65 protein-coding genes and 1 pseudogene (1 of these 66 only partly in view) are annotated in these 53,649 nt (G+C 57.1%); 37 read left to right on the top strand and 29 right to left on the bottom strand.

Annotation, left to right across the window (positions count from 1 at the left end; translation table 11 throughout):
- The 3 genes in view from ACR0AY_RS00330 to ACR0AY_RS00320 are tightly spaced (at most 45 nt apart) and all read left to right on the top strand, a layout consistent with a single transcriptional unit that may run on beyond the window.
- A protein-coding gene (locus ACR0AY_RS00330) for an L-serine ammonia-lyase (RefSeq protein WP_170393564.1) crosses the window boundary here: on the top strand, positions 1-40 show its 3' end. The gene continues 1,334 nt to the left of window position 1, outside the view; the window shows 40 of its 1,374 coding nt (coding positions 1,335-1,374); its start codon lies beyond the left edge, outside the window; the stop codon is at positions 38-40.
- A gap of 27 nt (positions 41-67) precedes the next feature.
- Positions 68-484: a GFA family protein gene (locus ACR0AY_RS00325; protein ID WP_170510657.1), complete on the top strand. Its 417-nt coding sequence runs from the start codon at positions 68-70 to the stop codon at positions 482-484.
- Between the two features lie 45 nt (positions 485-529).
- Positions 530-1,444, top strand: coding sequence for a DMT family transporter (locus ACR0AY_RS00320; protein ID WP_480453579.1), 915 nt, complete (start codon positions 530-532; stop codon positions 1,442-1,444).
- Here the strand turns inward: ACR0AY_RS00320 and ACR0AY_RS00315 are convergent.
- Positions 1,389-2,096: a thiamine diphosphokinase gene (locus tag ACR0AY_RS00315; RefSeq protein WP_170510662.1), complete on the bottom strand. Its 708-nt coding sequence runs from the start codon at positions 2,094-2,096 to the stop codon at positions 1,389-1,391. The two genes, ACR0AY_RS00320 and ACR0AY_RS00315, sit on opposite strands and share 56 nt — an antisense overlap.
- Before the next feature lie 120 nt (positions 2,097-2,216).
- On the opposite strand from ACR0AY_RS00315, the gene ACR0AY_RS00310 reads away from it, so the two are divergent.
- On the top strand, positions 2,217-3,890 hold the full coding sequence (locus ACR0AY_RS00310; protein ID WP_170510665.1) for a hypothetical protein: 1,674 nt from the start codon (positions 2,217-2,219) through the stop codon (positions 3,888-3,890).
- Between the two features lie 98 nt (positions 3,891-3,988).
- On the opposite strand, the gene ACR0AY_RS00305 is transcribed toward ACR0AY_RS00310, so the two are convergent.
- From ACR0AY_RS00305 to nthA, 6 genes are all read right to left on the bottom strand, one after another.
- Positions 3,989-4,696 (bottom strand): hypothetical protein, encoded by a 708-nt coding sequence (locus ACR0AY_RS00305; protein WP_170510668.1) that lies wholly within the window; start codon positions 4,694-4,696, stop codon positions 3,989-3,991.
- A gap of 79 nt (positions 4,697-4,775) precedes the next feature.
- Entirely contained in the window at positions 4,776-5,018 is a 243-nt protein-coding gene (locus tag ACR0AY_RS00300; protein WP_170510671.1) for a DUF2842 domain-containing protein, read from the bottom strand.
- Positions 5,018-6,310: an adenylosuccinate synthase gene (locus ACR0AY_RS00295; RefSeq protein WP_170510672.1), complete on the bottom strand. Its 1,293-nt coding sequence runs from the start codon at positions 6,308-6,310 to the stop codon at positions 5,018-5,020. Before ACR0AY_RS00295 ends, ACR0AY_RS00300 begins: the two co-directional genes overlap by 1 nt.
- Before the next feature lie 220 nt (positions 6,311-6,530).
- Complete coding sequence (locus tag ACR0AY_RS00290; RefSeq protein WP_170510675.1) at positions 6,531-6,860, bottom strand: nitrile hydratase accessory protein; 330 nt, start codon at positions 6,858-6,860, stop codon at positions 6,531-6,533.
- Positions 6,857-7,534 (bottom strand): nitrile hydratase subunit beta, encoded by a 678-nt coding sequence (gene nthB, locus ACR0AY_RS00285; RefSeq protein ID WP_170510678.1) that lies wholly within the window; start codon positions 7,532-7,534, stop codon positions 6,857-6,859. Before nthB ends, ACR0AY_RS00290 begins: the two co-directional genes overlap by 4 nt.
- The gene (gene nthA / locus ACR0AY_RS00280) at positions 7,531-8,145 is read right to left on the bottom strand and encodes a nitrile hydratase subunit alpha (RefSeq protein WP_170510681.1); all 615 of its coding nucleotides are present in this window, start codon (positions 8,143-8,145) and stop codon (positions 7,531-7,533) included. The genes nthB and nthA overlap by 4 nt, the downstream gene beginning before the upstream one ends.
- A gap of 151 nt (positions 8,146-8,296) precedes the next feature.
- Here nthA and secG point away from each other — a divergent pair, with 151 nt between their 5' ends.
- From secG to ACR0AY_RS00250, 6 genes are all read left to right on the top strand, one after another.
- Entirely contained in the window at positions 8,297-8,665 is a 369-nt protein-coding gene (gene secG / locus ACR0AY_RS00275) for a preprotein translocase subunit SecG (protein WP_010439184.1), read from the top strand.
- 159 nt (positions 8,666-8,824) lie between these two features.
- Positions 8,825-10,468: a CTP synthase gene (locus ACR0AY_RS00270; RefSeq protein ID WP_170421030.1), complete on the top strand. Its 1,644-nt coding sequence runs from the start codon at positions 8,825-8,827 to the stop codon at positions 10,466-10,468.
- A gap of 102 nt (positions 10,469-10,570) precedes the next feature.
- Entirely contained in the window at positions 10,571-11,347 is a 777-nt protein-coding gene (locus ACR0AY_RS00265) for an isocitrate lyase/PEP mutase family protein (RefSeq protein WP_170393586.1), read from the top strand.
- 71 nt (positions 11,348-11,418) lie between these two features.
- Entirely contained in the window at positions 11,419-11,712 is a 294-nt protein-coding gene (locus ACR0AY_RS00260; protein ID WP_170393588.1) for a DUF1330 domain-containing protein, read from the top strand.
- Between the two features lie 41 nt (positions 11,713-11,753).
- Entirely contained in the window at positions 11,754-12,203 is a 450-nt protein-coding gene (locus ACR0AY_RS00255; protein ID WP_170393590.1) for a tellurite resistance TerB family protein, read from the top strand.
- A 21-nt stretch (positions 12,204-12,224) separates the two neighbouring features.
- Positions 12,225-12,662 (top strand): tellurite resistance TerB family protein, encoded by a 438-nt coding sequence (locus ACR0AY_RS00250; RefSeq protein ID WP_170393592.1) that lies wholly within the window; start codon positions 12,225-12,227, stop codon positions 12,660-12,662.
- Positions 12,663-12,693: 31 nt separating this feature from the next.
- Here the strand turns inward: ACR0AY_RS00250 and ACR0AY_RS00245 are convergent, their stop codons facing one another.
- Complete coding sequence (locus ACR0AY_RS00245; protein WP_170393594.1) at positions 12,694-13,272, bottom strand: disulfide bond formation protein B; 579 nt, start codon at positions 13,270-13,272, stop codon at positions 12,694-12,696.
- A 9-nt stretch (positions 13,273-13,281) separates the two neighbouring features.
- Positions 13,282-13,437 carry a DUF5993 family protein gene (locus ACR0AY_RS00240; RefSeq protein ID WP_223118239.1) on the bottom strand — a complete coding sequence of 52 codons (156 nt, stop codon included), beginning with the start codon at positions 13,435-13,437 and terminating at the stop codon, positions 13,282-13,284.
- Positions 13,438-13,803: 366 nt separating this feature from the next.
- Between ACR0AY_RS00240 and ACR0AY_RS00235 the strand changes: the two genes are divergently transcribed.
- The 4 genes from ACR0AY_RS00235 to ACR0AY_RS00220 all read left to right on the top strand — a co-directional run bounded on the left by ACR0AY_RS00235 (position 13,804) and on the right by ACR0AY_RS00220 (position 17,135).
- Complete coding sequence (locus ACR0AY_RS00235; protein WP_170393596.1) at positions 13,804-14,580, top strand: ABC transporter ATP-binding protein; 777 nt, start codon at positions 13,804-13,806, stop codon at positions 14,578-14,580.
- 33 nt (positions 14,581-14,613) lie between these two features.
- Positions 14,614-15,363 (top strand): transporter substrate-binding domain-containing protein, encoded by a 750-nt coding sequence (locus tag ACR0AY_RS00230; protein WP_170510687.1) that lies wholly within the window; start codon positions 14,614-14,616, stop codon positions 15,361-15,363.
- An 81-nt stretch (positions 15,364-15,444) separates the two neighbouring features.
- Entirely contained in the window at positions 15,445-16,332 is an 888-nt protein-coding gene (locus ACR0AY_RS00225; protein WP_170393600.1) for an ABC transporter permease, read from the top strand.
- Positions 16,329-17,135, top strand: a complete 807-nt coding sequence (locus tag ACR0AY_RS00220) for an ABC transporter permease (RefSeq protein WP_170393602.1) — start codon at positions 16,329-16,331, stop codon at positions 17,133-17,135. The genes ACR0AY_RS00225 and ACR0AY_RS00220 overlap by 4 nt, the downstream gene beginning before the upstream one ends.
- On the opposite strand, the gene ACR0AY_RS00215 is transcribed toward ACR0AY_RS00220, so the two are convergent.
- The gene (locus tag ACR0AY_RS00215) at positions 17,132-17,941 is read right to left on the bottom strand and encodes a M90 family metallopeptidase (RefSeq protein ID WP_170510690.1); all 810 of its coding nucleotides are present in this window, start codon (positions 17,939-17,941) and stop codon (positions 17,132-17,134) included. The genes ACR0AY_RS00220 and ACR0AY_RS00215 overlap by 4 nt on opposite strands.
- A 211-nt stretch (positions 17,942-18,152) precedes the next feature.
- On the opposite strand from ACR0AY_RS00215, the gene ACR0AY_RS00210 reads away from it, so the two are divergent.
- From ACR0AY_RS00210 to ACR0AY_RS00190, 5 genes are all read left to right on the top strand, one after another.
- Positions 18,153-19,472: a glutamine synthetase family protein gene (locus tag ACR0AY_RS00210; RefSeq protein WP_170510693.1), complete on the top strand. Its 1,320-nt coding sequence runs from the start codon at positions 18,153-18,155 to the stop codon at positions 19,470-19,472.
- Positions 19,473-19,530: 58 nt separating this feature from the next.
- Complete coding sequence (locus tag ACR0AY_RS00205) at positions 19,531-20,211, top strand: type 1 glutamine amidotransferase (RefSeq protein ID WP_170510697.1); 681 nt, start codon at positions 19,531-19,533, stop codon at positions 20,209-20,211.
- Entirely contained in the window at positions 20,211-21,569 is a 1,359-nt protein-coding gene (locus ACR0AY_RS00200; protein ID WP_170393610.1) for a glutamine synthetase family protein, read from the top strand. Before ACR0AY_RS00205 ends, ACR0AY_RS00200 begins: the two co-directional genes overlap by 1 nt.
- A gap of 12 nt (positions 21,570-21,581) precedes the next feature.
- Positions 21,582-22,886, top strand: coding sequence for an NAD(P)/FAD-dependent oxidoreductase (locus ACR0AY_RS00195; protein ID WP_170510700.1), 1,305 nt, complete (start codon positions 21,582-21,584; stop codon positions 22,884-22,886).
- Between the two features lie 112 nt (positions 22,887-22,998).
- Entirely contained in the window at positions 22,999-24,198 is a 1,200-nt protein-coding gene (locus ACR0AY_RS00190) for an aminotransferase class I/II-fold pyridoxal phosphate-dependent enzyme (RefSeq protein ID WP_170510704.1), read from the top strand.
- A gap of 9 nt (positions 24,199-24,207) precedes the next feature.
- On the opposite strand, the gene ACR0AY_RS00185 is transcribed toward ACR0AY_RS00190, so the two are convergent.
- From ACR0AY_RS00185 to ACR0AY_RS00170, 4 genes are all read right to left on the bottom strand, one after another.
- Positions 24,208-24,963, bottom strand: a complete 756-nt coding sequence (locus tag ACR0AY_RS00185; RefSeq protein ID WP_170510706.1) for a trypsin-like serine protease — start codon at positions 24,961-24,963, stop codon at positions 24,208-24,210.
- 8 nt (positions 24,964-24,971) lie between these two features.
- Positions 24,972-25,526 carry a polyhydroxyalkanoate synthesis repressor PhaR gene (phaR, locus tag ACR0AY_RS00180; protein ID WP_170393618.1) on the bottom strand — a complete coding sequence of 185 codons (555 nt, stop codon included), beginning with the start codon at positions 25,524-25,526 and terminating at the stop codon, positions 24,972-24,974.
- 135 nt (positions 25,527-25,661) lie between these two features.
- Positions 25,662-26,108 (bottom strand): phasin family protein, encoded by a 447-nt coding sequence (locus ACR0AY_RS00175; RefSeq protein ID WP_029621740.1) that lies wholly within the window; start codon positions 26,106-26,108, stop codon positions 25,662-25,664.
- A 132-nt stretch (positions 26,109-26,240) separates the two neighbouring features.
- Positions 26,241-28,043 carry a class I poly(R)-hydroxyalkanoic acid synthase gene (locus ACR0AY_RS00170; protein ID WP_170393622.1) on the bottom strand — a complete coding sequence of 601 codons (1,803 nt, stop codon included), beginning with the start codon at positions 28,041-28,043 and terminating at the stop codon, positions 26,241-26,243.
- Between the two features lie 111 nt (positions 28,044-28,154).
- On the opposite strand from ACR0AY_RS00170, the gene phaZ reads away from it, so the two are divergent.
- Both phaZ and ACR0AY_RS00160 read left to right on the top strand, forming a co-directional pair.
- Positions 28,155-29,426, top strand: a complete 1,272-nt coding sequence (gene phaZ / locus ACR0AY_RS00165) for a polyhydroxyalkanoate depolymerase (RefSeq protein ID WP_170510709.1) — start codon at positions 28,155-28,157, stop codon at positions 29,424-29,426.
- On the top strand, positions 29,423-30,007 hold the full coding sequence (locus ACR0AY_RS00160; RefSeq protein WP_170510712.1) for a DUF6151 family protein: 585 nt from the start codon (positions 29,423-29,425) through the stop codon (positions 30,005-30,007). The genes phaZ and ACR0AY_RS00160 overlap by 4 nt, the downstream gene beginning before the upstream one ends.
- On the opposite strand, the gene ACR0AY_RS00155 is transcribed toward ACR0AY_RS00160, so the two are convergent.
- The 4 genes from ACR0AY_RS00155 to ACR0AY_RS00140 form a co-directional block, all read right to left on the bottom strand.
- Positions 30,004-30,714, bottom strand: coding sequence for an alpha/beta fold hydrolase (locus tag ACR0AY_RS00155; protein WP_170510715.1), 711 nt, complete (start codon positions 30,712-30,714; stop codon positions 30,004-30,006). The two genes, ACR0AY_RS00160 and ACR0AY_RS00155, sit on opposite strands and share 4 nt — an antisense overlap.
- 73 nt (positions 30,715-30,787) lie before the next feature.
- A complete protein-coding gene (locus tag ACR0AY_RS00150; protein WP_170510826.1) occupies positions 30,788-31,402 on the bottom strand; it encodes a hypothetical protein in 615 nt (204 codons plus the stop codon).
- Between the two features lie 20 nt (positions 31,403-31,422).
- Positions 31,423-32,430, bottom strand: a complete 1,008-nt coding sequence (locus ACR0AY_RS00145; RefSeq protein WP_170510718.1) for an alpha/beta fold hydrolase — start codon at positions 32,428-32,430, stop codon at positions 31,423-31,425.
- On the bottom strand, positions 32,430-33,179 hold the full coding sequence (locus tag ACR0AY_RS00140) for an alpha/beta fold hydrolase (protein ID WP_170510723.1): 750 nt from the start codon (positions 33,177-33,179) through the stop codon (positions 32,430-32,432). Before ACR0AY_RS00140 ends, ACR0AY_RS00145 begins: the two co-directional genes overlap by 1 nt.
- A 216-nt stretch (positions 33,180-33,395) precedes the next feature.
- Here ACR0AY_RS00140 and thrS point away from each other — a divergent pair, with 216 nt between their 5' ends.
- The 5 genes from thrS (at position 33,396) to ACR0AY_RS00115 (ending at position 38,080) form a co-directional block, all read left to right on the top strand.
- Positions 33,396-35,354, top strand: a complete 1,959-nt coding sequence (thrS, locus tag ACR0AY_RS00135; RefSeq protein WP_170510726.1) for a threonine--tRNA ligase — start codon at positions 33,396-33,398, stop codon at positions 35,352-35,354.
- A 221-nt stretch (positions 35,355-35,575) separates the two neighbouring features.
- The gene (locus ACR0AY_RS00130; RefSeq protein WP_010439128.1) at positions 35,576-35,878 is read left to right on the top strand and encodes a BufA1 family periplasmic bufferin-type metallophore; all 303 of its coding nucleotides are present in this window, start codon (positions 35,576-35,578) and stop codon (positions 35,876-35,878) included.
- A 71-nt stretch (positions 35,879-35,949) separates the two neighbouring features.
- Positions 35,950-36,807 (top strand): MNIO family bufferin maturase, encoded by an 858-nt coding sequence (gene bufB, locus ACR0AY_RS00125; protein ID WP_170404857.1) that lies wholly within the window; start codon positions 35,950-35,952, stop codon positions 36,805-36,807.
- The gene (locus ACR0AY_RS00120; RefSeq protein WP_170510729.1) at positions 36,804-37,565 is read left to right on the top strand and encodes an HvfC/BufC family peptide modification chaperone; all 762 of its coding nucleotides are present in this window, start codon (positions 36,804-36,806) and stop codon (positions 37,563-37,565) included. The genes bufB and ACR0AY_RS00120 overlap by 4 nt, the downstream gene beginning before the upstream one ends.
- On the top strand, positions 37,562-38,080 hold the full coding sequence (locus ACR0AY_RS00115; RefSeq protein WP_170393639.1) for a DoxX family membrane protein: 519 nt from the start codon (positions 37,562-37,564) through the stop codon (positions 38,078-38,080). Before ACR0AY_RS00120 ends, ACR0AY_RS00115 begins: the two co-directional genes overlap by 4 nt.
- Before the next feature lies 1 nt (position 38,081).
- Here the strand turns inward: ACR0AY_RS00115 and ACR0AY_RS00110 are convergent, their stop codons facing one another.
- Entirely contained in the window at positions 38,082-38,450 is a 369-nt protein-coding gene (locus ACR0AY_RS00110; protein ID WP_170393641.1) for a hypothetical protein, read from the bottom strand.
- A 42-nt stretch (positions 38,451-38,492) separates the two neighbouring features.
- Entirely contained in the window at positions 38,493-38,810 is a 318-nt protein-coding gene (locus ACR0AY_RS00105; protein WP_170510732.1) for an ArsC/Spx/MgsR family protein, read from the bottom strand.
- A gap of 214 nt (positions 38,811-39,024) precedes the next feature.
- Between ACR0AY_RS00105 and ACR0AY_RS00100 the strand changes: the two genes are divergently transcribed.
- The gene (locus tag ACR0AY_RS00100) at positions 39,025-39,231 is read left to right on the top strand and encodes a cold-shock protein (RefSeq protein ID WP_008758035.1); all 207 of its coding nucleotides are present in this window, start codon (positions 39,025-39,027) and stop codon (positions 39,229-39,231) included.
- A gap of 115 nt (positions 39,232-39,346) precedes the next feature.
- Here the strand turns inward: ACR0AY_RS00100 and thyX are convergent, their stop codons facing one another.
- The gene (gene thyX / locus ACR0AY_RS00095; protein WP_170510735.1) at positions 39,347-40,258 is read right to left on the bottom strand and encodes an FAD-dependent thymidylate synthase; all 912 of its coding nucleotides are present in this window, start codon (positions 40,256-40,258) and stop codon (positions 39,347-39,349) included.
- A gap of 177 nt (positions 40,259-40,435) precedes the next feature.
- Between thyX and ACR0AY_RS00090 the strand changes: the two genes are divergently transcribed.
- From ACR0AY_RS00090 to ACR0AY_RS00080, 3 genes are read left to right on the top strand one after another with little or no spacing between them, the layout of a single operon-like run.
- A complete protein-coding gene (locus ACR0AY_RS00090) occupies positions 40,436-40,864 on the top strand; it encodes a VOC family protein (protein ID WP_170510739.1) in 429 nt (142 codons plus the stop codon).
- A complete protein-coding gene (locus ACR0AY_RS00085) occupies positions 40,861-41,565 on the top strand; it encodes a DUF1194 domain-containing protein (protein ID WP_170510742.1) in 705 nt (234 codons plus the stop codon). Before ACR0AY_RS00090 ends, ACR0AY_RS00085 begins: the two co-directional genes overlap by 4 nt.
- A complete protein-coding gene (locus tag ACR0AY_RS00080; RefSeq protein ID WP_170510745.1) occupies positions 41,562-42,332 on the top strand; it encodes a DUF1194 domain-containing protein in 771 nt (256 codons plus the stop codon). Before ACR0AY_RS00085 ends, ACR0AY_RS00080 begins: the two co-directional genes overlap by 4 nt.
- On the opposite strand, the gene ACR0AY_RS00075 is transcribed toward ACR0AY_RS00080, so the two are convergent.
- From ACR0AY_RS00075 to ACR0AY_RS00065, 3 genes are all read right to left on the bottom strand, one after another.
- The gene (locus ACR0AY_RS00075; protein WP_170393651.1) at positions 42,279-42,776 is read right to left on the bottom strand and encodes a MarR family winged helix-turn-helix transcriptional regulator; all 498 of its coding nucleotides are present in this window, start codon (positions 42,774-42,776) and stop codon (positions 42,279-42,281) included. The two genes, ACR0AY_RS00080 and ACR0AY_RS00075, sit on opposite strands and share 54 nt — an antisense overlap.
- Before the next feature lie 77 nt (positions 42,777-42,853).
- Complete coding sequence (locus ACR0AY_RS00070) at positions 42,854-43,111, bottom strand: succinate dehydrogenase assembly factor 2 (protein WP_170510748.1); 258 nt, start codon at positions 43,109-43,111, stop codon at positions 42,854-42,856.
- A complete protein-coding gene (locus ACR0AY_RS00065) occupies positions 43,108-43,500 on the bottom strand; it encodes a helix-turn-helix domain-containing protein (protein ID WP_170393655.1) in 393 nt (130 codons plus the stop codon). The genes ACR0AY_RS00070 and ACR0AY_RS00065 overlap by 4 nt, the downstream gene beginning before the upstream one ends.
- Positions 43,501-43,592: 92 nt before the next feature.
- Between ACR0AY_RS00065 and ACR0AY_RS00060 the strand changes: the two genes are divergently transcribed.
- Both ACR0AY_RS00060 and ACR0AY_RS00055 read left to right on the top strand, forming a co-directional pair.
- The gene (locus ACR0AY_RS00060) at positions 43,593-44,795 is read left to right on the top strand and encodes a pyridoxal phosphate-dependent aminotransferase (RefSeq protein WP_170420989.1); all 1,203 of its coding nucleotides are present in this window, start codon (positions 43,593-43,595) and stop codon (positions 44,793-44,795) included.
- A 14-nt stretch (positions 44,796-44,809) separates the two neighbouring features.
- Positions 44,810-45,211 carry a hypothetical protein gene (locus tag ACR0AY_RS00055; RefSeq protein WP_170404825.1) on the top strand — a complete coding sequence of 134 codons (402 nt, stop codon included), beginning with the start codon at positions 44,810-44,812 and terminating at the stop codon, positions 45,209-45,211.
- 4 nt (positions 45,212-45,215) lie between these two features.
- Here ACR0AY_RS00055 and ACR0AY_RS00050 read toward each other — a convergent pair whose 3' ends face one another.
- The 3 genes from ACR0AY_RS00050 to ACR0AY_RS00040 form a co-directional block, all read right to left on the bottom strand.
- Positions 45,216-46,580 carry an MATE family efflux transporter gene (locus ACR0AY_RS00050; protein ID WP_170510749.1) on the bottom strand — a complete coding sequence of 455 codons (1,365 nt, stop codon included), beginning with the start codon at positions 46,578-46,580 and terminating at the stop codon, positions 45,216-45,218.
- A 129-nt stretch (positions 46,581-46,709) separates the two neighbouring features.
- Positions 46,710-47,639 carry a polyphosphate kinase 2 gene (gene ppk2, locus ACR0AY_RS00045; RefSeq protein WP_170404818.1) on the bottom strand — a complete coding sequence of 310 codons (930 nt, stop codon included), beginning with the start codon at positions 47,637-47,639 and terminating at the stop codon, positions 46,710-46,712.
- Positions 47,640-47,808: 169 nt separating this feature from the next.
- Positions 47,809-48,417: a peroxidase-related enzyme gene (locus tag ACR0AY_RS00040; protein WP_170510752.1), complete on the bottom strand. Its 609-nt coding sequence runs from the start codon at positions 48,415-48,417 to the stop codon at positions 47,809-47,811.
- A gap of 187 nt (positions 48,418-48,604) precedes the next feature.
- On the opposite strand from ACR0AY_RS00040, the gene ACR0AY_RS00035 reads away from it, so the two are divergent.
- The 5 genes from ACR0AY_RS00035 (at position 48,605) to ACR0AY_RS00015 (ending at position 52,612) form a co-directional block, all read left to right on the top strand.
- Complete coding sequence (locus ACR0AY_RS00035) at positions 48,605-49,159, top strand: NYN domain-containing protein (RefSeq protein ID WP_480453574.1); 555 nt, start codon at positions 48,605-48,607, stop codon at positions 49,157-49,159.
- Between the two features lie 137 nt (positions 49,160-49,296).
- The gene (parE, locus tag ACR0AY_RS00030) at positions 49,297-51,255 is read left to right on the top strand and encodes a DNA topoisomerase IV subunit B (RefSeq protein ID WP_170510755.1); all 1,959 of its coding nucleotides are present in this window, start codon (positions 49,297-49,299) and stop codon (positions 51,253-51,255) included.
- Positions 51,248-51,604, top strand: coding sequence for a hypothetical protein (locus ACR0AY_RS00025; RefSeq protein WP_480453572.1), 357 nt, complete (start codon positions 51,248-51,250; stop codon positions 51,602-51,604). Before parE ends, ACR0AY_RS00025 begins: the two co-directional genes overlap by 8 nt.
- 39 nt (positions 51,605-51,643) lie before the next feature.
- Positions 51,644-52,009 carry a hypothetical protein gene (locus ACR0AY_RS00020; RefSeq protein WP_480453570.1) on the top strand — a complete coding sequence of 122 codons (366 nt, stop codon included), beginning with the start codon at positions 51,644-51,646 and terminating at the stop codon, positions 52,007-52,009.
- Between the two features lie 321 nt (positions 52,010-52,330).
- Positions 52,331-52,612, top strand: a complete 282-nt coding sequence (locus ACR0AY_RS00015; protein ID WP_170420982.1) for a hypothetical protein — start codon at positions 52,331-52,333, stop codon at positions 52,610-52,612.
- 59 nt (positions 52,613-52,671) lie between these two features.
- Here the strand turns inward: ACR0AY_RS00015 and ACR0AY_RS00010 are convergent, their stop codons facing one another.
- Positions 52,672-53,442 carry an alpha/beta fold hydrolase gene (locus ACR0AY_RS00010; RefSeq protein ID WP_170510761.1) on the bottom strand — a complete coding sequence of 257 codons (771 nt, stop codon included), beginning with the start codon at positions 53,440-53,442 and terminating at the stop codon, positions 52,672-52,674.
- Positions 53,443-53,500: 58 nt separating this feature from the next.
- Positions 53,501-53,649, bottom strand: a pseudogene (locus ACR0AY_RS00005) (iron-containing alcohol dehydrogenase); the annotation flags it as partial.

Here is a 53,649-nt window from a genome sequence, read left to right as displayed (position 1 = left end):
ATCTTTGGGCGGGTTGGCCGTCAACGTGCCGAACTGCTGATCTGACAGCAAGAACAAGTGGGGTGACATGCGCGGACACTGCCTGTGCGGCAAGATTGGATACGAGGTTGATCCTCCGGTTCTGTCCTGTGTCACCTGCCATTGTGACAGCTGCCGTCGCCAATGCGCCGCTCCGATGACCACCTATTTCGGCGTGCGCGACGGCAATTGGCGCTGGATCGGGGAAGAACCGAAACGCTTCAACTCCTCCCCCGGGGTCGAGCGCAGCTTTTGTCCCCATTGCGGCACACCGATATCCTTCCGGTCGACGGTGATGTCGGATGTGATGCATCTCTACGTCGCGACACTGGAAAATCCCGAAGTACTCAGCCCGACCTTGCATGTCGCGCACGAGGAAAAGCTTAGCTGGCTGCAGCTTGGTGACGGCCTGCCCACCTGCATCGGCCCGGATTACACCAAAGTCCAACCCCTGCCCGACACCTGAGATCAGAGCTTCCCCCTGTGCCGCTAAAGCGCTAGCGTCGCGCACATGACTCAGGATCGTCCCGTTCTCGGCATCATTTTGATGCTCGGTTTTTGCGTGCTCGCACCGCTGGGTGACGGGATGGCAAAGGTGTTGGGTGAAACCACAGCTTTGGGACTGCTGGTACTGGTGCGGTTTGCTGTTCAGGCGATGATCCTGATCCCACTGATCGCAATGACCGGCAAGCCATGGAAGATGATGCCGCGCGTTTTGCGCCTGACGATGATCCGCACCCTTCTGCACATCATTGGTATCGCAGCGATGTTCACAGCGCTGCAATATATGCCGCTGGCCGATACCGTGGCCATCGCCTTTGTAATGCCCTTCATCATGCTGCTTTTGGGCAAATACGTACTGGGCGAACAGGTCGGCCCCCGACGTCTGGTCGCCTGTGTCGTGGGATTCATCGGCACCTTGCTGGTCATCCAACCCAGCTTTGCACAAGTGGGCGCGCCCGCCTTGCTGCCCCTGATCGTTGCGGTGGTCTTCGCCCTGTTCATGCTGGTTACGCGGCAGATCGCCAAGGAAACGGACCCGGTTGCGCTGCAGGCTGTATCGGGGGCCATGGCAACCGCCTTTTTGCTGCCGATTGTCCTGCTGGGTTCCCAGATCGGCCTGCCCGCAATGTCCCTGACAATGCCCACTGGCGAGACACTCTGGCTGCTGCTGGGAATCGGTGTGCTGGGCACCGTGGCGCATCTACTTATGACATGGTCTCTGCGCTATGCGCCGTCTGCGACTTTGGCCCCGATGCAATATCTAGAGATTCCGGTCGCCACCCTGATCGGCTGGCTGATCTTCCACGATCTGCCAAACGGGCTGGCCGCGCTAGGCATCGGCATCACAATCGCGGCCGGGCTCTACGTTATCCTGCACGAGCGGGCCAACGCTCGGTCCGGCCCGACTGAAACGCCTGCATGACCTGATCCAACGCCGCGCGCGGCAGGATCGTCAGCAACCCGGGTCCATCGACCTCAAGCGTTAGCGCTCCTAGCGCTCGGTTTGAGGTTCCGACCTGCCCGTCCGGTTCTAGCACCAGATCATCAATCGGCCATTCCAGCCCCTCGCTGCGACCGGTCACCCGCCGTAGCGGAAACAATGAAACCGTGTCTCCTGCCGTGAGCTCCAGACTGATCCTGGGTGGCGCATGAAAGACAATTTCTCGTGCGCCCAACAGGACACAAGGCCGATCCTGCAACCGAACCAGAGTATTGAACGCCACCAACTGATGATCCACCCGCGCGCCCAGAAATCCTGCTGCCAGCACCACAGGCGCATCCATATTGCGCAGCGCCTTGTCAAAATCGGTGCTGTTCTGCTCGGATATCCGGAACAACCGATCCTTGGGAATCCGGGCCCGATATTCTGCCGTAATCGAGTCCAAATCGCCGATCACTGCGTCCGGCATCCGTCCCGAATCAATCAACGCAGCCGCACCGCCATCCGCCGCAACGGCAGAATTGACGCGATTTAGCACCAGATTCACATCCTCTGAACAGATTTCGCCCCCACCAAACAGCCCGATTGGCCCGCCAGAGCGAACAATTGCCCCATTTTCCACAAGATTGACCATATTTTCCAGTTTTGGACATAATGAAACCACAAAATGATAGCTTCATGGCTAGAGTTTCGAGTCGGTTGCCCCTGCTGTGTCTGGTAGTCGACCTGGTAGTTTGTAAAGGACATGCGTCTGATGGTACAGAACAACAAGGTACTCACCGTTTCATACGGCACCTTCTCGTGCACCCTCGAAGGCTTTGACGATTCATTTGAAACAATGAAGGCGATCGCCGAGTATTTCCGGGACCTTGCAGCGGATGACCGATACTTCGGATCGGAACCCCCTCAGCCTGACGCCGAGATGCTGACCCGGATCGCACAGCGGGACGCCGCACTGAAGGTTGAAGCCAGCCAGAACGAGACCGGCCTGTTGCTGCGCGCAACGGAAACCTCCCCGGTTGCAGCACCGACCCCCGCTGCAATTGCGCCAGCCACAGCACCTGAACCTGTTCAGCCTGTCGCGGATGTTGTTCCCCCTGCTCCGTCTGCTCCGCAATCCGAAGATGCTCCCGCCGCTGACAGTATCGCAGCCAAGCTGCAGCGAATCCGGGCTGTTGTTTCGCATTCCGATGCTGCCCCTGCCGGATACTCTGAAGACGAAGACGTCAGCTATCTGCAGCCCGTGAAGCCAAAGGTCGATGCAATTTCTGCCGCTTTTGAGTCCGGCGCGTTGAGCCCGGCCGATCTGGAAGACACTGCTACGGACGACGCTCCGGCAACGGCCCCGCAGGTCGAACAGCCTGCCGAACCCGAGCAAATGGCAACGATCGCCGAGCCGCCCGTTCAGGACGAAGAACCTATCGCGCCTGCCGCCATCGAGCAGGAAGAAGTCGAAGCAGCCCCGATCATCTCACCGGCGATCACTGCCGAACTTGAAGACGAGGACGAAGCGCCCGAACAGCCGTCAGCCGATGTCACGGACAAGGACGTGTTGTTTTCGGACCTCGACGACGAATCTGAAACTGAAGACGAAGGCCCCTCAAACATCCTGAATGACCAGGACAACACCGACGAAGATGAAACAACACCGGATCTTACCGGCCTCACCCATGGCGTCATCTCGGCCGAGGATGAGGCGCTGCTGCTTGACGAAATGGCGCTGGTAGAATCCGAGCTGGCGGCAAACACGACGGCTGAGCTGCCCGATATGACGGGTCTGGATCAGGACGTCTCGCGCCTGATGGACGAAGCGGGCGCCCATATGGATGATCCTGCCACCAGCGGCCAGCGCGAAACATATTCTCACCTGCGCACTGCCGTTGCTGCAACCGAAGCAGACCGCGAAGATGGCGCAGACAAATCTCAGACCCCCGAGGATGATTATCGCGGTGATCTGGCCTCGGTCGTCAATCCACGCCGACCCGAGATCGAGGTCACCAGTGAACGCCCCACCCCGGATGCTCCCGCACCATTGAAACTGGTGGCTGAACAGCGGGTGGATACCGAAACGGCTGACACCGGCCCGGTGACACCGCGCCGTGTCACCTCGGCGGACGAGGAATCTGCAGATGAAGAAGGTGGTTTTGCAGCCTTTGCGCAAGAACAGGGTGCCCAATCACTACTCGACCTGCTGGAAGCTGCCGCGGCTTATCTGTCCTTCATCGAAGGTCAGGAGCAGTTCTCGCGTCCACAGCTGATGAACAAAGTTCGCTCGCTCAAGCAGGACTCGTTCAACCGCGAAGAAAGCTTGCGCTCATTCGGTCAGTTGCTGCGGGACGGCAAAATCGAAAAGGCCGGAGGTGGCCGTTTTGCCGCCTCAACCCAAATCGGGTTCCGCCCGAACGACGACGAGCGTGCCGCTGGCTGACTCCAAGATCCCCCAATCCCCCCTCAAGACAAAATTGGGCCAGAGGAAACTCTGGCCCTTTTTCGTTCCTTGGCTGGCAGCCAAAAAGCCAATCAAGTTCAGAAGTTGAACGCCAGCGCCACGTAAGGGCCGGTCAGGATCAGATCAATCACATCGCGCCCGTCTTCAAACTCAACATCCAGATGGCGATACCCGCCCGCAACGTTGATATTCTCACGCCACTTCCAACTAGCCTGCACCAGCGCCTCCCACTGGAATTCCGAGCCATAACCGAAGCCGCCGATATTGCCCATCGCTGTGAGGCTCCAGTGGTCATTCAGCGCGTAGTTATAGCGTGCGCCGATCAACGGGTCGGTCCAGCTTTGATCTGTGCTGAAGGTGCGATCCAGCACGGTGGTCGAAACATCCAGGTCCCAATGGCGCAGCCCGGCCAACGCTTCCAACCGTGACCGATCATCCTGATAGACCGCATAGCTGGCCGCCAGTGAGACCATCGTGCCCTCAAGATCCCAACTGGCTGCATCGTCAAACCGACCGACCGAGACATCGTCACCCAAATTGAGATAATTGAACTCACCACCAATGGTCCAACGCCCATTTCGGGCCTGACCAGCGATCAGGAACGCGCCCTTCAGAATGTCGAAGATCGAGGTATCCCCGTTCACCGGCGGGTTTGGTCCCACGTCCAGTGAGGTTCTGAATTCCGGCCCCCAGAAATAAGGCGCAATGGTATAGCGCCAATCATCGGCCTGAGCGCTGCTCGCGATACATGTTGTGGTAACCGCCGCTAATACCCGGTTTTTCATGCCCTATCTGCCTCTGGTTGCCGCTATAGAAAGTTGCAAACATCGTGCCACGCAGAAGACGCCAAGACAATCGGGCGGCTTAGCTTTGATCTTGATCCGGGTCCTCTTTGCCCACTCCGCGGAACACAAATTTGAAAGGCAACGCCCAGACAATGCCAAGCGCGACATATACCAGAAGTTCCAGCCAGATCGGCGGGCGATCCAGCCAGTTCACGATTGTCACAACCGCAACGATATAGACGGGGAGCCCGATCAGCAGCAGCACCAATGACCACCGCCGACGTGCCTTATAGCTGAGGCCGGGTTTGTCGTTGCTGCTCATCAATCTGCAAACGGGTCGGTCACCAGAATGGTGTCCTCCCGCTCCGGGCTGGTGGACAACAGGGCGACCGGACATTCGATCAATTCCTCGACGCGGCGCACGTATTTGATCGCGTTCGCAGGCAAGTCTGCCCAACTGCGCGCGCCTTCGGTGGATTCGCTCCAGCCCGGCATCTCTTCGTAAATCGGCGTGCAACGTGCTTGCTGGTCGGCGGCGGTCGGCAGATAGTCCAGGCGATCGCCATCCAGCTCATATCCAACGCAGATTTTCAGCATCTCGAACCCGTCCAGCACATCCAGCTTGGTCAGGGAGATGCCGTTCACACCGCTGGTCGCGCAGGTTTGGCGTACCAGACAGGCATCGAACCAACCACAACGGCGTTTGCGCCCCGTCGTGGTGCCGAACTCATGCCCCCGTTCGCCCAGGCGTTGGCCATCTTCGTCGTCTAATTCGGTTGGGAAAGGCCCCTCACCCACGCGGGTCGTGTACGCCTTGACGATGCCCAAAACGAAGTCGATCGAACCCGGCCCAATCCCAACGCCTGTCGAGGCCTGGCCCGCAATCACATTCGACGATGTCACAAACGGATAGGTCCCGAAATCGATATCCAGCAGCGCACCCTGTGCGCCTTCGAACAGGATTCGCTTGCCTGCCTTGCGCTTCTCGTTCAGCACCTTCCACACCGGTGCTGCGAAAGGCAAAATCTGCGGCGCGATCTCTTTCAACTGCGCAATCAACGCGTCACGATCAATAGGTTCCAACCCCAGCCCATTGCGCAGCGCATTGTGATGGACCAAGGCCCGATCGACCCGCAGCGCCAGCGTTGCGTCATCAGCCAGATCAGCCACCCGGATCACACGCCGCCCGACCTTGTCTTCATAGCATGGACCGATCCCGCGACCGGTCGTGCCGATCTTGGCCACCGAGTTCTGGCTTTCGCGCGCACGATCCAGCTCGCCATGGAACGGTAGGATCAGCGGGGTGTTCTCGGCAATCATCAGCGTCTCGGGCGTGATATCGACACCCTGCGCGCGGATCGTACCGATCTCTTTGATCAGGTGCCAAGGGTCCAAGACGACCCCATTGCCGATCACGCTCAGCTTTCCGCCGCGTACCACGCCCGAAGGTAGCGCATGCAGTTTGTAAACCTCACCCTCAATGACCAGCGTGTGCCCGGCATTATGTCCACCCTGAAAACGCGCGATCACATCCGCTCGCTCACTGAGCCAGTCGACGATCTTGCCTTTTCCTTCGTCGCCCCACTGGGCGCCGACAACAACCACGTTGGCCATATCCGGTCCTTTTGCGCTGAATATTCAAACCCGGCTCATATAGCCGGGCACAGACGGCAGGGAAACCGATATTTCGCCGCAGACACAAATCGTGCTGCGCGCGATGCCTCCGGTGGAGGTGATTTTGGCCAGATGAAGAGCGGATCCCCTGCTTCATCTGGCCAAAAGTACCTCGGGGGAGTCGCCCGGACGGGCGGCGGGGGCAGCGCCCCCTCTGCTTTTAGCGCAATTGTACGGGATGACCGTGGGGTGTTGTCAGGTAAGCCTCTTCCCATGCATTGCGAAGATCCTGGACATCATCAGTGGGCGCTTCCCCCTGCTCAGCCAGCAGCGCCTCCAAGGTCTCCAACCAAGCGTGAAAGTAATCGTCCCCACCATCCAGATCTTTTTTGAGGCCGTTCCGTTTCAAAGTATTGGAAAACCGTTCCGCCCAGTCCGGCCAATCAAACCGGCCCGCTTCGTTCAAGGCCACTGTGACCGCAAAAACCTGCGCGTGCCAGGGCTCGGCAAAAATCGGCTCGGGGGCCGAGTGAGTGATACAATCGCTCATGCGGGCTCCAAATAAGACTGCCAGAGGTCCAGCACGACTTCATCCGCCGGATGCTCGGGGTTTGCCCAAAGTTCTGAGGCGGGAAACACGACCGCATATAGCGGCTCGGGGGCTTCACCCAACCCATGGGCGTTGGAATCCGGCAGGACATGAGTGCCATGCAGCTTGAGGATGCGACCCGTTGCACCCGCGGCATAGATCGGCAACCGGGTGTGGCCGCCATCAACCAGTCGATTGGCGCTGTGGCCCAGGGTTCGAACGGCTTGCCCGGTTTGAAACCGAACTGCGACGTTCGACGGGCGATCTGCGGGTCCGCCCTTGGCCAAGGCGCCTGCGACGGCGTCAGCCTTCAGGGTACGCTCAGTCAGAGGGTGAACACCATCCCCGTCAACACCGCGCAAATCATCAAGCGTCAGGACACCCTTTTCGACCAGAAGATCAGCCAGACCAGACATCCATTTCTCATAGTAAGAAAACCGCGCGTAGTCCGTAGGAGACAACCTTTCCCGCGCGTGGCGTGAGACATCGATATTCCATTGCCCCAGAAACCCCGCAGCGAGCGTTACCGCCAGCGCCCGACCGTGCCAGTCTTCGGCAAACACCGGCGCGTCTGCGGGTTCCGGGATTACCGGACCATCACCAAAGCGCCCTCCCATATCATGTACGCGCGTCATGACGGCACCTTGGGTAGCCCAGTGCCGATCATGCTGTCGCGGGTGACCAGCGTGGCCAGTTCATCCGCGTCCAATCCTTCTGTGCCCTCTGGGCGCATCGGCAGGACGAGGTAACGAATTTCGGCTGTCGAATCCCAGACGCGGACCGAAGCGCCTTCCGGCAGTGTCACTCCAAATTCGGCAAGAACCTTGCGCGGTTCGCGCACTGCGCGGGCGCGGTAGGCATCGGATTTGTACCAACCTGGCGGGATACCCAGCAGTGGCCACGGGTAACAACTGCACAAGGTGCAGACGACCATATTATGCTGTTCAGGCGTGTTCTCGACGACCACCATATGCTCGCCCTGACGACCGTAATAGCCCAGATCCGCCACGACTGATGTGGCGTCTGCCAGCAGTGAGGCTTTGAAATCGGGATCACTCCAAGCCTTTGCAACAACATGCGCGCCGTTCTGTGGCCCTATCTTGTTCTGATAGGTATCGATGATTTCATCCAGCGCTGCAGGATCAATCAGACCCTTGCGGGTCAGAATCGTCTCAAGCGCTTTGACGCGCAGCGCGGGTTCGGGAGGCAACAGGGCGTGCGGGTGGTCGTGATCATCATGTGGCATGAGGCGCAGCCTGCGCGACAGAACAGCGCTCTGTCCAGTCTCTTTGGTGTGATATGAAACATCACCGCACGTGATGCCAACTCGTGACTTGCCCCCGCTGGCAAACTTGCATAAGTACCACGCGATACACGCCACGCTGTACAGGACCACCATGGAAAACGTCGTTCTCATCATCCACCTTCTTCTGGCCTTGGGCCTGATTGTCGTTGTGCTGATGCAACGTTCCGAAGGCGGCGGCCTTGGGATGGGTGGCGGTGGCGGCGGGGCCATGACGGGCCGCGCGGCAGCAACGGCGTTGGGCAAGCTGACATGGATCCTGGCCGCGTGCTTTATCGTCACCTCGATCACGCTGACGATTCTGGCGGCCCAGAAATCTTCTGGCAGCTCGGTGATTGACCGTTTGGGCGTGCCTGCCCCGGCCCCGGCTGAGGAAAGCGCTCCGGCAGTCCCATCGGCAGATGAATTGTTGCCGCCGGCGCAAGGCGACAATGCTCCGCTGATCCCGCAGGCGGCCGACTAAGCCACAAAACCTAGAAAGCCATAAGGGAACTGCAACAGCATCTTGCGGTTCTCTTGCGCTATGTGCGCGAATCCTTTATACGTGAAGTCCCGTGATGCAGCGGTTTTTTCGAACCGCCGGGCAGCTAATAATGACGTCTCACGGGAGCAGCCGAAAAACATGGCGCGTTTTATTTTCATCACTGGTGGTGTGGTTTCGTCCTTGGGCAAAGGACTGGCTTCGGCGGCGTTGGGATCGCTGTTGCAGGCCCGGGGATATTCGGTGCGTCTGCGCAAGCTGGACCCCTATCTAAACGTCGATCCGGGCACCATGTCGCCCTTCGAACATGGCGAAGTATTCGTCACCGATGACGGCGCTGAAACCGATCTGGACCTTGGTCATTACGAACGCTTCACCGGTGTGGCGGCACGCAAGACCGACTCGGTCAGTTCGGGGCGGATTTATTCCAACGTGCTGGAGAAAGAACGCCGTGGAGATTACCTCGGCAAGACCATTCAGGTGATCCCGCACGTCACCAACGAAATCAAGGATTTCATCGCCATTGGTGAGGATGAGGTTGATTTCATGCTCTGTGAAATCGGCGGCACCGTAGGTGATATTGAGGGCCTGCCCTTCTTTGAAGCGATCCGCCAGTTCAGTCAGGACAAGCCGCGCGGTCAGTGTATCTTCATGCACCTGACGTTGCTGCCCTATATCAAAGCCTCGGGCGAGTTGAAAACCAAGCCAACCCAGCACTCGGTGAAAGAGTTGCGCTCGATCGGTCTAGCCCCCGACATTCTGGTCTGCCGGTCCGAGGGACCGATTCCAACCAAAGAACGCGAAAAGCTGGCCCTGTTCTGTAACGTCCGCCCTGACAGCGTGATTGCCGCACAAGACCTCAGCACCATCTACGACGCCCCGCTGGCCTATCACCGTGAAGGTCTGGATCAGGCGGTTCTGGACGCATTCCAGATCAGCCCGGCCCCCAAGCCCGATCTGGCCAAATGGGAAGACGTCAGCGACCGCATTCACAACGCCGAAGGCGAAGTGAAAGTAGCCATCGTCGGCAAATACACCCAGCTTGAAGATGCCTACAAGTCAATTGCCGAGGCCCTGACCCATGGCGGCATGGCCAACCGCGTCCGCGTCAAGATCGAGTGGGTCGATGCCGAGGTGTTTGACAACGAAGACGCCGCACCTCATCTGGAAGGCTTCCACGCCATCCTCGTCCCCGGCGGCTTTGGCGAACGTGGCACCGAAGGCAAGATCAAGGCCGCTCAATACGCGCGCGAGCACAAGGTGCCCTATCTGGGCATCTGTCTGGGCATGCAGATGGCCGTGATCGAAGCCGCACGCAACGCGGCGGGAATCACCGAAGCCGGGTCCGAGGAATTCGACCACGAGGCTGGCAAAAAGCGTTTTGAACCCGTTGTTTACCACCTGAAAGAATGGGTGCAGGGCAACCACAAGGTCGAACGCAAAGTCGGAGACGACAAGGGCGGCACCATGCGTTTGGGCGCCTATAATGCGGTTCTGGCCGAAGGCTCGAAGGTCGCGGAAGTCTATGGCGGCACCCAGATTGAGGAACGCCACCGTCACCGCTACGAGGTCGACATCAAGTACCGCGACAAACTGGAAAAGGCAGGCCTGAATTTCTCGGGCATGTCCCCGGATGGTCGCCTGCCGGAAATCGTCGAATGGTCGGATCACCCATGGTTTATTGGTGTTCAGTATCACCCGGAACTGAAATCCAAACCCTTCGACCCGCACCCCCTGTTCCGCGAATTCGTGCGCGCCGCGAAAGACACCTCGCGTCTGGTCTGATCACGGGCCGATAACAGATTTGTACCAGTCGGCGCGAAATATCTTTACGCGCCGGCGGTTTGCACGGTTAACTGCCGCCATAGCAGCGACAGGAGACCGGCCATGACCGATCAGATTACCCAAGCAGAAACATTTGCCGCCCTGCACAAGAAGGGTGATCCGGTCATCCTCTATAACATTTGGGACCCCGGCAGCGCCGTCGCTGTACGCGATGCAGGGGCCAAAGCGCTGGCGACTGGCAGTGCTCCGGTCGCGATGGCGCAGGGGTTTTCGGACGGCCAGAACATCCCGTTTGAGTTGGCGTTAGACAACGCTCGCCGCATTGTCGAGGCGGTTGATATACCGGTCACCATGGACCTCGAAGGCGCTTATGCCGAGGATACTTTTGGCATATCGGCCAATGTCAAACGCGCGCTGGAAACCGGAGTAATCGGCTTTAACTTCGAAGATCAGGTCGTTGGAACTAAAGATCTTTATGACATCGAAACACAGGCAGCGCGTGTCGCTGCGATGCGCGAAAGCTGTGACGTGGCCGGTGTTCCCGCCTTCATCAACGCCCGCACTGACATCTTCCTCAAAGCCGCTCCGGACACGCATGATCAAGCGATGCTGGATGACGCCATGGCCCGCGCGGCAGCCTACGCCGATGCCGGAGCCAGCGGGTTCTTCGCGCCGGGCCTGAAAGACGAATCCATGATCGGCCAGCTTTGCGCGGCCACCGACTTGCCGGTCAACATCATCGCCCTGCCCGGCACGCCTGACACGCCGACGCTGGCGAAACTCGGCGTGGCCCGGATCAGCTATGGCCCGGTTCCCTATCGGCAAATGACCGCTTGGTTACAGGATTCAGCACGCGCCGCGCTGCAATCCGGTGGATGATCCACTTTTAGGGGATTGCATTTCAACCTGTTCCTCCGCACCTTGCATCCGATACCAGCGGAGGACACTTTGTGGCCAAAGGATACTGGGTTGCCCATGTCGATGTAGACGACATTGAAACCTACAAATCTTACATTGCTGCCAATGCGGCCCCATTCGCCGATTACGGGGCCAAGTTTCTTGTACGCGGCGGCGAGAGGAGCGAGCCCGAAGGCAAGGCTCGTGCCCGCACAGTTGTCATCGAATTTCCCAGCTATGAACAGGCGCTGGCCTGCTATGAAAGCGATGCCTATCAAGCCGCCAAGGCCTTGCGCGATCCGGTTTCGACCGGCGATCTTGTGATTATTCAGGGCTATGAGGGCTAGCACCGCTTGGCGCGCCTCGAATTACGGAATATCCTGCCGATATGTTGAAAAAATTCTTCCAGGCCTTTCGGCCGCCGCAACATGACAAACTGCCCGATCCTGATGCCGAACTGGCCCTGGGGGCATTGCTGGTACGTGTCGCGCAGGCCGACCGCGACTACAAGCTGGAAGAGATCAGCCTGATCGACCGCATTCTTGCGCGACTTTATCAGCACAATGCGATCGAGGCCGCCAAGGTCCGCGCCACCTGCGAAAAATTGCACGCAGCTGCTCCGGAAACAGATACATTCGGCAAACTGATCCGCGAAACCACCGATCTTCAGGAACGCTTGGCCGCGCTTGACGCCCTGTGGGAGGTCGTGCTGGCCGATGGCAACTCGGACGAGGGCGAGGTCAAGATCGTCGAAGAAGCCCGCATTGCCATGGGCCTCAGCTTCAACGACAGCAAAGCGGCACGCGAGCGGATACAAAGCCGCTTGGAAGCGACCTAGGCTATCTCTATATAAACGCTTATGTTCAGTGATTTCCTGTCCCGGCTCACACAGCCGCAGCCCGACCCGCTTGTCGAAGATGATGCCCGTCTGGCCCTCACCGCCCTGTTGGTGCGTATCGCGCGGTCCGACAATGACTATGCCGATACCGAGATGGCCCGAATCGACCGCATCTCGGCCGAACGCTACGGCCTGTCGCCATTTGAGGCCGCAGCCCTGCGCGCCCGAGCCGAAGACCTTGAAGCCGAGGCGCCCGACACCGTCCGCTTTACTCGCGCCATCAAAGAGGCCATCGCCTATGACGACCGCCTGGCCGTTGTGCAGGCCATGTGGTCGGTCGCACTGGCGGATGGGCACCGCAGCGGTGAAGAGGATTCTCTGCTACGCCTTGTCGTCAGCCTGCTCGGCGTGAGCGATGTGGATTCGGCGCTTGCAAGACAAAAGGCGGCGAAGGTCTGATCAACCGGCAAGCCTTTGGGCGTTGTCAGCGCTATGAATCGCTGCCTTCAAGCTCATTCAGAAACTTGTAGTCTGTCGGCGGATCGTCACAGATGCCGGGCCCACACTCCAAAAGCGCCGAACCAGCGTTCGCGACGGCCAATGCCAAAATCAGGAAAAACGCTGTTTTGGCCAATGTACTTCCTCCGAAGCGTTCGGTTGCCCGAACGTCCGACGCAAGATCATACTGCTTCTCGAATACCAGCATGATTGCGGTGCCAAGGATGATCAAACCAAAGGCAACTCCCGCCCAGGTATAGAAGTGTAGGCCCAGAACCGGGGAGCCGTAGTGCCCTGTTCCGGGCACGATATGCAGCAGAATCTGCCGGATCGAAACACTGATCCCAAAGATCGCCGCCACCAGCACGATGCCATAGTTTCTGGCGCGCGTACCCCATAACAGGTTCAGAGCAAGCCCGAACCCAACGGCCACGAATCCCACGCGTTGGAGCAAACATAACGGACAGGGCAGTTCGTAAAGGACAAGCTGAAAGTAGAAGGCAAGCACCAGAACCAGGCAAACCGCCAGTGCACCAATCGCATTCATGTTACGAGCAAATTCAGGTGACATTGGACGACCTCACAGTTGAATCGTTAAGGGGGTCGTGGCGTGAAACTTCAGCCAGTAGGCACTCGCCAAAAGCGTCAGCACGAACAATGCGTATGAAATTCTGACCAGCTTAAAGTATGCCAGCACCATCGTGCCGGCGAACAATGCAAATAATAGCGCGATCACAAGAAGCCCCTTACGTGAATTGAATTCGTATATTTCAATCTTTAACTCAAAACGAATTATTCCCAAATTCAAACAGTTTTGGTGATTGGATCAAGCCAGTTCAATAAATTTGGTTTCGCTGAGGATCACCTCGGTTGATCCGGAATCCTGTGACCTGAATCTCTGGGCCGCAATCAAGAGATTGATCTGGCTGACCTGTCGATAATGGTGCATCGAGTCACAGAATGCGCCCAACAAACTGACAGTTTAGACAGCGCGACCGCCCGATTTGGCAATTTCGCTGCGTGAACTTGTCAATTGCGCATTGCATTAGCCCGATTTTTCAGCCCTATTACCGCACCAACACCAATCATATCTGGACTGCCCGTGACAGACGCCGCTCCCGTCATTGAGATCAAGAACCTGCACAAAAGCTTTGGCCAACTCGAGGTGCTCAAGGGCGTGGACATCACCGCGCATCGCGGCGACGTCGTGTCGCTGATCGGATCATCCGGTTCGGGGAAGTCTACCCTGCTGCGCTGCTGCAATCTGTTGGAAGACAGCCAAGAGGGCGAGATTCTGTTCAAAGGCGAGCCCGTCCGTTGGACTGGCAGCCACAATCATCGCCGTCCCGCCGATCCCAAGCAGGTGCTGCGCATCCGCACAAATCTGTCGATGGTGTTCCAGCAGTTCAATCTGTGGGCCCATATGACCATCCTGCAGAATGTGATGGAGGCTCCGGTCACTGTCATGGGCCGCGACAAGGCCGAGGTCGAAGACAGCGCGCGCAAATATCTGGAGAAGGTCGGCATTGGCGACAAATGCGACGTCTATCCGGCGCAACTATCGGGCGGACAGCAACAACGCGCCGCAATCGCACGTGGGCTGTGCATGGAACCTCAGGCGCTGCTGTTTGACGAACCGACCTCAGCGCTCGATCCCGAACTGGAACAGGAAGTGATCAAAGTGATCAAGGATCTGGCCGCAGAAGGCCGCACCATGATCATCGTAACCCATGACATGAAGATGGCTGCGGATATCTCCAGCCACGTTGTGTTCCTGCATCAGGGCCTGATCGAAGAAGAGGGTTCAGCCGAAGACATTTTCACTGCCCCTGAATCCGAACGGCTTCAGGGCTTTCTCTCCGCCACTCAGGCGGCTTAACCAACGGACAGAACCAATAAAGGGGAGTAACTCATGAAAAACCTGATTCTGACCACCGCAGCGCTGGCGTTGACCGCCGGTATCGCAATGGCCGAAACTGTGCGCATGGGCACCGAGGGCGCCTACCCTCCGTACAACTTCATCAATGATGCTGGTGAGATCGACGGCTTCGAGCGTGAAGTCGGTGACGAGCTGTGCAAGCGCGCCGGTCTGGAATGCGAATGGGTCAAGAACGACTGGGATTCGATCATTCCGAACCTGGTTTCGGGCAACTACGATACCATCATCGCCGGCATGTCGATCACTGACGAACGCGATGAGGTCATCGACTTCACTCAAGACTACTACCCTCCTACCGCTTCAGCATACGTTGCGACCTCTGACGCAGCAGATGTGACAGGCGGGATTGTTGCGGCGCAAACTGCCACAATCCAGGCTGGCCACGTTGCCGAATCCGGCGCAACCCTTGTCGAGTTTGCAACCCCCGAAGAAACCATCGCCGCCGTCCGCAACGGCGAAGCCGATGCAGTTCTAGCAGACCGCGATTATCTGGTCCCGCTGGTCGAGGAATCGGGCGGTGAGCTGGTGTTTGTCGGGGATCCGGTTCCACTGGGCGGTGGCGTCGGCATGGGCCTGCGTGAAAGCGACGGTGAGCTGCGCGGCAAGTTCGACGAAGCCATCACCTCGATGAAAGCCGATGGCACACTGAACGAAATGCTAACCAAGTGGTTCGGTGAAGGAACCGCCACATACGGTGCTGACGGTTCAGTCGTCACCAACTAATTCCTAACATATCCCGGTCCGGTGTCTCAGCGCCGGGCCGAGACGCTGGCTTTGCCGGTAACGACGTTCGAAAGACGCCTTATGTTCTCCTACTGCGCTGATCCTGACACGCTGGGCACGTTCCGCTGGTTCTCGTGCTATCTGACCAATGGCGTCCACTGGTCGTTCTACTTGTCGTTCTTCAAGGTGCTGGGTCTGCTGGCCGTCACCGCCCCGGTCGCCCTGAGCTTCGGTTTTGCCGGCGCTATGGCAGCGCGATCGCATTTCCCGCCGCTTAGCTGGCTGGGTAAGGCCTATATCGCCATCGTGCGTGGCGTGCCTGATATCGCTTTCTTTCTGTTCTTCGTGATCGCTCTGGATCAGGGCTTTGAATGGCTGCGCCATAAAGTGCTCTGCCCCGAATGGACCGATCCGGTGCGGCAGGGCAACGACTTCATCGTCTGTCAGGCCGCCAAGCTGCCGCTGGGCACTGCACCCGAATGGGTGCATGAAACCTACGGCTTCTTCCTTGCCGTCGTCACATTCTCTATCGTGTTCGGCGCGTTTGCCGCCAACGTCCTGTTCGGCGGCATGCGGGCTGTACCACACGCCCAGCTTGAGACGGCCGCAGCCTACGGCATGACACGCCGCCAGACCTTTTGGCGTATCCTGGTGCCGCAAATGTGGGTCTACGCCCTACCTGGCCTATCGAACCTGTGGATGGTGCTGATCAAGGCCACACCACTGCTTTTCTTGCTGGGCATCGAAGATATCGTCTATTGGGCTCGCGAGTTGGGCGGCACAAAAACATCCCGCTTTACCGATTACCCTCATGGCGACTGGCGCATGTGGTACTTCCTCGCCCTGCTGATCTTCTACCTCGGCATGACCCGTGTATCGGAAATCGGGCTTGAGAAACTGATGCGCCGCCTGTCCCATGGTCAGGCCACATCGGGCGGAGAGCTTCTGCGCAAGGAGACCACCGCATGAGCTGCATCCAGACCATTCAGGACTACGGCCTCCGTTCGCTGGGCTTTGGCGAGCGCCTGCTGCCCAAAACCGATTTCACCCTGTGCGAGCACTTCACGCTGATCGGCTCGGGCATGATCTGGAATATCTATTTCGGGATCATGGCGATGGTCACGGGGTTCTTCCTCGCCACCGCGTTGGCCGTCGGCAAAGCCTCGTCGAATAAATGGCTGCGTAAACCGTCCGAGTGGTTCATCTTTTTGTTCCGCGGCTCGCCGCTGTTCATCCAGTTCTTCTTTGCCTATTTCTTCTTCCTTTCGCTGAAGAAGCCCTATCCGATGTTCGACGCCTTCACCTCGGCCTGGCTGGGGGCGCTGATCGTGCTGTTCCTGAATACTTCCGCCTATTCGGGCGAGATCTTCTATGGCGCCCTGCGTTCGATCCCCAAGGGCGATATCGAAGCCGCCGACGCCTATGGCATGTCCGGTTGGTCGCGCTTCCGACGTATCGTTTGGCCCACAATGCTGCGGCTGGCGTGGCCCGCCTATACGAACGAAGCGATCTTTGTCTTCCAGTCCACCACACTGGTCTTCTTCTCGGCCTTCCCGGCCTGGCAACAACGGGGCGACGCGCTCTATTACGCCAGCTACTTCGCGGACAAGACGTTCAACCCGTTCATCCCCTACCCGATTCTGGCGTTCTATTTCATCCTGCTGACGCTGGTCATCGTTTGGGGCTTCGGAAGGGTCAACAAACGCCTGAACCGCCACCTACCTGCCGAGCGGAAAGCCAAGATGCGCTTCCGACTAAATTTGGCGCGCTAAGCCCACTCCACCGGGTTCAGCCGGAACAGTTTCGAAAGCTGCTCATAGACCTCGGGCACCTCGTGCTTCAGCGCCTTCGGGCGCTCAAAGAACACTTCAACCGAAACGGCAAAGAACTCTTCATGCCCGGTCGCGCCATACGGATCGATGACTGTCCGCCGCCCGCATTCAACCGCGTGAACATGCGCGTCATAGGCGGTCAGGAATACCTTTTCCCATTCGGCAAAGCTCTGCCCTTCACTCAGGATCGGTACGCCATTTGTACCCCCGGACAGATCATCGATCTGATGCGCAAATTCATGCAGCACTACGTTCTGCCCGTCGCGATCATCAAGAGCGCCCTGCTGGCTGTGTGCCCATGATAAAATGACCGGTCCGCGATCCCAGCTTTCCCCGGTCCGCACGATCTCTTTCTCGGACACGACATAGCCCGAGCGCCGCTGCTGCTTTGACTTGAACGCATTGGGATAGATCAGAATGGTCGTCAGATTGTCATACCAAATGTCGCTATTGATCACGAGCAAACAGGCCTGCGCCGCAATCGACAACTCCATCTCCTCAGTCACTTCCAACCCGTCGCAGCCGTAGAAGCTCACTTGATCCAGAAACAGGTTCACCTTGCCATCCAAGTGACTGCGCAGCCCGGCGGGCAGCCGCCGGATGATGGGAACTTGCTGATCAATGATGTCCCGTTGATCCGAGGTCAGAGGCGTCGCCAACAGCGCCGCGCGGGCCTGTCTCTTGGACCAGACGTAATAGCCGACCCCGCCTGCGATCAGTAACACTATGGTAAGAAAGATGAACATATCTGAGACTATAGGTATCGCTACGCCCGGCACAATCGGGCACTTGAATGTTGTACAACTCGGAAGACAGCGGTCTCGACCACTGTACAAGTCGGTTGATTTTCAACATCGCGCCCCACCGCAAGCGACGCCTATTCGTAATTTGATCAAATTTCGTGACAAGACGCTAATCCTGATTTAAACCTCTCGTGACTAGACCACGGAGCCCCCTATGGACCTGAGCGCCCTGCATACATTCCGCGTCGCCGCCTGTGACCTCAACGGTCAGATGCGTGGCAAACGCGTGCCGCCCTCATACGGTGCCAAGTTGGACAAAGGCGCCGTGCGCATGCCGTTCTCTGCGCTCAATGTCGATCTCTGGGGCGCTGATATCGAAGGCAGCCCGCTTGTCTTCGAAAGCGGTGATGCAGATGGTGTGTTGCGCCCCACCGGGCGTGGTCCGGTTCCCATGCCCTGGCTTGATACATCCACCGCGCTGGTGCCCATGTGCCTGTACCACGATGACGGCACGCCTTTTGCGGGCGATCCGAGACACGCGCTTTCTGCGGTTCTAGATCGATTTTCCGAACGGGGCTGGTCGGTCATCGCCGCCACCGAACTCGAGTTCACTCTGCTTGACGCCTCAGGCGACCAACCGCAGCCTCCCATCAACCCGGTCACGCGCCGCAGGCTGCGGGACGAAGCCGTTCTGTCGATGGCCGAAATGGACGCGTTTGATGCGTTCTTCACCGATCTCTATGATGGTTGCGCCGCTATGGGTATTCCCGCTCAGACTGCAATATCTGAAAGCGGGATCGGCCAGTTCGAGATCAATCTGAACCATCAGGACGCCATGCGCTGCGCCGATGATACGTGGCTTTTCAAGACCTTGGCGCGTGGCGTGGCCCGCAAGCATGGCTTCACAGCAACTTTCATGTCCAAGCCCTATGCCGAGGATGCGGGCAACGGGATGCATGTGCATTTCTCGGTCGTCGATGTCGATGGACGCAATGTCTTCGATGACGGAGGGGCCGAGGGAACCGATGAACTGCGCTCGGCGGTTGCTGGATGTCTGACTGCGATGCCCGGCTCTACGCTGATCTTCGCTCCCCATGGCAATTCTTACACGCGCCTGGTGCCTGGTGCCCACGCACCCACCGGAGCAAGCTGGGCCTATGAAAACCGCACGGCGGCCCTGCGCATTCCGGGTGGTGCCCCTGCCGCCCGACGGATCGAACATCGCGTTGCTGGCGGTGACATCAACCCCTATCTCATGCTGGCCGCAGTTCTGGGCGCGGCAATGGTTGGGATCGAGGATGGCCTGCGACCGCCCGGCCCGATTTCGGGCAATGCCTATGAGTTGACCGATCTGCCGCAACTGGCAGCCGACTGGCCGTCGGCCATATCTGCTTTCGAAACTGACCCGGTAGTTGCGCGCATTTTCCCGGACGATTTGATCCGCAACCTTGTAATGACCAAACGGCAGGAAATTGCACGATTCGCGTCCCACCCTCCTGACGAGCACTGGCTCAGCTATCTTGAGAGCGTTTGAACCTCTTGCCCAGCTCGCTTCGCTCCGTTAGAATAAATTTGATCAAATTTGGTGAACTATGAAAATCGGCATCCTTGTAACCGGCCACCCACCCGATGAATTGCATGAACAATTCGGGGAATATGATGGCATGTTTCGCGCATTACTGGGTGGGAACGGCTTTGAATTCCAAACATACGCAGTGGTCGATGGTGAGTTTCCGAAAGACGCGCATCAGGCCGACGGGTGGATCATCACCGGATCTCGTTATGGCGCATACGAAGATCACGCATGGATTCCCCCGCTTGAACAGCTGATCCGGGATATTCAGAAGACAGGGAACCCCTTGATTGGTGTTTGCTTTGGCCATCAGATCATCGCACAAGCGCTTGGTGGAAAAGTGGAAAAGTTTGATGGTGGCTGGGCTGTAGGACGCACGGAATACAGCTTTGGCGATCAGACCGTCACCTTGAATGCTTGGCATCAGGATCAAGTGACCAAACTGCCCGCAGGTGCGGTGGTCACCGGTACGAATGACTTTTGCCAAAACGCCATGGTCACCTATGGCGATACGATCTGGACCGTGCAGGCCCATCCTGAATATGGAAATGACTTCATACAGGGCTTGATGGAGACCCGAGGCAAAGGCGTGGTTCCCGATGCGTTGATGCAGGCGGCAGCGAACCGAAAAGATGCCCCGGATGATAATGCCAAAATCGGACACCACATGGCAGAGTTCCTAAAGAAAGTGAGGGCCTGATGGCCGACTGGACAGATCAGCTGCCTGAGGCGGCGCGCACCTACTTTGAAGGCAAACGGCTGGATGAGGTTGAATGCATCATCTCTGACCTGCCCGGCATCGCCCGCGGCAAGGCGGTCCCGGCGTCAAAGTTTGCCAAGCAATCCTATTTTCACCTACCCGACAGCATTTTCTACCAGACCATCACAGGGGATTGGGGCGAAGCTGCAGGTGAGGACGGTTTCATTGAGCGGGACATGATCCTGAAACCCGACTTCTCAACTGCGTCGGCCGCTCCTTGGACGGGCGACTGGACCTTGCAGGTGATTCACGACGCGTTCGACCGAGATGGCGAACCGATCCCTTTCAGCCCCCGCAATGTGCTCAAACGCGTTGTGAAGATGTATCACGACAAAGGTTGGAAGCCGGTTGTCGCCCCCGAGATGGAATTTTTTCTTGTCGCGCCGAATGTAGATCCCGCGCAAGGGATCAAGCCGATGATGGGTCGCTCGGGCCGACCTGCGGCGGCGCGGCAGGCTTACTCGATGACAGCGGTCGATGAATTCGGGCCGGTGATCGACGACATCTACGACTTTGCCGAGTTTCAGGGGTTTGAGATCGACGGGATCACGCAAGAAGGCGGTGCCGGACAACTAGAGATCAACCTGCGTCATGGCGATCCGGTGAAGCTGGCGGACGAGGTATTTTACTTCAAACGTCTGATCCGCGAAGCCGCGTTGCGTCACAACTGCTTTGCTACGTTCATGGCAAAACCGATCGAAGATGAGCCGGGGTCGGCCATGCACATCCATCACTCGATCATCGAAAAAGAAACGGGACAGAACATCTTCTCCGGTCCACAAGGTGGCGAGACGGATGCGTTTTATCACTTCATCGCCGGCTTGCAGAACCACCTGCCTGCAGGGCTGGCGGTGATGGCACCGTATGTGAATTCTTATCGCCGCTACGTCAAAGACCATGCGGCCCCGATTAATCTGGAGTGGGCACGCGACAATCGCACAACTGGCATTCGCGTACCTCTGTCCGGCCCCGAGGCGCGCCGGGTCGAAAACCGCATCGCAGGCATGGACTGCAACCCCTATCTGGGCATCGCATTGTCGTTGGCCTGCGGCTATTTGGGCCTGACTCAGCAAGAGCGCCCACGCCGCCAATTCTATGGCGACGCCTATGAAGGCGACGGCGACATCCCTCAGATCATGGGTGAAGCTCTGGATCTGTTTGATGAAGCCACTGCCCTGCACGAAGTTCTGGGTCCCGAGTTCGCCCGTGTCTACGGCATCGTCAAACGTGCTGAGTACGAAGAGTTCCTGCAGGTCATTTCCCCGTGGGAACGCGAGCATCTGCTGATGAACGTCTAGGGCAAAGACGCGATGAACCTGCTGTACTCTAATGACCGCAAGGCGGAGTACCCGCCAAGCTGGTATGCCGCGACGGCGCACGCCTTTGACCGCCACCCGGCGCTTGAAGGCGACCATACCGCAGACGTCTGCATTGTCGGAGGCGGATACACGGGCCTTTCGGCAGCATTGCACCTGGCTGAGGCTGGGTTCGATGTCGTCCTGCTGGAAGCTCATCGCGCGGGCTTTGGGGCTTCGGGTCGCAACGGAGGCCAACTGGGCAGCGCGCAGCGTTTGGATCAAGAGGATCTTGAACGGCTTGTCGGCGATGAAGACGCGTTAAAGCTTTGGGATCTGGCCGAAGAAGCCAAGGATCTGGTCAAATCTCTGATCTCAAAACATCAGATCGATTGCGACCTGAAGCCCGGCATTGCGGTTCTGGGCTTTAACAACTCGGAGCGCGCAGAGCTACATGATCACGCGGCGCATCTGTCGGGTAAATACAAATACGACCAAATCGAAACTTTAGATGCCGATGCCGCGCGCGGGCTTTGCCCCTCACCAGCCTATGCAGGTGGGTATCTGGACAATGGTGCCGCGCACCTACACCCGTTGAACTACGCCCTCGGCCTTGCGCGCGCCGCTGTCAGAGCCGGGTTAAGACTGCATGAAGACACCGAAGTTCTTGGCATCGATCAGGGCGCTCGTGTTACTGTACGCACTGAAAAGGGCACGATCACTGCCGATCACGTTATTCTGGCCTGCAACGGATACCTCGGAGATCTGAACCGGCAAGTTGCATCGCGCGTGATGCCCATCAACAATTTCATCGCGGCAACCGAACCTTTGGGCGCTGAAGTGCAAAAAGTTTTGGCCAAAGATATCGCCGTTGCTGACACCAAGTTCGTGATAAACTATTTCCGGCTGAGCGCCGATGGCAGGCTGCTGTTTGGGGGTGGCGAAAGTTATGGTTATCGTTTCCCCGAGGACATCGCCGCAAAAGTCCGCAAGCCGATGACCGAGATTTTTCCGCATCTGCGTGACGTCAAAATCGACTACGCATGGGGCGGAACGCTGGGCATCACCATGCGGCGCATGCCCTATTTGACCCGGGTTGCGCCAAATATCCTGTCCGCCTCGGGTTATTCTGGCCACGGCGTCGGCACCGCGACCCATGCGGGGCAACTCATGGCGTTGGCGATCCAGGGGCAGGCTGAGGGGTTCGATACCATGGCCCGCGTTCCTGCAGTGCCCTTCCCGGGTGGTCCTGCTTTGCGGACGCCGTTGCTGATACTGGCCATGACTTGGTATGCGCTGCGTGACAGGCTGGGTATCTGAACACATTCTTTACGACGAATTGGTGAAATCTCGCTGACGATGCGAATTGGGACTTGGCTTGCCTGCATATCGAATTTATGTTTCCCAAAGATAAAATTCGGGAAATCCAAATATGACGCTTGTACCCAACGTTCATGAAGCCGAACCCATCCCCGCAGCCGCCCGAGACGCAATCGACGCTCTGATGAAGTCAGGCGATCTGTTTCGCTATACCGCACCTCAGGATGCGCCCGTTGCTCTCCTGGAGGCAGAGTTTGCCGAACTGCTCGGCACAAAATACGCGCTGGCGGTCTCTTCCTGTTCTGCCGCGCTGTTTTTGTCGCTCAAGGCGCTTGGGCTGCCCCGCGATGCGCGGGTTCTGATCCCCGGATTTACCTTTGCCGCCGTGCCGTCATCGATTGTTCACGCGGATTGCATTCCGGTTCTGTGCGAGGTCGGGGACAATTATCGCGTCGATATGGCCGATTTCACGGCCAAGCTGGACAGCGTGCAGGCAGTGATCATCAGCCATATGCGCGGCCATACCTCGGACATGGACGCGATTATGGAGCTGTGTGAAGCGCGCGATATCCCGGTGATCGAAGACGCCGCCCACTCATTGGGCACAACCTGGCATGGGCGCAATATTGGCACCATCGGTAAGGTCGGCTGCTTCTCGTTCCAGTCCTATAAAATGATCAACGCAGGCGAAGGTGGCATTCTGGTCAGCGACGATGCGGATCTTGTGGCGCGGGCTGTCATCATGTCGGGCGCATACGAGCACAACTGGAAAAAGCACTCTGGCTCACCAGAGCTGGAGCAGGCCTTTGCCAAATGGCAGAACCAGTTGCCACTGTATAACCTGCGCATGAGCAACCTCAGCGCTGCAGTCATTCGTCCGCAAATCCCCGAATTGGCACGCCGTGTCCGCGACGGGCTGGCAAACCATGACTATGTGGCTGATCGTCTGAACACATCGCCCTACATCGATGTCCCTGCCCCTCTGACACCCGAGCAGCGCGCACCGGATTCGATCCAATTCAATCTGGTTGACCTCAGCGACGATGAAATCCGCGCCTTTGCCGCCGCAGCCGAGGCACGCGGTGTCAAGGTGCAGGTCTTTGGACTGAGTCAGGATAACGCTCGTGCCTTCTGGAACTGGCAGTTCCTACCCGAACAGTTCGACCTGCCACAGACCCGTGCGATGCTGATGAAGGCCTGCGATGTACGTCTGCCCGTGCGTTTGACGCGCGAGGAGCTGGATGTGATCTCGGATATCCTGCTGGCTTCTGTTGGCGAGGTTGTTGGCCCGGTGCCAGTCTACGGGACCTGATCGTCAGTACTATTGCAGATCAAGGTCATGAACTGAAAGTAACAATGCGTCGATCCCGTCAGGGGTTGGCGCGACGCGCGACAAAATCCCGGCAACGGCAAGCCCGGTTTCTGTTTGCGTCAGAAACGGTGCACCGGAATCCCCCATCATGACGGGGCAGATCGCGCGCATCAGCCCTTGGCCGGCCTGTGCGGCATTACAGCTATCGGTGCGACTGAGCACGTGGGGCCGCAATCTGGGATAGCCCACGAACGAGCCCATCTGCGGGACAGTCCGGGAAATATCGAAAAAACCAACCTGCTCTCCAATTGGCTCGGCCAACTCCAACACGGCCCAATCCAGATCGGCGCGATTGTTGAATACACCGTCGCGCCCCTGTTCCGAATCCAGCCGATAGGCCAATACAGTGGACACGGCGGCAGCCTCGCCGCGCTGATACCCTGCGGCAAACCGGATACTGGCCGGAGGAATCCAGCGGTTGCGCGCGCTGTTGTACAAGCAATGTGCCGCGGTCAAAACCAGCCGCTCAGACACCAGCACGCCGGTACAATGGGACCGCTGGCTGCGACTGGCAAAATTGACCCGGCCAATGGCGCGCCAGGGCGGGGTCGTTGCATCCAGAATTTCGCGCGCGCGAATCTCATCGCAGCCCGCAGCCGTATCCCGACCCATTGTGCAGATAGGTTCCCACACGGATGTAAACTGGCCTTGGGCCTGTGCAGTCTGGGCCCAGATCAACGCGCCCAGAACAGACAGCCAGCGCATCGGTCAGGCTAGCTCAGCTTCGATAGTTTTTGTTGCAGCTCGGCAAGTTGCTTTTTGATGTCGTCCAAATCCTCTTTGGGTTCGGGCGATGTTTCTTGTTCATCATCCGGCCCCGACCAGTTCCCCGACAGACCACCGGTCATGGCTTTTAGAAAGGCCTTTTGCTGCGCTTGCATCGCCTCGAATCCCGGCATCTGGGACATCGGGTTCATGGCGCTCATGTTCTCCATCATCTTCGACTGGCTTTCGCGCAGCATCTCGAATGAGCTTTGCAGGAATTGCGGCATCATGCCCCCGCCCGGCACCATGTAGCTGCGCACCAGATCGTTCAGCACATTAATCGGCAAAACATTTTCGCCGCGGCTTTCGTGTTCGGCAATGATTTGAAGCAGATACTGACGGGTCAGGTCATCACCGGTTTTTAGGTCGATGATCTGAACCTCGCGGCCATCGCGTATGAAACCGGCTATATCTTCAAGCGTCACGTAGTCGCTGGTCTCGGTGTTATACAGCCGACGGCTGGCATAGCGCTTGATCAGCAGCGGTTTGTCTTGTTCCGACACCCTGTACCCTCCCCAAGGATGATGCGTTGCAGCAGAGGTTATGCGACTGCAGAACAAAAAGAAAGGGCAGGTCAAGCGACCTGCCCGAAGCGATTACACCATTTGGGAGGAATGGGTGCTATATCGCAGCCTTACTTACTTGGCGGTTGCTGCTTTCTTTGCGGCAGCGGTCACCTCGTTGGTGGCTTTTTTGACGGCTGCGGTTGCATCTTCTGCAGCGTCTTTGCCAGCCGCCATCAGCAGCTCAACGGTTTCGGTCTGAACTTTTTTCGCGATTTCAGCGAAAGCAGCCAGGTTTTCAGCGGCAACTTCAGCCGACGCGCTTGCGAAGTCGGTTGCAGCTTTTGCGTAATCCGCAGGCTCGGTTTTTGCTTTCGACATCTCGGTCAGTTTGGCCAGGGTTTCTTTGGTCCATTTGTTCGAGATTTCAGCCGATTTCTCAGCTGCGTCCAGAGCAACACCCGACAGCTTTTCGTTCAGAGAAGCGGTCGATTTGAATGCGTCTTCCAGAGCGGTTGTGTCAACCGGGAACGCGCCCATCATGTCTTTCAGGGTCGCGGTAAAGTCTTGGGTCTTTGCCATTGTCCTAAATCCTTCTAGCCGTTCCGGGCCCACCCCGGTTCTCATCAGCTTGAAGGCAATATGATTGCTGCATCGCAGCATTGCAAGTTTTTTCTTGCTGCAACGCAGAAATTTTTGAGTTTCAAAATGATATCAGCGGTTTGCCTTGACCAAAACATAGGTACCCGGAGCCGGGCAAAGGCGTGGATGATCCGAATCGCCGGTATCACGCGCGGGAACCTGCTTGCCTGATCGCTTCTTTAACCACGCTTCCCACATCGGCCACCACGAACCTTCGTGGAAGTCAGCTTCTTTCAGCCATGTATCAGCATCACACTTCAGCTCAGGATTGGTATAGTGACCATATTTTTTCTTACTGGGCGGGTTCACGATGCCCGCGATGTGGCCGGACTCGGACACCACAAAGGTCTTCGACTTCGCGCCCATCTGCTGCACCCCGCGATAGCAATCCTTCCATGCGGCAATATGATCCGTCTCGCAGGTGATCGCCATCAAAGGCACATCGACATCCTTGATATGCAGCTTATGGCCAAGCAATTCGAACCCGTCGTTGACGAAATCGTTGCTCTGACACAAACCGCGCAGATACTGGATCGCCATCCGACCTGGCAGGTTGGCCCCGTCGCCGTTCCAGTACAACAGGTCAAACGCTGGCGGTGTTTCACCCATCATGTAGCTGCGGATCGCCGGCGTATAGATGAGATCTCTGGATCGCAGGAAAGACATCGTTCGCCCGATGATCCATGCCTTTAGAATACCATCCTTCGAGACCTGTTCTTCGATGCCATCCACAAAGTCATTTTGCAGGAACGGCGTGAACTCCCCCTGCTCACCAAAGTCTGTCAGGGTGGTGAAGAAAGTGGCAGATTTGATCGACTTGTCGCCGCGCTGCTTCATCAGCGAAAGCGTCAGGCTCAGCGTCGTACCGGCGATGCAGTAACCCACTGCGTTGACCTGCTTGACCTTGCAGATTTTCTTCGCCTCTTCGATGGCGGTCAGGAACCCTTCCTGAATATAGTCCTCCATCCCAATATCGGCGTGTGAACTATCGGCATTCACCCAGCTGACCACAAACAGGGTATAGCCCTGCTCGGTCACCCATTTAATCAGGCTGTTCTGAGCCTTCAGGTCCAAGATATAGAACTTGTTGATCCATGGCGGGAACAGAACGATCGGCGTTTCGTGCACCGTCTCGGTCACCGGTTTATACTGGATCAGTTCCATCATTCGGTTGCGATAGACGACGTCGCCGGGTGTAGTTGCGATATTCCCGCCAATCTCAAAGGCACTTTCGTCAGCCAGCCTTACAACCATCTCGCCGTCATTGGCCTCAAGGTCCGACACGAGGTTCTCCAGCCCCTGTATCAGGGACTGCCCTTCGGTCTCGATGGCCTTTTCCAGCGCATCGGGGTTGGTGGCCAGAAAATTCGTTGGCGCCATCATATCTATGATCTGTTGCGAGAAGTACTGCAGACGCTGTTTATCCTTGGTTTCCAGATCGTCAACCGATGCGACGGCCTGCGCGATCGCTTCGGCATTGGTTTGGTACTGCTGGCGAATGAGGCGAAAGTAGGGGTTGGTTTCCCACATTGGATTGGCAAACCGTTTATCTTTGGCAGCGGCTGGGGGTACATCCCCGTCGCTTTGGGTCATCGCTTTCTGCGCTTCCGCAAAGTTGAGAACCGATTTTCCCCAATACTCAATTTGCTGCTCCAACAGCTTTGTGGGGTTTTGAAACGCTTCAGCCCAATACGCAGTTGCTGCTTTTGCAAAAAGCTCTTGATTCGGGCCATCCAGAGCGGGGGTGTGCGGCGTTTTTCCGGCCATGACCTCGACCAGGCGTTTGGACAGTTCTTCTACTTTGTCCATATTTTCTTTAAGTCGTTCAATATGTTCTTCGGTCAGTTTTGGCGTCTGGTCTTCGGTAGTTGTCATTTTAACAATTCCCCCCTAGTCTCGCTGCTGTGCAGAATAACGTCGTTGGCGTCGGGGGGCAAAGCGGCGAATGGTCCGAATTCTCAGGCTGATACTCAGGAGGCACATTCGATGCGCTACATGATGACCTATGACCTGATGGAAACCATGCGTAACACCAACCAATGGCTTGGTGCAACCGCAAGCGCGATGGCATCCTACCCCCTGTTCTCGATGACACCCAACCCGGCCTTCAACTGGATGGCTGCATGGGGCGAAGTAACCGAGCGCACATTCCAGCGTATGGTCGTCAAGCCTGATTGGGGCATCCGCACCTTTACCTGCGAAGACGGCAAGGACCATCTGGTCGATATCACAACCGTGCTTGAGCGTCCTTTCGGCGACCTGATCCATTTCCGCGTTAATGGACGCAAAGAACAGCCGCGCAAGGTGCTGCTGGTTGCGCCGATGTCGGGGCATTACGCGACCCTGCTCCGCTCGACCGTCAAAAGCCTGCTTGTCAATTGTGAGGTCTACATTACCGATTGGCATAACGCGCGCGACATTCCCGTGTCCGAAGGCAAGTTCGATGTCGAGGATTACACGCTCTACCTTGTCGATTTTATGAAAGAGCTCGGCCCCGAAACGCATGTTATTGCGGTTTGTCAGCCCGCACCGCTGACTCTGGCCGCAACCGCCTATCTGGCCGAGGTCGAGCCGAAGGCGCAGCCAAGTACCCTGACGCTGATCGGCGGTCCCGTCGACCCCGACGCAACTCCGACCGAAGTTACGGATTTTGGTCGCCGTGTTACGATGGGTCAGTTGGAAGAAACGATGATCCAGCGGGTTGGCTTTAAATACAAGGGCGTAGGCCGGATGGTGTATCCCGGCTTGCTACAACTGGCTTCGTTCATGTCAATGAATGCCGAACGTCACAGCAAGGCGTTCTCGGATCAGATTCAGCGCGTTATTCGTGACGAGGCATCCGACCACGATGCCCATAACCGGTTCTATGACGAATATCTGGCGGTCATGGACATGACTGCCGAGTTCTATCTTTCGACCGTTGAACGTGTCTTCAAAAACCGTGAGATCGCGCGCAACGAGTTCGTTGTAGCCGGCCACAAGGTAGATATCGGCAAGATCACTGATGTGGCTGTGAAATCGGTCGAAGGCACGAATGACGATATCTCAGCCCCCGGGCAATGCATCGCGGCGCTGGATTTATGCACGGGTCTGCCCGACAGCAAAAAGGCCAGCCATGTTGAACCCGGCGCGGGTCACTATGGCATTTTTGCGGGCCGCAGCTGGCGCGACAACATCCGTCCGCTAGTGATTGATTTCATGAATGAAAACAGCCGCAAACCCCGTCGACGAGCCGCCAATAGCAACAAAGTTGCATGAGCCGCGCAGCGGCAGGAGACCTTCCTTTCCGTTGCAATTGCGGCGCCCTTTCGGGGCGCATTACTGAACACGGCGTCGTATCCGGCACTCATGTCGTGTGTTTTTGCCATGACTGCCGCGCGGCTCAGCTGTATTTTGAACAGCCCGACCCTGCACCCGGCCCAGTCGAGGTGTTTCAGATGTCACCGGAAGACATCAAGATCGATGCAGGGGTCGAGCACTTGGCAGCCATGCAACTTAGCCCCAAGGGCATGTTGCGGTGGTATGCCAGATGCTGCAACGCGCCGCTGGCCACGACGCCGACAACTCCAAAATTTCCGTTCGCGGGTTTTATCGTCAAACGTATTCCCCACCCCAGCAGTTTGGGTCCCATTACTACGCGTGGATTTGTGCCAAGGGCTGACGGCAAGCAGTCTCATGAGAAAATCCGCTATGCCGCTATGGGTCTGCTTAAACGCGTACTAAAATCGCGTCTGTCCGGGAGCTGGAAGAAAACGCCATTCTTTGACTCTGAAACCGGTCGGTCGGTGGTGCAACCAACTGTTCTGACCAAGAACCAGCGCGCGGTTTTCTACGACTAGGTCAGCCGCAGTGGTTTCCGGAGCCAATCCTGCAGCATCGCAATCACGGATTCGGGTGCTTCCAGTGTCGGATAGTGCCCGGCCTCATCAATCACGCGCAACTCTGCATCCGGAATGAGATCAGCCATGAAGGTATTCTTGCGGACCGGATTCTCCGCATCATGGGCACCGCAGATGATCAGCGTGGGCATCCTTATCCGGCGCAGCGTGCCTTGTTGGTCCGGACGGCGTTGCATGGTTCTTATCTGACGCACAAACACATCCGAGCCCAATTCCTCGGCCATCTGCAACACTTCGTTCAAAATCGGGATGCGTTGCGGACCGGGAGACAACATGTCCGAGCCGATCAGCTTGCGCATCACTTCGTCCAACCTCCCCGCCTGCGCGCCAACGATCAGGTCTTCGCGACTCGCCGCGATATGAGGTGTGTCGGCCTGCGCATCCGTCGCCAGCAAGGCCAATCGTGTCACCCTCTCAGGTGCGCGCCGCACGATCTCAAGCGCGACGCCACCACCCAGACCAAACCCGCACAAAGCAAACCGGTGCGGCAGTTGATCCAGCAAGCCCGACGCGATTTCTTCGAATCGTTCACCGCCGGTGATCGGTGCGACCATAACTGCACGTTCACGCGACAGCGCGGTGATCTGCGCCTGAAACAACCGTGCATCGCACATCAATCCGGGTAGCAAAACCAACGGCTCGATCACCTCGGTGCCCTCCGCTCGTTGTTATTGTTTTGTTACAGGATGAGAGGTTTGCCAACGGCGGGCAAGTAAAACTTCACGGATAGCTGATCGCCCGAAACGGTGGGAAATCCGCATAGCGTTCCTGCCTTTGGCCCAGCGGTTCATCGGGCTCCGCCCCGGCCCGCAACAGGCAGCCGCGCGGGGCGATATAGCTGTCGATCCGCCGTACAGGCTTGGGCCGCCAAACCAGATTGAACGCGCTTAATTTGGGAAAAAACCAAATCTCGGAATAATCCAGATGGTCATGCATCCACCACGCCAGATCGCGCCAATCGCGCCCCTGCGCATAGCGGTCTGCAAACCACGGAATTACCACAGACGCCCCTGCTACACGTGCGTCACCTTCGCCCCAATCCCAAATGTGGCACTCCAACGGGTTGTCATTGCGGGCACAGTTCAACCTGTTCTCGTTCCCGAACCGGTTCAGAGATCGCGAGCGATAGCCCGAGCGCACCGCGATACGACCAAAGGTTTCTTCCAGCGGATCCAGCAGGGTCTCGCAAAACGCGCGCCCGGTCTCGATCGCAAGATCAGGGTTGTCGGGAATATTTTGCAATGCGTGAAAGTTCCCGATCTCGGAATATAGGAAATCACGCATGAAAAAATGCCGGGATAGTCGCACGCGACCCAACGTCTCAAGGCTCCACATACTGCCCGGTCTACGCATATTCAGCCACCGCCTTGCCTCTGAATCCCCTGCTCTGACAGCCACTCCAATATGCCCGCGACCGCCGCGTCGGTCTGACCCGGTGACATCAGACGCCCCGCGACCACGTGTGAGGCCGGATCATCCCCGGGCCCCATTGTCACCAATGAAACCATCGCCTGACCACCCCAGGTCTTGGCCGCCTCATGCATTTTTTCCGGACGCACCACCTGATCATCATCAGAAAACCAGAACAGCGCCGGAACCCGCGCGCCCGAGAAGTCCAGCGCATCGACCGCATCTACAAGGGCAAACATCGGCACGACCGCCTCCCACGGATAAACAGTTGTCCAAAAGATGTTCTTCTCGGGATCAGTGCTTGAGACATCCCGGTCCTGTCCCATCAATGGCGGCAGCCAATGCCGGGCCCACGGCAAGGATGGCACCCAGGAACCAGCCGAGTTTACGCCAAAGTTCGGCGATACCAAAACCAACGCAGCCACATCAGTGCTCAGTTCCGTGTCCATCGCAGCCGCGGCGGCCAGGGTCGCCCCCGTCGAGGTTGCGATCACAATGACTTGCTCACCAACAGCCCTGGCGGCAGCCAACGCCTCGGCTGTATCCTGCATCCAGCCCGACGCCGTACCTTCGGCCATTGCGTCCCCATCGCGGCCATGCCCCTGAAGCCTTGTGTAGACAAGGTTGGCACCCAACGCGTCCGCAACGCGATCAGGTACTGGCCTGATCTCCTCGGACGTGGCGGAAAACCCATGAATGTAGAGCACCGCAAAAGCTGTCCGCTGTTCAACAAAACCATCCTGCCAGATCACGCGCTTTTCAACACCTGGCACGATGTCATCATAGGCGGATTCGATGCTTTCAAAGTAAACCTGAACGCCCTCGCCAAATTCGCGCGGATCGAAACGCGGATGCAGGTCCACTGGCTCGCGCGGGCCAAAGGCGTAGATCAACACACCAACCAGCGTCAAACCCACCAGCACCCGCGCCAAAACCCAGCCCAGGCGACGCATCAGGTGCCTTCCAGGACTTCTCGCAGAGCCTGCTCAATCAACCCGAGGCATCGCTCATCCGAGAACCTGTGATCCGCATCTTTGACCAGCAGCAGTTGCATGTCCGGACCAGTGGCATGATCCAGCAGGCGCACTGCCGTATCGGTCGAGACGGCCGTATCTGCTGTCCCCTGCAGGAGACGCACAGGGAAAGGCAGATCAAGCGAAGCGCGCAAAACCAACCGCTGCCGCCCATCCTCAATCATCCGCTTGGTGATGACGTAGGGCTCCATGTAGTCCGATGGTAGTTCCACATGTCCAACCGTCTCTAGTTCAGATTTCTGCTCGTTCGAAAACGACGCCCAATACCCATCCTCGGTAAAATCTGGGGCCGCCGCAATTGTCACCATACCTGCGATCCGTTCGGGCATGACACGCGCCAGCAACAGCGCTTGCCACCCGCCCATCGACGATCCCACAACAACCAGCGGACCATCAGTTAACCGAGAAACTGCAGCCAGCGTATCCTCGTGCCAGTCCCCGATACACCCGTCAGTAAAGGCGCCCGAGCTTTCACCGTGCCCCGAATAGTCAAACCGAAGGAACCCCTGCCCGCGCGCGCGCGCCCACGCTTCCAGATGCACCGCCTTGGTGCCCTCCATATCTGATTTCAAGCCACCTAGAAAAACGATGGTCGGCCCGCGCCCATCACTCTTGTGATACGCCAGACGTCGTCCCTGCGCGGTTTCCAGAAATTCTGCCTCTGCCATGCTACCCTCATTGCTTGTCAGCCCATCATGCATGTCACGCACCTCTCTGCAATTGCCCGATCCTTCTTCATCTGGCTAAAAATACCTCGGTGAGTGCGAGGGGCTGGCCCCTCGCTCCTGCCCTTGACACCTGTGTCCCCACCTGCCACATGAGCCGAGCATACATAACCCGCAACCGGGCGTTCAGTGGGCGCCAAACCGACGAGGAGAGCCGATATGGCCCTGGACTCACAGTCAGTCTCCCTTACCTTTCCCGATGGCAATTCCCGATCCTATGAAGCAGGCGTTACGCCCGCACAGGTCGCCGCCGACATCTCGACCTCGCTGGCGAAAAAAGCCATTTCTGCCACGGTGAATCGACAGCATTGGGACCTGCAATGGCCAATCGAAGCCGACGCGCAAATCGCTATTCACACCATGAAGGACGAGGCGCAAGCCAATGAGCTGATCCGACACGATCTGGCGCATGTCATGGCCCGCGCCGTGCAAGAGATTTGGCCCGCAACCAAGGTCACCATTGGCCCCGTCATCGAAAACGGCTGGTACTATGACTTTGACCGTGAGGAACCGTTTACGCCCGAAGATCTCGGCCTCATCGAGAAAAAGATGAAAGAGATCATCAACAAGCGTGACCCGGTGACCACCGAGGTCTGGGATCGCGATCGCGCAATCGAGTTCTACAAGGCCAATAATGAGCCCTATAAAGTTGAACTGATCGAATCCATCCCGGGTGACGAACCGCTGCGCATGTATTGGCACGGTCACTGGCAGGATCTCTGCCGTGGCCCGCACTTGCAGCACACCGGTCAACTGCCGGGCGACGCGTTCAAGCTGATGTCAATCGCCGGGGCTTATTGGCGCGGCGACAGCGACCGCGCAATGCTACAGCGCATCTACGGCGTGGCCTTCACCGGCAAGGAAAAGCTTAAGGCTCATCTGCACATGTTGGAAGAAGCCGCCAAGCGCGACCACCGCAAGCTGGGTCGCGAGATGGATTTGTTCCACATGCAGGAAGAGGCCCCAGGGCAGATTTTCTGGCACCCTAATGGCTGGACCATCTACACTCTTCTGCAAGATTACATGCGTCGGCAACAGCGCAAAGGTGGCTATGTTGAGGTCAACACCCCTCAGGTCGTCGACCGCAAGCTGTGGGTAGCCTCGGGTCATTGGGACAAATACCAAGAGAACATGTTCATCGTCGAAGTGGACGAGGAACATGCACGGGAAAAGGCGGTCAACGCCCTGAAACCGATGAACTGCCCCTGCCACGTGCAGATTTTCAATCAGGGTCTCAAATCCTATCGCGACCTTCCTCTGCGCATGGCCGAGTTCGGATCGTGTAACCGGTACGAACCTTCGGGCGCGCTGCACGGCATCATGCGCGTGCGTGGCTTTACCCAGGATGATGGCCATATCTTCTGCACCGAAGACCAGATCGAATCCGAAACCGCTGAGTTCATTCGGTTCCTGTCCGGTATCTACAAAGACCTCGGGTTTGAGAACTTCTCGGTCAAATTCTCGGACCGGCCGGAAAAACGCTCAGGATCGGACGAAGTTTGGGACAAGGCTGAAGCCGCCCTGCTCAGCGCAACCCGCGCGGCTGGGATCGAGCCGGAACTCAACCCGGGTGAAGGGGCATTCTACGGCCCGAAACTCGAGTTTGTTCTGACCGATGCGATCGGGCGGGATTGGCAATGCGGCACGCATCAGGTGGACTTTGTTCTGCCCGAGCGACTGGACGCCACGTATATCGGCGCTGATGGTGGCAAACACCGCCCAGTTATGTTGCACCGCGCGACCTTGGGCTCGTTTGAACGTTTCATCGGCATTCTGATCGAAGAACACGCGGGCAAGCTGCCGTTCTGGCTGGCCCCGCGCCAGGTCGTTGTGGCCTCGATCACCTCCGAGGCCGATGAGTATGTGGCCGAAGTGGTCAGCACCCTTCGCGCAGCAGGCATCCGCGCCGAGGCGGATATTCGCAACGAGAAGATCAACTATAAAGTCCGCGAACATTCGGTTGGCAAAGTGCCGATCATTCTGGCCGTTGGTCACCGTGAAGTCGAAGATCGCACGGTCAGTGTCCGTCGCCTTGGCGAAAAACAGACGCGGGTCCAATCGCTTGAGGCTGTAACAAATGAGTTGAGCGTGGCTGCAACGCCCCCCGATCTGCTGTAACATTCGGCAGCAAACCGCTAGAAATCCGGCCCGGTATTTTGGGCCGGATTGAAACAAATATCATTTTTCAATTCAAAAACAATTTGTTAACGTTCAAGGGTGCATGACGACCTTTGACGGGGTTGTGAGACACGGGCTCGTGAATTCAACTGCTGCCCCTGAACCATTACCTTGTCGTTGTCACAAGCAGACATACGCAGTCATTAACAAGGATTACCAAGATGTCGAACACTGCAAAAACACTGGTTATCGCAAGCGCAGTTGCTGCAGCCGTTTCCGGCGCGGCCACAACCGCAACAGCCCAGGCCAAAGAAAAGTGCTATGGCGTTTCTTTGGCAGGTCAGAACGACTGTGCAGCCGGCCCCGGCACAACTTGCGCGGGCACTTCGACCGTCGACTATCAGGGCAACGCATGGACCCTGGTTGACGCAGGCACTTGCGCCGACATCGAGCTGCCTAAAACAGCGGACGGTGCAGATCGCAAAGGTTCGCTTGAGCCGCTGGAGCGTGACCTGCCTGCATAAGGCTTTTCCGAATGAACCAGAAAGGGCGGGCAGGATCGCCCGCCCTTTCCACGTGATCAGGGGATTTGCAAATGTTGGACAATGCGCTCAGATCGAACCGGCTGCCTGCAGCACCGGGCGTTGGTTACAAACCACAGCATTTCTCGCAGATTCTTGAACAGGCCAAGCCTGTGGCGTGGCTAGAGATTCATGCCGAAAACTATATGGGCGATGGTGGCAGACCTCTGGCACAACTGCGTCACCTGTCCGAACAATTCCCCATTTCAGTGCATGGTGTCGGGCTGTCGATCGGCGGCGAAACGCCACTTGACCCCGATCACCTGGACCGCCTGAAGCATCTTATCGGCTGGTTGAACCCGGCCAGCTTTTCGGAGCATTTGGCCTGGTCAACCCATGACAGCCACTTCCTGAACGATCTACTTCCTCTGCCCTATACCGATGCCACTCTGGCCCGCGTTTGCGACCATATCGATCAGGTGCAAGAGGTGGTCGGGCGGCAAATGCTGTTAGAGAACCCCTCAAGCTATTTGGCTTTCGAGGAAAGCACATGGTCCGAACCTGATTTCTTGCGAGAAATCACCCGGCGCACCGGATGTGGGTTGCTGCTGGACGTGAACAACGTCTTTGTTTCAGCCACCAATCTGGATTTCTCACCGCAGGGCTATATTGATGCCTACCCGCTAGACCAAGTCGGTGAGATTCACCTGGGCGGGCATGACGAAGACGAAGACGATCATGGGCATCCCTTGCTGATCGACAGCCACGGGCGCGAAGTGGTGGACCCGGTCTGGGCGCTGCTGGACTACGTACTAGACAAATCCGGCCCCAAACCCCTGTTGATTGAATGGGACACCGATGTGCCGGACTGGCCAGTGTTACGGGCCGAAGCCGAGCGCGCGCAAAAAGCGCTGGATCGCGTGCCCGCATGAGCGTGTCGCAAACGACATTCCACACCGCGCTGCTGGATGCCAGCCAGCCCATCCCTGATGGCCTATTGGACGCCGAGGCGCAGCCCGCCGGTCGTCGCTTCAGCGTCTATCGCAACAACGTCGCCGTCTCACTGACCGAGGCGATGCGTCAGGCCTTCCCGGTCATCACAAAACTGTTGGGACCGCAGAATATGGACGGGCTGGCTGGAATATTCTTACGCCAGCACCCGCCCTCCTCACCCCTGATGATGTTTTATGGCGAGGAATTCCCTAAATTTCTGGAAGGAATGGAGCAGTTGTCGCATCTGGGCTACCTGCCGGATGTTGCCCGTCTGGAACTGGCGCTGCGTAGGGCTTACCACGCCGCTGATCGACAACCCATAGATGCCGAAGCGCTCAGCTTGCCACCGGAAGATTTGATGCAAGCCAAACTGACCCTCGCGCCGTCGGTGCAGGTGTTGCGTTCAAGCTGGCCCGTACATGCGATCTGGCTATATAACACCGAAGAAGGCGCGCCGAAACCTGAGGCGGGCGCTCAGGATACTTTGATCATGCGTCCCGAATACGACCCTGCCCCACACCCATTGCCACCCGGTGGTGCGGCATGGATCGCGCTGATTCAAGATGGCAAATCCATCGGTGAGGCATTTGAATCCACCATGGCCGAAACACCCGAATTTGATCTTGGAACCACTCTGGCACTGCTTTTGCAGGGCGGTGCAATAACTTCTGTGACTATCGAAAGGCTGGACACATGACTGCCCTGATCTCAACTTACAATAATGCGATGGAAAAAGCGGATCACGCGTCCGGTTGGCTGACACCAACCCTGGCTCGGGTGGTCTTTATCGCCGTGTTGTTCGTCTACTACTGGAACTCGGCCACGCTGAAAATCGACGGCTCAATCTTTTCGCCATCGGCCGGAGCCTTCGGTCAGATCTTTCCCAAAGCGGCCGAAGCGGTGCTGTATGATGTGACTCAGATGACCTTTTTCCAGCGGGTCGTCATCTTCTTTGGCACAGTGGCCGAATTTGTCCTGCCTGTGCTTTTGCTGGTCGGCCTGCTGACGCGCCTTGCCGCGCTTGGCATGATCGGATTTGTCTGGGTTCAAACACTGACCGATGTCACCGGGCATGGCATCAAACTGGGCGGCTTGTTCGACAACGCAATTACGTTGATGGATCAGCGCGTGATGTGGACATTCCTGCTGCTGGTGATTGTGATCAACGGCGCGGGTCCGCTGTCTCTGGATCGGTTATTACGCCTGAAGTGACCTAGAAATGTGCCTTGGGCTCGTCCGGTTTTCCTGCGGCGAGCCCGAGCAACCCTGCTACGCCTGCAAAGGCAATCGGGAACATGGTGAAAACACCGAAGCCAAAGGCGTAGTACATCCCAGCGGCAGAAATCAGCAGCAAAATGCCTGCAATCAGAGCCCGCGAATGGGCCATCGCCCCGCCAACGATTGCCAACAAAGGCGCCACGATCGAAGCCGTCTGGATCAACTCGGGGTTCTCTACCTGCTCGGCAATGCCTTCGATCTCACCAAACTGGTCGATCAGTTCCACAAAGCCGTAGCCAAAAAAGCCGACGATCATCCCGATCAGCCCGGCAATGACGCCTAAAATCATGGCAGCGTTTCGCATTCACAGGTCTCCGCTTGTTGCCCGTGTCACATAAGCAGTTCTTCAGGCAACACCAAGGGCCTGACGGGTTTCAGGCGTCCAGCCCAGATACATCTGACCATTGGATACTATCAATGGGCGTTTCATCAGGGTCGGATGATCAGCCAACAGCGCGAGCACCGGTCGATTGCGTGTGTCATCATCCAATCCCCGCCAGGTTGTTGATCGCGTATTGAGCAAGGCTTTGCCGAAAGTCTCGTACGCCTCGGACAGCACATTTTCGGGAACCCCTTGCGTGCGGACATCAACGAAAACCGCATCTGGAAGCAGTTTCAATGCCTTACGGCACGTATCGCAAGTTCTTAACCCATATAGCTGCATTATCTAACTAATCCTGTAATCGCTGCAAATTTAGACAAACCCATCAGGCTGCCCCAGTTATTCTTGATTTTTTACTTCACCGTGTAATGTTGAAAAAGGCGAAACACGCGACCCGGGCTGTATCGTGAGGGCGAACAGTGACGTGTGGCGGTTTTGCCAGCCAAGGCCCCCACCAATTTGTGGGACAACTTGTAAGTAGAAGGAGACACGGGAAATGCCAACCGGCACCGTGAAATGGTTTAATACAACCAAAGGCTATGGTTTTATTGCGCCCGACGAAGGGGGCAAAGATGTGTTTGTTCATATCTCGGCCGTAGAACGATCCGGTCTGACCGGACTCGCTGACAATCAGAAAGTCTCGTACGAGTTGCAGGACGGACGTGACGGCCGCCAAATGGCTGCTGATTTGAAGCCGCTGTAAGGCACAGCCCGCCCCGGCGGGAAAGATAAAAGAAGGTTGACGGCCAATTTCAGGCCGTTAACCGCAAACCCTAGTGAACGCGCCCACCTTGGGACGTGCTCAGTTTTCTGTTGAATCAACCCTCTCGGATAACAGCCTCAAACTCACGCCATTCCCGTGCGGTCATGCCTGAGTTTTCCTGAGTGACATCTTCACCGCTGAGCATCCGACGCAAGCAGGTCACCATCTGCGCCGAGAGGTTGACTGCGCCAAGGCGGTAGTCCTCAAACGCACGGTAGGCAAACGGTACCCAGTCGGCGACAATCTTGCACATGGTATCTGCGTAAACGCGGATTTCGTACTGCGCGTGCGGGTCGGCACGCAGACGCAAGAAGTGGAACAAGTTGTGCAAGTCCACCTTCCAATACCATTGCGTATAAATGTTGGCTGGAAGGTTCATCCGCGCCAGTTCACGCGCAAGCCCTTGCTGGCCGTCCTGACCGATCATCGCCTCGTAGTTGTCATAGCAGCGCGCACTGTCCGCTTTCAGTATCTCCAACACACGCGCGGCCTCTTCGCCTTGCAATGAGTCTCCACGGCCCTGATTGTTAACCTCGGATTGCGCGGCGACATGTTCGGGTGCCGGGATATAGAACTCTCGATCCAGTATCGAATACCGCGCCGAATATTCGTTCACATTCGCCGTGCGGTGGCGGATCCACTGGCGGGCTACGAATACGGGCAGTTTGACGTGCAACTTGATCTCGCACATTTCAAACGGGGTCGAATGCCAGTGGCGCATCAGATAGCGGATCAGACCTTCATCATTTTGCACCGACTTGGTGCCTTTGCCGTAGGAAACACGCGCGGCCTGACAGATCGCAGCATCGTCGCCCATATAGTCGATAACGCGGACAAACCCGTGATCCAGAACCTGATGTGCCGTGTACAGATGATCTTCCATACCTTCGGCAACGACGCGGCGGGTCGGGCTCGACTGTGCGCGCTGAGCTTCGATCTCGGCCAGTTGGTCGGCAGACAGAGGCATGAAATTATCCTTTCCAGCAATGAGTCGCCGACCACTATATATCGGCAAGCTTGCCATCGGAACCGCGATATGTGCGGCGCAATGCGCTAAATCGGAATTGTGTCCGGCCAGCCCCTCGACATGGGATGAAGGCGCGCTAAGGTGCTTGGCATCACAACCAATGCAAGGAAAGTCGCGATGGGGCTGACATATCTCCACACCATGGTCCGCGTGAAGGATCTTGAGAAATCCATAGCGTTTTATGAACTATTGGGCCTGAAGGAAACGCGCCGTTATGAAAGCGAGGCTGCGCGGTTCACACTGGTATTCCTTGCCCCACCGGGACAAGAGGACACGCCCATTGAACTTACATATAACTGGGACGGCGACGACGCGTTGCCCAGCGATAGCCGTCATTTCGGGCACCTCGCCTATGGCGTCGACAACATTTACGAGACCTGCCAACACCTTCAGGACAATGGCGTTTTGATCAACCGCCCGCCGCGCGACGGGCGCATGGCATTCGTCCGCTCGCCTGACAATATCTCAGTTGAGTTGCTGCAAAATGGTGAAGCGCTGGCCCCGGCGGAGCCTTGGTCTAGCATGGAAAGCACCGGCCACTGGTGATCCGCTGGCTGGGAGCACTGGGGCTGGCTGTCACGGGCAGCCCCCTTTGGGCCGAGACCTGCCGCCTGGCGCTGGCGCTGGCGATGGACATCTCGACCTCGGTGGACGCGACCGAGGATGCGCTGCAACGACAGGGGCTGGCCAACGCATTGATTGCGCCCGAGGTGCAGGAGGCTTTCTTCCTTTCACCTCAACCGGTTGCATTAGCCGTCTATGAATGGTCCGGCAGTTTCAACCAGACATTGCTTTTGGATTGGACGATAATCGATACTCGGGCCAATTTGATCTCCGCCGCGCATCGGATCGGGACATCGAAGCGATCGGAAGACGAGTTTCCAACTGCGATGGGTCACGCACTGGCTTTTGGGGCGACCTTGCTGGAGAGCGCCCCGAATTGTCTGTTCCAAACCATCGATATCTCGGGCGATGGCAAGAACAACGATGGCTACGGGCCACAGATCGCTTACAAACACTTTCCGTTCGAAAACACGACCGTGAATGGTCTGGTGATCAATGCAGCTGATTTCGAAGGAGAAATCGACTTGATCCCGTTCTTTCAGAAAAATGTTCTACACGGACCCGGAGCTTTTCTTGAGATCGCCGCCGGGTTCGAAGATTTTGAGCGTGCCATGCGTCGCAAACTGGAACGGGAATTGAAAGGATTGGAACTTAGTGCGTTGCAACCGGATAATGCGAAATGATCCGCCTGTGTGTGACACTTCTTTGCCTGCTGGCCAACCCGCTTTCAGCGCAATGTCGACAGGCCTTGGCGTTGGGAATGGATGTCTCTGGTTCGGTCGACAGTCGTGAGTACAGGTTGCAACTTAGTGGCCTTGCGGCGGCGTTGCGCCATCCCGAGGTGGTTCAACTGATCCTTTCAAACCCGTCCACCTTTGTACGGATCGCTATCTACGAATGGAGCGAACCTGGCCACCAACGCCTCTTGCTTGGTTGGACAGATGTTCGCTCGACTGCTGATCTGCGTCGAATTCAGCAATATTTAGAAAGCACAACACGCTCATCAGCGCCGCAGGGAACGGCGGTCGGGTCGGCCATGTTGTACGGTGCTGAGATGTTGGAGAGCCAAAGCGATTGCTGGCGGCGAACACTGGATCTGTCCGGTGATGGTAAACACAATCTCGGACATCACCCGCGGGACATAAAAGCCGCTTTGCAAAACACTGATATTACGATCAATGCCCTAGTAATCGGTATCGACGACCCCAATCCAGGAGACACTCGCCAGGTAGAGATTGGGGAGCTATCCGCCTATTACCACGCGTGGGTCATCCGAGGCCCCGATGCTTTCGTCGAAGTCGCCCTTGGCTTCGAAGCCTATGAAGATGCGATGACACGTAAACTGATCCGTGAGCTTGAGGGTCTGTCGCTCTCCCAAACTCAGCCATCAAAGCTATCAGTAGATATACCGAATCTGATCGGTCCAATATCGTTCGACCCGACGCAGTGAACCGGTGATCTCTTCAATCCCATCGGTCCCGATCACGCCGCGGTTTTGCAGCCCTTCGGCATGGCGGGCGAACAGGTCTGACACGATGTCACGAATCTCGCGCCCGCGCGGGGTCAGGCGTACCCGTACCGAGCGGCGGTCGATCTCGCATCGTTGATGGTGCATATAGCCCATCTCGACCAGTTTCTTAAGATTGTAGCTGACATTGCTGCCTTGATAGTAACCACGGCTCTTCAACTCTCCGGCGGTTACTTCATGGTCGCCTATGTTGAACAACAGCAGGGCCTGCACCGCGTTGATTTCCAACACGCCGACGCGCTCGAATTCATCCTTGATGACGTCCAGAAGCAAGCGGTGTAGACGTTCGACCAGTGCCAACGCCTCAAGATAGCTCGTCATGAACCCCTTGGTCCCGGGCGCGGTGACCTGTAACTCCATACTCATTCAATCCTCCGATTCATCGCGCTGTTTCTGAAAACATGACGCGAATTCCCGAAAAATCGGTTAAGCCTGATGATTGCTTATTTTTGAAAGGTTTGCGCGATATCCGCGATCAATTCGGCCAGCGGTTCCGGCGGACTGGCCTGACCAGTGACCCATTGATAAAGGTCCTGGTCATTTTCATGCAGCAAGGCATCGTATGTGTCCAATCCCGTCTCGTCCATCGAAGACAGATTGCGATCGGCATATGCCGTCAGGATCAAATCCATCTCTTTGATGCCCCGCCGCATCGAGCGCATTTTCATGCGCTTGATCCGGGTCTCACGCGGCTCGGTCATTGATTGCGTTCCAATTTCAGACGCAGCGCTTTTTCGACGCGAGCCAGACGCTCGGAGTTGGCTCGCATCTCACCTCGGATCGTGCGTAGCTCTGCAACAAGATCGCGCAATTCCGAGTCCGTATCGCCATGCAGGCTTGTTTCGTCCATGCCGTCGCCCTCGCCCGTCAGAAGCCACATGATCGAGACATTCAGTAGCCCCGCCATCATCGACAGCTTGTTCGCGCGGGGTTCCGACAAATCATCTTCCCACGAAGTGATCGTGGCTTTTTTGACACCAAGCCTGCGGGCCAATTGGGTCTGCGTCATGCCTGCGGCTTCGCGTGCGCCAGCAACGCGATCCCCGAAGGTTGCGGTGTCCGGTCCGAACCAGTCTGTTTCGTCGTTCATCGGGGTCTCCAAAGGGTAAAACTCAATTGGCTTGATCGTTATTTCGGCGCACCCTATGACAGTCGGGCTGAACATACAAACCGAGGCCGACCATGAGTTTCCTGTCTGCGACACTGTCACGCGTAAAACCCTCGCCCACCATCGCGATGACGTCCAAAGCAGCCGAGCTGAAGGCCGCCGGGCGCGATGTGATCGGGCTGAGCGCAGGCGAGCCCGATTTCGACACGCCGCAGAACATCAAGGACGCCGCCGTGGCCGCCATCGCTGCGGGCAAGACCAAATATACTGCTCCGGACGGCATCCCCGAGCTGAAACAGGCGGTTTGCGCCAAGATGAAGCGTGACCACGGATTGGACTATACGCCCGCTCAGGTCTCGGTCGGGACCGGGGGTAAGCAGACGCTTTACAACGCGCTAATGGCTACGCTGAACGAGGGCGATGAGGTCCTCATCCCCGCGCCCTATTGGGTCAGCTACCCGGACATGGTGTTGCTGGCCGGTGGCACACCCGTGATCGTCGAAACTTCGCTGCAGACCAATTTCAAACTGACAGCGGATCAACTGGAAGCCGCGATCACACCTAAAACGAAATGGTTCATCTTCAACTCACCCTCGAATCCCACCGGAGCGGGCTATAGCCGGGCTGAACTGAAAGAACTGACAGATGTCCTGATGCGGCATCCGCATGTTTGGGTGATGACCGATGATATGTATGAGCACCTGGCCTATGACGGGTTCGAGTTCTGCACGCCCGCACAGGTGGAACCGAGACTTTATGATCGGACGCTGACCTGCAATGGCGTCTCCAAAGCCTATGCCATGACCGGTTGGCGTATTGGCTATGCGGCAGGCCCGGTCGAGTTGATCGCCGCGATGCGCAAGGTGCAATCTCAATCAACTTCGAATCCCAGTTCGGTCAGCCAATGGGCAGCAGTCGAGGCTCTGAATGGAACTCAAGCATTCCTTGCGCCGAATAATGAGATCTTCAAACGCCGTCGCGATCTGGTCGTCGACATGCTCAGCCAAATCGACGGTATCTCGTGCCCGACACCCGAAGGCGCGTTCTACGTCTATCCATCAATTGCAGGCTTGATCGGGAAAACCACACCCGCGGGCACTGTGATAGATTCGGACGAAACCTTCGCAATCGCCCTGCTGGAAGAGGCCGACGTGGCGGTTGTGTTTGGCGCAGCTTTTGGTCTGTCCCCCAATTTCCGCGTCAGCTATGCGACCTCTGATGAAGCCCTGACTGAAGCCTGCACACGCATCCAACGTTTTTGCGCCGCGCTCACCTGATACCGGAGTTTTTTATGTCCACAGCCCTGCCTGAATACTATTTCCGCGTGCGCGAAAATGGGGCAGCGGTGTTCAGGATCGACACGGAAAATCGCCATCGCCGGATCGAGATGGAACAGATCGCGGTCATCAACATCCGCAATGGCGAGGTCAAACCGCAGGGCCAGCGTGTACTAAGCGACGCCGACAACGATGAAATCGCGCGCTGGATGGAAGAGCGCAAAGCCCTGCTATCCCGCCGCGATATGGATGATATACACCGTGCGGTTGACTACCTGAATCTGACCACGCAATGGGCTCAGTCTAAAGCAACGGATGCGCAATTAGAGGACGTGACCGACCCATTGCTGATGGCAATGCACGACTTGCGGTCGGTACTTGTTCGAAAGAAATCCGACCGGATGAGCAAAGAATGATCCCCTAGGCGGGAACTTCTCCTACATCGCGCACCGACCTTAGCCAGAAGCGCGCCATCAACAATACGGCAGCACAAGCGAGGCCAATCACGAGGCCAAGCCAGACTCCGATCCCCTCCATACCTTGAACAAAGCCGAAATAGTACGAAGCGGGGATACCGATCACCCAATAGCTGAGTGCGGCCATCACCATCGGTATTTTTGCATCCTGCAAACCTCGCAACAGGCCTAGTGCGATGACCTGCGCCCCATCGACCAGCTGGAACAACGCAGCCATCGCCAGCAGGCCAGTACCGATTAGCAGGATCTGTGGCCGCTGCGGATCATCGGCCTCCATAAACAGCGAGATCAGGGGCTCAGCGCGTGTCAGGAATAGAACAATCGTCAAGACCGACACGATCAACGACATCCCGGTCACCGTAATCGCGCCTTTCTCAAGATGCGCCCGATCCCGTCGACCCAACGCGTTGCCCGCCCGAATAGTCGCCACATTAGACAGGCCCAAATGAACCATGAACGTCGCCGAGGCGAGGTTTAACGCAATCCCGTGAGCTGCCAGCGGCACTGGACCCAACCAGCCCATCATGACAGCAGAGATCGCGAATAACGACACCTCCGCCAGTGTCGTCAGACCGATGGGAACGCCCAAACGCAGCACGCTCATGAACATCTCCCAATCCGGGCGCCAAAACCGCTGAAACAAGCTGTGTTCCGGCAACGCACGCACCGCATAGATCACGACCGCCACCAATGATACGATCTGCGTCACCACTGACGCGATAGCCGCACCAATCACCCCAAGTTCGGGCGCGCCCCAGTTTCCGAAGATCAGCGCATAGTTGGTCACGCCATTGACCACAGCTGCAACAATCGTGATCCACAGCACAATCTGCGTCCGCTCAAGCGCGGCCAAATAGGACTTCAGGACCATCACCAACAGCGCCGGGAACAAGCCCCACCCCGCGACCCGCAGGTATACTGACGCAGTTTCAGCGACTTGCGGCTCTTGCTTCAAAGCAATCAGGATCGGATGGGACCACCACAAAAGGGGCATCATCACCGTCGCATAGATCAGTGATAGCCACAGACCCATACGAGTGGAGCGGCGAATGCTGGTCTCATTCTCCTCGGCGGCAGCGGTCGCCACCATTGGCATTACGGCCCACCCAAACCCGGCACCAAACAGGAACAGGACGAAGTAATAGCTGTTGGCCAGCGTCACGGCAGCCAACGCCTCGACCCCGTACCAACCTAGCATGACGGTATCGGTCAAACCAATCGCATACTGTGCCAGATGCCCGCCAATCAATGGCAGGCCCAGCACCGCGATTGCGCGCAAATGGCCGGGATATGTCATCACCTTGTTCATTCCGCCAGCCTTAGGCTTGCGCGCTGCCCGAGACAAGAGCGGAACAAACTTATTTCATAATGAGACTCGCAAGAACAAAGCGACGAAAGCCATCACCTTTGGTGCAACGGCTTTACAGCTTATCGATTTTCAACCGATCTTCGCGTCAGGATGCAGCGCTGTCCCCAGAATGTGGTCCGAGTTATGAATTACGTGATGCGCCTGCCCAACTATCAACGGATCAGGCTCACCCACGATCCTGAGGTCTTTGTCCGGGTAGTCCAGCGTCGACAGGAAATGCCGCATGCAGTTCAGACGCGCGCGTTTCTTGTCGTTGGATTTGACAATCGTCCAGGGCGCATCAGCGGTGTCGGTGTAGAAGAACATCGCCTCTTTCGCCTCGGTATAATCATCCCATTTGCTCAGGCTAGCCTTGTCAATCGGTGACAGTTTCCATTGCTTCAACGGATCAGTTTCACGACTCCCAAAGCGCCGCTGCTGCTCTTCCTGCGTGACCGAGAACCAGTACTTATAAAGTTGAATGCCCGAGCGCACCAGCATCCGCTCCAACTCGGGCGTCTGCCGCATGAATTCCAGATACTCATTGGGTGAGCAGAAGCCCATCACCCGCTCGACGCCCGCACGGTTGTACCAGGACCGATCATAAAACACCATCTCGCCCACGGTGGGCAGCTGCTGCACATAACGCTGGTAATACCACTGCCCCTTCTCCTCATCCGTCGGCTTGTTCAATGCGACCACACGCGCCTGACGCGGGTTCAGATGCTCCATGAACCGCTTGATGGTCCCACCCTTGCCGGCGGCGTCGCGGCCCTCGAACAACAGCACAAACCGCTGCCCTGTCTCCTGCGCCCACAATTGAACCTTCAGCAACTCTGCCTGCAGCTCGGCCTTTTGCGCCTCGTAATCCTTGCGTGCCATCTTGCGGCCATAGGGGTACTTGCCGCTCTCAAAAGCTTGCCGGATTTTCTCGGATGTTGGTGCCGAGGCATCCGCCTTCAGGTCAGTTACAGCTTTGATCTGAGATGATTTTTGTTTGATCTGGGGTGCCGCATCCATACATGTTCTCCTCGGTTTCACTGTCGAGGAGATGCTTAGCCGATTGTCACACGGCGCGCTTTGATTGGTGTCAAATTGACATAGGTTTTATCGGGGCGTCAAAGAACAGGCCTATGCCCGTTCTTTACATGACCCCAAAATACATAGGGGGGAGCGGCCAGCCCCGCACTTACCGATGTCCCCAATCATCAGGATTGTCCGAGTTGTTCGGCGACAAGCCCAAAACGTCTCCGTCAGTCGAACACCCCAAACCCAAAACGGTTCTGTTCGCATAGGAGAAATACGAACAAACCTGATTGATCTCAAGAATCTCGCCATCTTCCCACCCCGCCTCTCGCAGAGCGATCACGTCCGCCTCGGTCAGATCACCGGGTGCCTCGGTCAGCTTGCGCGCATATCTCATCGCTTCGACCTGTGCCGCGTCCAGCGGGGCCGAGGCCGGATCACGCGCCTCAATCGCCGCACGGATCGCATTGCCGCGCACCTCATCCTGCAGCAACCGCTGCAATCCGGAAAAGTGATGTTCTACGCAATACCCGCACCGGTTCAGAGAGCTGACCCACACGCCCAACACTTCAAGAAACCATTTTGGCACCTTGTTGGCCGAATGGTGCAACACGTTCTTGTAGACTGCCATATGGGCTTCCATCGAATGCGGCCGCAGGCTGTGCGCCATCATGATGTTGTCTACATTGTTGTCCGGCCCGGTGACCCGGTCATAAAGCTTCCTCAGCTTTCCCGTAGCCTCTTCGAATGGAATGGTTCTGATCCAACTCAATTCTTCTGCTCCCCTAATTTCTGCTTCCGGAACAAAGCCTAAACGGGATTTCGAAACATGACGAGACCTTGGAAAGCTCGCGGTTTGATAACAATCTGTTTTGCATAACTGATATATGCTGGGCAGCTACCCTTACTGTCTGCTACGTCCCTATTGAAACAACTTTCTGACCAAAGACTTTTCAACTGTGCGCCCACTCATCTGTATTTTTGCCCTGTCTTGTTTTGGCTCTGTTATAGCTATGTTCAATCCAGCGTTCTCAGATTGGTTATTGCTGACAGGACCGTGCGCATTGGCAAGTTTGCTACTGCTGTTCGGAAAAAGGCTACGCCGGCTCAAAACTTCGAAAAACTGGGCTGTCGTCGATGGATCAAATGTTTTGCACTGGAAAGGCGGTGTTCCTAATATCGCCACAGTGCGCGAGGTTGTCGACGAGTTGAAGACAAAGGGGCGGACACCGGGCGTCGTCTTTGATGCCAATGTAGGATACAAAATCTCAGATCGCTATATGAACGACAGTTCCCTTGCGGCTTTGCTTGGGTTGCCATGCAGCCACGTGATGGTTGCGCCGAAGGGTACTCCTGCCGACCCGCTGGTCCTTCAGGTAGCGCGGGATCTCGGCGCTGCTATCGTCACAAATGACCGGTTCCGTGATTGGGATGACGAATATTCGGATGTGCTTGAGAAAAGTTCTCTTGTTCGAGGTGGCTTTAAAGACAAAACTCTCTGGCTGTCATTGTAAACGCGCTGCAATACAGCGCTGAATATCGCTCCGGTTCCGTTGGCCCCGACAAACCGGATACAACACCTCGCGTCCCTCTTCCCCCGGACCACATCACCTGCCATAATGGGGGAAACTCAAAAACAAGAGCAGCACCCATGCCCGACGATCTGTTGACGCCAGAAACAACGACCGCTTACGACGCCTCGTCCATCGAGGTGCTGGAAGGTCTGGAACCGGTCCGCAAACGCCCCGGCATGTATATCGGCGGCACGGATGAGCGTGCATTGCACCATATGGTGGCCGAGATACTCGACAACTCAATGGACGAAGCTGTTGCGGGCCATGCCAACCGGATAGAGGTCGAGCTGCACGCAGATTACGCCCTGACCGTTCGTGACAACGGGCGCGGCATTCCGATCGACCCGCATCCCAAGTTCCCCGACAAGTCGGCACTTGAAGTGATCCTCTGTACCCTGCACGCAGGCGGTAAATTCTCGGGCAAGGCGTATCAGACTTCGGGCGGTCTGCACGGTGTGGGTGCATCGGTGGTGAATGCCCTGTCGGATTCGATGGTCGTGCAGGTGGCACGCGACAAACAGCTATTCGAACAACGCTTCTCGCGCGGTATCCCTCTAGGTCCGGTGGAAAAAGTAGGCGCAGCGCCCAACCGGCGCGGTACAACCGTCACGTTCCACGCCGACGCGGACATCTTCGGCCACCACAAATTCAAACCCGCGCGCCTATTCAAATCCATCCGCTCCAAGGCCTATCTGTTCTCGGGCGTCGAAATCCGCTGGAAATCCGCCATCGACGACGGCGAAACCCCGACCGAGGCGACCTTTCACTTCCCCGGCGGTCTTTCGGATTACCTGAAGGAGACGATGAACGGCTCGTCGACCTATGCCGAGCAGCCCTTTGCCGGCACCGTGGACTTTAACGAGAAGTTCGGCACCCCCGGCAAAGTCGAATGGGCGATCAATTGGACACCTTCGCGCGACGGGTTCATCCAGTCCTACTGTAACACCGTCCCAACCCCCGAAGGCGGCACACATGTCGCCGGTTTCTGGGCTGCGGTCCTCAAGGGGATCAAGGCCTATGGCGAGCTGATCAACAACAAAAAGGCCGGTCAGATCACCCGCGACGACCTAATCACCGGAGGCTGTGCGCTGGTGTCGTGCTTCATCAGTGAACCGGAGTTCGTCGGCCAGACAAAAGACCGCCTCGCCACAGTCGAGGCGCAGCGGCTGGTCGAAAACTCGGTCCGCGACCATTTCGATAACTGGCTGGCGGCTGATACGAAATCCGCCGGGGCGATCCTCGACTTCCTCATCCTGAGGGCCGAAGAACGCCTGCGCCGACGGGCCGAGAAGGAAACACAACGCAAGTCCGCCACTAAGAAACTTCGTCTCCCCGGCAAGTTGGTGGACTGTAGTAGTTCAACACGGGACGGCACGGAATTATTCATCGTCGAGGGCGACTCGGCAGGTGGCTCTGCCAAAATGGGCCGCGACCGAAAGACCCAAGCCCTACTGCCGCTGCGCGGCAAAATCCTGAACGTGTTGGGCGCGGCCAGTTCGAAACTGGGCACCAATGCCGAAATCAACGACCTGACCCAAGCGCTGGGTGTTGGCCTTGGCACCAAGTTCAACGTCGACGACCTGCGCTATGACAAGGTCATCATCATGACCGACGCGGATGTGGACGGGGCGCATATCGCCTCGCTGCTGATGACGTTCTTCTTTACCCAGATGCGACCCATGATTGATGCAGGTCACCTCTACCTCGCCTGCCCGCCTCTCTATCGCCTGACCCAGGGCGCCAAACGCGTCTATTGTCTGGACGAGGCCGAGCGCGACGAATGGCTCGAAAAAGGTCTGGGCGGCAAAGGCAAGATCGACGTCTCGCGCTTCAAAGGTCTGGGTGAAATGGACGCCAAGGACCTGAAAGAGACCACCATGGACCCCGCCTCCCGCAAACTGATCCGCGTCACCATAGACGAGGACGAACCCGGCGAGACCGGCGATCTGGTCGAGCGCCTGATGGGCAAAAAACCCGAACTGCGGTTCCAGTATATCCAGGAGAACGCGCGGTTTGTTGAGGAGTTGGATGTATAGAGAAATTGCTTTGAAAAAAATTCAGTTTCACGAAGGTTTTGCTTTTGGCCTTTTTGTAGCCGCGATGTGTTCAGCAGTTACCTGTGCTGCAGTTGTTGACTGGAAACTGAACCAAGAAACATTTGTAGATATTCTGTTGGCGATTTCCGCACTTGGTGCAGCAGCATTGACGATTCAATCGATCCGAAAGCAGATGCAACAAGAACGCGAGCTGACGATCGAACAACTGCTCAGAAAACTCAATGCAGATCGAGCGCTGTTGGGTTTTGCTTTGCATGATCTTCACGATATTTTTCTAAACGCTTCAAGACAAGCAATATACCCAAAAGCTGGTTACAATCTGGATTGAGGCAAAATTGTCAATTGTTGTGAAGCGGTCGGGAAATGCGTGGAAAACGCGGACCCTGAAAGCTCTAAAGTGCTGGCCGGTTTAATGTCAAAGGCTCAATATTTAACTGCTAGACACAAAGAGGCATTAGAAAGCGAAGCGCTTTTGTCTTCCGATGACACCTGCGATGATTTTTTCATGGACACGCTGATAGTTTCCAAATCCGAAGTAGCGGTCCAAATGCTAGAATTTGTGCTACTTTGTGCTGCAGGTTTCAATTACGCTAGGCTCAATGCTGATACATTTGAAGAGCCACAATTTGATGGTCAGGGTTTAGCCGCGTCTTTCTGCAACTATGTTTCTCACAAAGCGGAAGGCCACCCGCTTTGGCATAAAATACAATACCACTGTAATCAGCAAGCGTAGGATGGGTGCTCGCACCCATCAAATTTCCCGCGTCCTGTGGTAGGTTTAAGCCCCAATCCTACTTGATTACACCTGTCGCGTCAGCCTAAACGGGCGAATTGGGTGCTTGCTTGATGCATTGCATCGAGCATTTGGTGGATAGCGCGGAACGTGTCCCCAACCCGTGGGCCATGCTTCAGCCCGGCACACCGCAACCCCCTTGCCTAACCCGTTGATCTCGTTCACACTTACCCTCAACCCGTCATCCAAGAACGACATTTGAGGTTCTGAGCGTCCAAGACCCAATTTAACCACGAACAATTTTCCGAACGGGAGGACGACATGAAAACACTAACCCTAGGGCTGGCCCTGACCCTGCTGGCCTCGGCAGCCCCCGCGCAGCAGATGCTCAGCACTGCATCCCCAATCCCAGACGGCGCCGAGACGCGGTTTTGCTACTATGACGGCATGGCCTATTCGCCAGACGCCTTCATCCTGCTGACCGGTGACAACACCGTAACCTCAACCATCAGCACGCGCGAGGAACGCTTGCTGCGGTGTCATCGCAATGACGATGGCTCTCTGGTCTGGAAACCGCAGAGCACGTTTCAAACCAACAACTGACGTAGGATGGGTTTCCAACCCATCAAAGCGGAGCGGGGACGATGGGGTAAAACCCCATCTTACCCAACATTCCGATCCAACCAGTCGGCAATCTGTTCGGCTGGGCCTTCCCAGTCCGGCTCCATGAACAGAAAATGCGCGTGGTTCTCGGCGGGCAGGAAAGTCGCGCGGTCTCCATAAAGCTTCGCCAGAGCACGGCAGGTGTTGGGGTTCACGGCCCGGTCCTCGGTGCCTGAAACGATCAGCACCCGGCAGTCGACCTTGTCGATGTCCACCTTCATCGCGTGGTGATCGTCGAACATCCAGAAGAACATCTCGAACATCACCCGCCCGCTTTCGGGGCCAAGCTGGTCGAACACTTCGTGCTGCTGCGCCTCGGGCATCTTGTTGAGCGCAAAAGGGGCCATCAGTTCGAAATCGACGCGCATGGGCTGTTTCCAGAACGCCCCACCCTCCATCAACGCGCGCGGCACAGCGCGTTCGTCGTCGGTTTCCGGCAATGTGCCCCAAGCCGCGTTTGGGTTGATCAGGACAATTGCGCTGGCCAACCCCCGAGACGCCACCTTCTGCGCCACTACCCCCGCAATCGCATGGCCCAGTAGCACGGGTTCGCTATCCAACCCCTGCACGAAGTCCGAAATGTCATTGGCGTAATCTAGGACGCTTGTGTCGGTGAGGCCGGGATCGGGATCTGCCTTGGGGTCGCCACCATGGTAGCGTAGCGCGGGCGTATGCACCGTCCAGCCACGTGCACGAAAGAAGCCCGCATAATCCTCCATACACCACGGTCCGGCAAAAGCACCGTGGATCAGAACAATCTCTTTCGTCATGAAAATCTCCCTCACCTCCGACCAGTATGAGAGGTGAGGGATGGGTTCGGCAAGCCTGTTAGTGTGCTGCGTTGAAGAGCGTTGTCAGGTTTTCTTCGGTCAATTCGATTGGGTTACCTCCGCATGAGGGGTCGATGATTGCGCCTTGTACCAGTTCGGGGATGGCGGCTTTGGTGACGCCGAGGTCGGAGAGTTTGCGGGGGATGG

This window comes from Ruegeria sp. A5 (assembly GCF_056543005.1).
Note: the sequence above shows the minus strand (reverse complement) of the source record. Positions and strands in the feature narration are given on the sequence as shown.

Bases quoted from the DNA above. Each gene is read 5' to 3' on its own strand.
- ACR0AY_RS00325 (WP_170510657.1), top strand. From the start codon at position 68: ATGCGCGGACACTGCCTGTGCGGCAAGATTGGATACGAGGTTGATCCT.
- ACR0AY_RS00320 (WP_480453579.1), top strand. From the start codon at position 530: ATGACTCAGGATCGTCCCGTTCTCGGCATCATTTTGATGCTCGGTTTT.
- ACR0AY_RS00315 (WP_170510662.1), bottom strand. From the start codon at position 2,096: ATGGTCAATCTTGTGGAAAATGGGGCAATTGTTCGCTCTGGCGGGCCA.
- ACR0AY_RS00310 (WP_170510665.1), top strand. From the start codon at position 2,217: ATGGTACAGAACAACAAGGTACTCACCGTTTCATACGGCACCTTCTCG.
- ACR0AY_RS00305 (WP_170510668.1), bottom strand. From the start codon at position 4,696: ATGAAAAACCGGGTATTAGCGGCGGTTACCACAACATGTATCGCGAGC.
- ACR0AY_RS00300 (WP_170510671.1), bottom strand. From the start codon at position 5,018: ATGAGCAGCAACGACAAACCCGGCCTCAGCTATAAGGCACGTCGGCGG.
- ACR0AY_RS00295 (WP_170510672.1), bottom strand. From the start codon at position 6,310: ATGGCCAACGTGGTTGTTGTCGGCGCCCAGTGGGGCGACGAAGGAAAA.
- ACR0AY_RS00290 (WP_170510675.1), bottom strand. From the start codon at position 6,860: ATGAGCGATTGTATCACTCACTCGGCCCCCGAGCCGATTTTTGCCGAG.
- nthB (WP_170510678.1), bottom strand. From the start codon at position 7,534: ATGACGCGCGTACATGATATGGGAGGGCGCTTTGGTGATGGTCCGGTA.
- nthA (WP_170510681.1), bottom strand. From the start codon at position 8,145: ATGCCACATGATGATCACGACCACCCGCACGCCCTGTTGCCTCCCGAA.
- secG (WP_010439184.1), top strand. From the start codon at position 8,297: ATGGAAAACGTCGTTCTCATCATCCACCTTCTTCTGGCCTTGGGCCTG.
- ACR0AY_RS00270 (WP_170421030.1), top strand. From the start codon at position 8,825: ATGGCGCGTTTTATTTTCATCACTGGTGGTGTGGTTTCGTCCTTGGGC.
- ACR0AY_RS00265 (WP_170393586.1), top strand. From the start codon at position 10,571: ATGACCGATCAGATTACCCAAGCAGAAACATTTGCCGCCCTGCACAAG.
- ACR0AY_RS00255 (WP_170393590.1), top strand. From the start codon at position 11,754: ATGTTGAAAAAATTCTTCCAGGCCTTTCGGCCGCCGCAACATGACAAA.
- ACR0AY_RS00250 (WP_170393592.1), top strand. From the start codon at position 12,225: ATGTTCAGTGATTTCCTGTCCCGGCTCACACAGCCGCAGCCCGACCCG.
- ACR0AY_RS00245 (WP_170393594.1), bottom strand. From the start codon at position 13,272: ATGTCACCTGAATTTGCTCGTAACATGAATGCGATTGGTGCACTGGCG.
- ACR0AY_RS00230 (WP_170510687.1), top strand. From the start codon at position 14,614: ATGAAAAACCTGATTCTGACCACCGCAGCGCTGGCGTTGACCGCCGGT.
- ACR0AY_RS00225 (WP_170393600.1), top strand. From the start codon at position 15,445: ATGTTCTCCTACTGCGCTGATCCTGACACGCTGGGCACGTTCCGCTGG.
- ACR0AY_RS00220 (WP_170393602.1), top strand. From the start codon at position 16,329: ATGAGCTGCATCCAGACCATTCAGGACTACGGCCTCCGTTCGCTGGGC.
- ACR0AY_RS00215 (WP_170510690.1), bottom strand. From the start codon at position 17,941: ATGTTCATCTTTCTTACCATAGTGTTACTGATCGCAGGCGGGGTCGGC.
- ACR0AY_RS00210 (WP_170510693.1), top strand. From the start codon at position 18,153: ATGGACCTGAGCGCCCTGCATACATTCCGCGTCGCCGCCTGTGACCTC.
- ACR0AY_RS00205 (WP_170510697.1), top strand. From the start codon at position 19,531: ATGAAAATCGGCATCCTTGTAACCGGCCACCCACCCGATGAATTGCAT.
- ACR0AY_RS00200 (WP_170393610.1), top strand. From the start codon at position 20,211: ATGGCCGACTGGACAGATCAGCTGCCTGAGGCGGCGCGCACCTACTTT.
- ACR0AY_RS00195 (WP_170510700.1), top strand. From the start codon at position 21,582: ATGAACCTGCTGTACTCTAATGACCGCAAGGCGGAGTACCCGCCAAGC.
- ACR0AY_RS00190 (WP_170510704.1), top strand. From the start codon at position 22,999: ATGACGCTTGTACCCAACGTTCATGAAGCCGAACCCATCCCCGCAGCC.
- ACR0AY_RS00185 (WP_170510706.1), bottom strand. From the start codon at position 24,963: ATGCGCTGGCTGTCTGTTCTGGGCGCGTTGATCTGGGCCCAGACTGCA.
- ACR0AY_RS00175 (WP_029621740.1), bottom strand. From the start codon at position 26,108: ATGGCAAAGACCCAAGACTTTACCGCGACCCTGAAAGACATGATGGGC.
- ACR0AY_RS00170 (WP_170393622.1), bottom strand. From the start codon at position 28,043: ATGACAACTACCGAAGACCAGACGCCAAAACTGACCGAAGAACATATT.
- phaZ (WP_170510709.1), top strand. From the start codon at position 28,155: ATGCGCTACATGATGACCTATGACCTGATGGAAACCATGCGTAACACC.
- ACR0AY_RS00160 (WP_170510712.1), top strand. From the start codon at position 29,423: ATGAGCCGCGCAGCGGCAGGAGACCTTCCTTTCCGTTGCAATTGCGGC.
- ACR0AY_RS00150 (WP_170510826.1), bottom strand. From the start codon at position 31,402: ATGTGGAGCCTTGAGACGTTGGGTCGCGTGCGACTATCCCGGCATTTT.
- ACR0AY_RS00145 (WP_170510718.1), bottom strand. From the start codon at position 32,430: ATGCGTCGCCTGGGCTGGGTTTTGGCGCGGGTGCTGGTGGGTTTGACG.
- ACR0AY_RS00140 (WP_170510723.1), bottom strand. From the start codon at position 33,179: ATGGCAGAGGCAGAATTTCTGGAAACCGCGCAGGGACGACGTCTGGCG.
- thrS (WP_170510726.1), top strand. From the start codon at position 33,396: ATGGCCCTGGACTCACAGTCAGTCTCCCTTACCTTTCCCGATGGCAAT.
- ACR0AY_RS00130 (WP_010439128.1), top strand. From the start codon at position 35,576: ATGTCGAACACTGCAAAAACACTGGTTATCGCAAGCGCAGTTGCTGCA.
- bufB (WP_170404857.1), top strand. From the start codon at position 35,950: ATGTTGGACAATGCGCTCAGATCGAACCGGCTGCCTGCAGCACCGGGC.
- ACR0AY_RS00120 (WP_170510729.1), top strand. From the start codon at position 36,804: ATGAGCGTGTCGCAAACGACATTCCACACCGCGCTGCTGGATGCCAGC.
- ACR0AY_RS00115 (WP_170393639.1), top strand. From the start codon at position 37,562: ATGACTGCCCTGATCTCAACTTACAATAATGCGATGGAAAAAGCGGAT.
- ACR0AY_RS00110 (WP_170393641.1), bottom strand. From the start codon at position 38,450: ATGCGAAACGCTGCCATGATTTTAGGCGTCATTGCCGGGCTGATCGGG.
- ACR0AY_RS00105 (WP_170510732.1), bottom strand. From the start codon at position 38,810: ATGCAGCTATATGGGTTAAGAACTTGCGATACGTGCCGTAAGGCATTG.
- ACR0AY_RS00100 (WP_008758035.1), top strand. From the start codon at position 39,025: ATGCCAACCGGCACCGTGAAATGGTTTAATACAACCAAAGGCTATGGT.
- thyX (WP_170510735.1), bottom strand. From the start codon at position 40,258: ATGCCTCTGTCTGCCGACCAACTGGCCGAGATCGAAGCTCAGCGCGCA.
- ACR0AY_RS00090 (WP_170510739.1), top strand. From the start codon at position 40,436: ATGGGGCTGACATATCTCCACACCATGGTCCGCGTGAAGGATCTTGAG.
- ACR0AY_RS00080 (WP_170510745.1), top strand. From the start codon at position 41,562: ATGATCCGCCTGTGTGTGACACTTCTTTGCCTGCTGGCCAACCCGCTT.
- ACR0AY_RS00075 (WP_170393651.1), bottom strand. From the start codon at position 42,776: ATGAGTATGGAGTTACAGGTCACCGCGCCCGGGACCAAGGGGTTCATG.
- ACR0AY_RS00070 (WP_170510748.1), bottom strand. From the start codon at position 43,111: ATGACCGAGCCGCGTGAGACCCGGATCAAGCGCATGAAAATGCGCTCG.
- ACR0AY_RS00065 (WP_170393655.1), bottom strand. From the start codon at position 43,500: ATGAACGACGAAACAGACTGGTTCGGACCGGACACCGCAACCTTCGGG.
- ACR0AY_RS00060 (WP_170420989.1), top strand. From the start codon at position 43,593: ATGAGTTTCCTGTCTGCGACACTGTCACGCGTAAAACCCTCGCCCACC.
- ACR0AY_RS00055 (WP_170404825.1), top strand. From the start codon at position 44,810: ATGTCCACAGCCCTGCCTGAATACTATTTCCGCGTGCGCGAAAATGGG.
- ACR0AY_RS00050 (WP_170510749.1), bottom strand. From the start codon at position 46,580: ATGAACAAGGTGATGACATATCCCGGCCATTTGCGCGCAATCGCGGTG.
- ppk2 (WP_170404818.1), bottom strand. From the start codon at position 47,639: ATGGATGCGGCACCCCAGATCAAACAAAAATCATCTCAGATCAAAGCT.
- parE (WP_170510755.1), top strand. From the start codon at position 49,297: ATGCCCGACGATCTGTTGACGCCAGAAACAACGACCGCTTACGACGCC.
- ACR0AY_RS00025 (WP_480453572.1), top strand. From the start codon at position 51,248: ATGTATAGAGAAATTGCTTTGAAAAAAATTCAGTTTCACGAAGGTTTT.
- ACR0AY_RS00015 (WP_170420982.1), top strand. From the start codon at position 52,331: ATGAAAACACTAACCCTAGGGCTGGCCCTGACCCTGCTGGCCTCGGCA.
- ACR0AY_RS00010 (WP_170510761.1), bottom strand. From the start codon at position 53,442: ATGACGAAAGAGATTGTTCTGATCCACGGTGCTTTTGCCGGACCGTGG.